Annotated in this window: 49 protein-coding genes, 4 tRNA genes, 1 other RNA gene and 2 pseudogenes (1 of these 56 only partly in view); 27 read left to right on the top strand and 29 right to left on the bottom strand. The window is 72.7% G+C overall.

Annotated features, from left to right (window positions below; translation table 11 throughout):
• A protein-coding gene (locus tag ACZ5NW_RS13475; RefSeq protein ID WP_468743961.1) for a PAS domain-containing protein crosses the window boundary here: on the top strand, window positions 1-2,818 show its 3' portion. The gene continues 1,496 nt to the left of window position 1, outside the view; 2,818 of the gene's 4,314 nt are visible here — the last part of the coding sequence; the start codon falls outside the window, past its left edge; its stop codon occupies window positions 2,816-2,818.
• 74 nt (window positions 2,819-2,892) lie between these two features.
• Window positions 2,893-3,633: a hypothetical protein gene (locus ACZ5NW_RS13470; protein WP_468743960.1), complete on the top strand. Its 741-nt coding sequence runs from the start codon at window positions 2,893-2,895 to the stop codon at window positions 3,631-3,633.
• A gap of 18 nt (window positions 3,634-3,651) precedes the next feature.
• Here the strand turns inward: ACZ5NW_RS13470 and fxsT are convergent, their stop codons facing one another.
• Window positions 3,652-7,314, bottom strand: a complete 3,663-nt coding sequence (gene fxsT, locus ACZ5NW_RS13465; protein ID WP_468743959.1) for an FxSxx-COOH system tetratricopeptide repeat protein — start codon at window positions 7,312-7,314, stop codon at window positions 3,652-3,654.
• Window positions 7,315-7,328: 14 nt separating this feature from the next.
• Between fxsT and ACZ5NW_RS13460 the strand changes: the two genes are divergently transcribed.
• From ACZ5NW_RS13460 to ACZ5NW_RS13420, 9 genes are all read left to right on the top strand, one after another.
• Window positions 7,329-7,565 (top strand): hypothetical protein, encoded by a 237-nt coding sequence (locus ACZ5NW_RS13460; RefSeq protein ID WP_468743958.1) that lies wholly within the window; start codon window positions 7,329-7,331, stop codon window positions 7,563-7,565.
• 804 nt (window positions 7,566-8,369) lie between these two features.
• Window positions 8,370-8,921: a YciI family protein gene (locus ACZ5NW_RS13455; protein WP_468744482.1), complete on the top strand. Its 552-nt coding sequence runs from the start codon at window positions 8,370-8,372 to the stop codon at window positions 8,919-8,921.
• A 37-nt stretch (window positions 8,922-8,958) separates the two neighbouring features.
• Window positions 8,959-9,834, top strand: a complete 876-nt coding sequence (locus ACZ5NW_RS13450; protein WP_468743957.1) for a DUF2797 domain-containing protein — start codon at window positions 8,959-8,961, stop codon at window positions 9,832-9,834.
• Between the two features lie 79 nt (window positions 9,835-9,913).
• Entirely contained in the window at window positions 9,914-10,303 is a 390-nt protein-coding gene (locus ACZ5NW_RS13445; RefSeq protein ID WP_468743956.1) for an antibiotic biosynthesis monooxygenase family protein, read from the top strand.
• Window positions 10,304-10,514: 211 nt separating this feature from the next.
• Window positions 10,515-11,255: a response regulator transcription factor gene (locus tag ACZ5NW_RS13440; protein ID WP_468743955.1), complete on the top strand. Its 741-nt coding sequence runs from the start codon at window positions 10,515-10,517 to the stop codon at window positions 11,253-11,255.
• A gap of 221 nt (window positions 11,256-11,476) precedes the next feature.
• Window positions 11,477-13,108 (top strand): ATP-binding protein, encoded by a 1,632-nt coding sequence (locus ACZ5NW_RS13435; protein ID WP_468744481.1) that lies wholly within the window; start codon window positions 11,477-11,479, stop codon window positions 13,106-13,108.
• A 14-nt stretch (window positions 13,109-13,122) separates the two neighbouring features.
• Window positions 13,123-14,541, top strand: a complete 1,419-nt coding sequence (locus ACZ5NW_RS13430; RefSeq protein WP_468743954.1) for a bifunctional glycosyltransferase family 2/GtrA family protein — start codon at window positions 13,123-13,125, stop codon at window positions 14,539-14,541.
• A complete protein-coding gene (locus ACZ5NW_RS13425) occupies window positions 14,538-16,685 on the top strand; it encodes an ArnT family glycosyltransferase (RefSeq protein ID WP_468743953.1) in 2,148 nt (715 codons plus the stop codon). Before ACZ5NW_RS13430 ends, ACZ5NW_RS13425 begins: the two co-directional genes overlap by 4 nt.
• 133 nt (window positions 16,686-16,818) lie before the next feature.
• A complete protein-coding gene (locus tag ACZ5NW_RS13420) occupies window positions 16,819-17,442 on the top strand; it encodes a TetR/AcrR family transcriptional regulator (RefSeq protein ID WP_468743952.1) in 624 nt (207 codons plus the stop codon).
• 15 nt (window positions 17,443-17,457) lie between these two features.
• Here the strand turns inward: ACZ5NW_RS13420 and ACZ5NW_RS13415 are convergent, their stop codons facing one another.
• The 3 genes and pseudogenes from ACZ5NW_RS13415 to ACZ5NW_RS13405 all read right to left on the bottom strand — a co-directional run bounded on the left by ACZ5NW_RS13415 (window position 17,458) and on the right by ACZ5NW_RS13405 (window position 20,298).
• Entirely contained in the window at window positions 17,458-17,928 is a 471-nt protein-coding gene (locus ACZ5NW_RS13415; RefSeq protein ID WP_468743951.1) for a PPOX class F420-dependent oxidoreductase, read from the bottom strand.
• 170 nt (window positions 17,929-18,098) lie between these two features.
• A pseudogene (locus ACZ5NW_RS13410) lies at window positions 18,099-19,721 on the bottom strand (MDR family MFS transporter); the annotation flags it as partial.
• 85 nt (window positions 19,722-19,806) lie between these two features.
• Window positions 19,807-20,298 carry a MarR family winged helix-turn-helix transcriptional regulator gene (locus tag ACZ5NW_RS13405; protein WP_468743950.1) on the bottom strand — a complete coding sequence of 164 codons (492 nt, stop codon included), beginning with the start codon at window positions 20,296-20,298 and terminating at the stop codon, window positions 19,807-19,809.
• A gap of 167 nt (window positions 20,299-20,465) precedes the next feature.
• On the opposite strand from ACZ5NW_RS13405, the gene ACZ5NW_RS13400 reads away from it, so the two are divergent.
• Window positions 20,466-20,666 carry a hypothetical protein gene (locus tag ACZ5NW_RS13400; protein ID WP_468743949.1) on the top strand — a complete coding sequence of 67 codons (201 nt, stop codon included), beginning with the start codon at window positions 20,466-20,468 and terminating at the stop codon, window positions 20,664-20,666.
• Between the two features lie 49 nt (window positions 20,667-20,715).
• Here ACZ5NW_RS13400 and ACZ5NW_RS13395 read toward each other — a convergent pair whose 3' ends face one another.
• The 9 genes from ACZ5NW_RS13395 to ACZ5NW_RS13355 form a co-directional block, all read right to left on the bottom strand.
• On the bottom strand, window positions 20,716-21,399 hold the full coding sequence (locus ACZ5NW_RS13395) for a hypothetical protein (protein WP_468743948.1): 684 nt from the start codon (window positions 21,397-21,399) through the stop codon (window positions 20,716-20,718).
• 604 nt (window positions 21,400-22,003) lie between these two features.
• A complete protein-coding gene (locus tag ACZ5NW_RS13390) occupies window positions 22,004-22,897 on the bottom strand; it encodes an RNA polymerase sigma factor SigF (RefSeq protein WP_468743947.1) in 894 nt (297 codons plus the stop codon).
• A 304-nt stretch (window positions 22,898-23,201) separates the two neighbouring features.
• Window positions 23,202-24,062 carry an RNA polymerase sigma factor SigF gene (locus ACZ5NW_RS13385; protein WP_468743946.1) on the bottom strand — a complete coding sequence of 287 codons (861 nt, stop codon included), beginning with the start codon at window positions 24,060-24,062 and terminating at the stop codon, window positions 23,202-23,204.
• 170 nt (window positions 24,063-24,232) lie between these two features.
• Window positions 24,233-24,526: a Dabb family protein gene (locus ACZ5NW_RS13380; protein WP_468743945.1), complete on the bottom strand. Its 294-nt coding sequence runs from the start codon at window positions 24,524-24,526 to the stop codon at window positions 24,233-24,235.
• A 9-nt stretch (window positions 24,527-24,535) separates the two neighbouring features.
• Window positions 24,536-24,712: a hypothetical protein gene (locus tag ACZ5NW_RS13375; RefSeq protein WP_468743944.1), complete on the bottom strand. Its 177-nt coding sequence runs from the start codon at window positions 24,710-24,712 to the stop codon at window positions 24,536-24,538.
• Between the two features lie 381 nt (window positions 24,713-25,093).
• A tRNA-Ser gene (locus ACZ5NW_RS13370) sits at window positions 25,094-25,178 on the bottom strand.
• A 45-nt stretch (window positions 25,179-25,223) separates the two neighbouring features.
• On the bottom strand, window positions 25,224-25,655 hold the full coding sequence (tadA, locus tag ACZ5NW_RS13365; RefSeq protein ID WP_468743943.1) for a tRNA adenosine(34) deaminase TadA: 432 nt from the start codon (window positions 25,653-25,655) through the stop codon (window positions 25,224-25,226).
• A 59-nt stretch (window positions 25,656-25,714) separates the two neighbouring features.
• Window positions 25,715-26,245 carry a tRNA adenosine deaminase-associated protein gene (locus ACZ5NW_RS13360; protein ID WP_468744480.1) on the bottom strand — a complete coding sequence of 177 codons (531 nt, stop codon included), beginning with the start codon at window positions 26,243-26,245 and terminating at the stop codon, window positions 25,715-25,717.
• A gap of 371 nt (window positions 26,246-26,616) precedes the next feature.
• Window positions 26,617-26,790, bottom strand: a complete 174-nt coding sequence (locus ACZ5NW_RS13355; RefSeq protein ID WP_468743942.1) for a hypothetical protein — start codon at window positions 26,788-26,790, stop codon at window positions 26,617-26,619.
• A gap of 172 nt (window positions 26,791-26,962) precedes the next feature.
• On the opposite strand from ACZ5NW_RS13355, the gene upp reads away from it, so the two are divergent.
• A complete protein-coding gene (upp, locus tag ACZ5NW_RS13350) occupies window positions 26,963-27,598 on the top strand; it encodes a uracil phosphoribosyltransferase (RefSeq protein WP_468743941.1) in 636 nt (211 codons plus the stop codon).
• 52 nt (window positions 27,599-27,650) lie between these two features.
• Here upp and ACZ5NW_RS13345 read toward each other — a convergent pair whose 3' ends face one another.
• The 7 genes from ACZ5NW_RS13345 to ACZ5NW_RS13315 form a co-directional block, all read right to left on the bottom strand.
• Complete coding sequence (locus ACZ5NW_RS13345; protein ID WP_468744479.1) at window positions 27,651-28,286, bottom strand: LytR C-terminal domain-containing protein; 636 nt, start codon at window positions 28,284-28,286, stop codon at window positions 27,651-27,653.
• A 148-nt stretch (window positions 28,287-28,434) separates the two neighbouring features.
• Window positions 28,435-28,731, bottom strand: coding sequence for a type II toxin-antitoxin system VapB family antitoxin (locus ACZ5NW_RS13340; protein ID WP_003999914.1), 297 nt, complete (start codon window positions 28,729-28,731; stop codon window positions 28,435-28,437).
• 272 nt (window positions 28,732-29,003) lie between these two features.
• On the bottom strand, window positions 29,004-29,138 hold the full coding sequence (locus ACZ5NW_RS13335; RefSeq protein WP_468743940.1) for a hypothetical protein: 135 nt from the start codon (window positions 29,136-29,138) through the stop codon (window positions 29,004-29,006).
• Window positions 29,139-29,194: 56 nt separating this feature from the next.
• Window positions 29,195-29,506, bottom strand: a complete 312-nt coding sequence (locus ACZ5NW_RS13330; protein WP_468743939.1) for a hypothetical protein — start codon at window positions 29,504-29,506, stop codon at window positions 29,195-29,197.
• Window positions 29,507-29,578: 72 nt separating this feature from the next.
• Window positions 29,579-30,250 (bottom strand): HdeD family acid-resistance protein, encoded by a 672-nt coding sequence (locus ACZ5NW_RS13325; RefSeq protein ID WP_468743938.1) that lies wholly within the window; start codon window positions 30,248-30,250, stop codon window positions 29,579-29,581.
• Between the two features lie 238 nt (window positions 30,251-30,488).
• Entirely contained in the window at window positions 30,489-31,082 is a 594-nt protein-coding gene (locus ACZ5NW_RS13320; RefSeq protein ID WP_468743937.1) for an HhH-GPD-type base excision DNA repair protein, read from the bottom strand.
• 42 nt (window positions 31,083-31,124) lie between these two features.
• The gene (locus ACZ5NW_RS13315) at window positions 31,125-31,835 is read right to left on the bottom strand and encodes a siderophore-interacting protein (RefSeq protein WP_468743936.1); all 711 of its coding nucleotides are present in this window, start codon (window positions 31,833-31,835) and stop codon (window positions 31,125-31,127) included.
• Window positions 31,836-31,915: 80 nt separating this feature from the next.
• Between ACZ5NW_RS13315 and ACZ5NW_RS13310 the strand changes: the two genes are divergently transcribed.
• The 4 genes from ACZ5NW_RS13310 to ACZ5NW_RS13295 all read left to right on the top strand — a co-directional run bounded on the left by ACZ5NW_RS13310 (window position 31,916) and on the right by ACZ5NW_RS13295 (window position 37,368).
• Window positions 31,916-34,018 carry a penicillin acylase family protein gene (locus tag ACZ5NW_RS13310; RefSeq protein WP_468743935.1) on the top strand — a complete coding sequence of 701 codons (2,103 nt, stop codon included), beginning with the start codon at window positions 31,916-31,918 and terminating at the stop codon, window positions 34,016-34,018.
• Window positions 34,005-34,637 (top strand): GNAT family N-acetyltransferase, encoded by a 633-nt coding sequence (locus tag ACZ5NW_RS13305; RefSeq protein WP_468743934.1) that lies wholly within the window; start codon window positions 34,005-34,007, stop codon window positions 34,635-34,637. The genes ACZ5NW_RS13310 and ACZ5NW_RS13305 overlap by 14 nt, the downstream gene beginning before the upstream one ends.
• 171 nt (window positions 34,638-34,808) lie before the next feature.
• Window positions 34,809-36,611 (top strand): copper resistance CopC/CopD family protein, encoded by a 1,803-nt coding sequence (locus tag ACZ5NW_RS13300; protein WP_468744478.1) that lies wholly within the window; start codon window positions 34,809-34,811, stop codon window positions 36,609-36,611.
• Between the two features lie 100 nt (window positions 36,612-36,711).
• Window positions 36,712-37,368, top strand: a complete 657-nt coding sequence (locus ACZ5NW_RS13295; protein ID WP_468743933.1) for a DUF1326 domain-containing protein — start codon at window positions 36,712-36,714, stop codon at window positions 37,366-37,368.
• A 50-nt stretch (window positions 37,369-37,418) separates the two neighbouring features.
• Here the strand turns inward: ACZ5NW_RS13295 and ACZ5NW_RS13290 are convergent, their stop codons facing one another.
• Window positions 37,419-38,144: a helix-turn-helix domain-containing protein gene (locus tag ACZ5NW_RS13290; RefSeq protein WP_468743932.1), complete on the bottom strand. Its 726-nt coding sequence runs from the start codon at window positions 38,142-38,144 to the stop codon at window positions 37,419-37,421.
• A gap of 245 nt (window positions 38,145-38,389) precedes the next feature.
• Between ACZ5NW_RS13290 and ACZ5NW_RS13285 the strand changes: the two genes are divergently transcribed.
• From ACZ5NW_RS13285 to ACZ5NW_RS13270, 4 genes and pseudogenes are all read left to right on the top strand, one after another.
• Window positions 38,390-39,055, top strand: a complete 666-nt coding sequence (locus ACZ5NW_RS13285) for a DUF4097 family beta strand repeat-containing protein (protein ID WP_468743931.1) — start codon at window positions 38,390-38,392, stop codon at window positions 39,053-39,055.
• Window positions 39,056-39,102: 47 nt separating this feature from the next.
• Entirely contained in the window at window positions 39,103-40,068 is a 966-nt protein-coding gene (locus tag ACZ5NW_RS13280; protein ID WP_468743930.1) for an ATP-binding cassette domain-containing protein, read from the top strand.
• Window positions 40,065-40,856, top strand: a complete 792-nt coding sequence (locus ACZ5NW_RS13275) for an ABC transporter permease (protein WP_468743929.1) — start codon at window positions 40,065-40,067, stop codon at window positions 40,854-40,856. Before ACZ5NW_RS13280 ends, ACZ5NW_RS13275 begins: the two co-directional genes overlap by 4 nt.
• 80 nt (window positions 40,857-40,936) lie before the next feature.
• Window positions 40,937-42,042: pseudogene (locus tag ACZ5NW_RS13270) on the top strand (barstar family protein).
• 352 nt (window positions 42,043-42,394) lie between these two features.
• Here ACZ5NW_RS13270 and ACZ5NW_RS13265 read toward each other — a convergent pair.
• Together ACZ5NW_RS13265 and ACZ5NW_RS13260 are read right to left on the bottom strand one after the other, a co-directional pair.
• Window positions 42,395-42,616, bottom strand: a complete 222-nt coding sequence (locus tag ACZ5NW_RS13265) for a hypothetical protein (protein WP_468743928.1) — start codon at window positions 42,614-42,616, stop codon at window positions 42,395-42,397.
• Between the two features lie 226 nt (window positions 42,617-42,842).
• Window positions 42,843-42,930 (bottom strand) — tRNA-Ser (locus ACZ5NW_RS13260).
• A gap of 72 nt (window positions 42,931-43,002) precedes the next feature.
• Between ACZ5NW_RS13260 and ffs the strand changes: the two genes are divergently transcribed.
• The 6 genes from ffs (at window position 43,003) to ACZ5NW_RS13230 (ending at window position 51,806) form a co-directional block, all read left to right on the top strand.
• Window positions 43,003-43,101, top strand: an RNA gene (gene ffs, locus ACZ5NW_RS13255) — signal recognition particle sRNA small type.
• A 60-nt stretch (window positions 43,102-43,161) separates the two neighbouring features.
• The gene (locus ACZ5NW_RS13250; RefSeq protein ID WP_468743927.1) at window positions 43,162-45,600 is read left to right on the top strand and encodes a DNA polymerase III subunit gamma and tau; all 2,439 of its coding nucleotides are present in this window, start codon (window positions 43,162-43,164) and stop codon (window positions 45,598-45,600) included.
• Window positions 45,601-45,677: 77 nt separating this feature from the next.
• Entirely contained in the window at window positions 45,678-46,931 is a 1,254-nt protein-coding gene (gene purD, locus ACZ5NW_RS13245) for a phosphoribosylamine--glycine ligase (RefSeq protein WP_468743926.1), read from the top strand.
• Window positions 46,932-47,279: 348 nt separating this feature from the next.
• Window positions 47,280-49,103 carry a M48 family metalloprotease gene (locus ACZ5NW_RS13240; RefSeq protein ID WP_468744477.1) on the top strand — a complete coding sequence of 608 codons (1,824 nt, stop codon included), beginning with the start codon at window positions 47,280-47,282 and terminating at the stop codon, window positions 49,101-49,103.
• A 211-nt stretch (window positions 49,104-49,314) separates the two neighbouring features.
• A complete protein-coding gene (locus ACZ5NW_RS13235; protein WP_468743925.1) occupies window positions 49,315-50,808 on the top strand; it encodes a N,N-dimethylformamidase beta subunit family domain-containing protein in 1,494 nt (497 codons plus the stop codon).
• Window positions 50,809-50,906: 98 nt separating this feature from the next.
• Window positions 50,907-51,806 carry a phosphoribosylaminoimidazolesuccinocarboxamide synthase gene (locus tag ACZ5NW_RS13230; protein WP_468743924.1) on the top strand — a complete coding sequence of 300 codons (900 nt, stop codon included), beginning with the start codon at window positions 50,907-50,909 and terminating at the stop codon, window positions 51,804-51,806.
• A 55-nt stretch (window positions 51,807-51,861) separates the two neighbouring features.
• On the opposite strand, the gene ACZ5NW_RS13225 is transcribed toward ACZ5NW_RS13230, so the two are convergent.
• The 6 genes from ACZ5NW_RS13225 to ACZ5NW_RS13200 all read right to left on the bottom strand — a co-directional run bounded on the left by ACZ5NW_RS13225 (window position 51,862) and on the right by ACZ5NW_RS13200 (window position 55,826).
• A tRNA-Gly gene (locus tag ACZ5NW_RS13225) sits at window positions 51,862-51,934 on the bottom strand.
• A gap of 22 nt (window positions 51,935-51,956) precedes the next feature.
• Window positions 51,957-52,559 carry a response regulator gene (locus tag ACZ5NW_RS13220; RefSeq protein WP_468744476.1) on the bottom strand — a complete coding sequence of 201 codons (603 nt, stop codon included), beginning with the start codon at window positions 52,557-52,559 and terminating at the stop codon, window positions 51,957-51,959.
• Window positions 52,560-52,561: 2 nt separating this feature from the next.
• A complete protein-coding gene (locus ACZ5NW_RS13215; RefSeq protein WP_468743923.1) occupies window positions 52,562-53,872 on the bottom strand; it encodes a sensor histidine kinase in 1,311 nt (436 codons plus the stop codon).
• Window positions 53,869-54,675, bottom strand: coding sequence for an ABC transporter permease (locus ACZ5NW_RS13210; protein ID WP_468743922.1), 807 nt, complete (start codon window positions 54,673-54,675; stop codon window positions 53,869-53,871). The genes ACZ5NW_RS13215 and ACZ5NW_RS13210 overlap by 4 nt, the downstream gene beginning before the upstream one ends.
• A complete protein-coding gene (locus ACZ5NW_RS13205; RefSeq protein WP_468743921.1) occupies window positions 54,672-55,616 on the bottom strand; it encodes an ABC transporter ATP-binding protein in 945 nt (314 codons plus the stop codon). The genes ACZ5NW_RS13210 and ACZ5NW_RS13205 overlap by 4 nt, the downstream gene beginning before the upstream one ends.
• Window positions 55,617-55,753: 137 nt before the next feature.
• Window positions 55,754-55,826 (bottom strand) — tRNA-Gly (locus ACZ5NW_RS13200).
• Window positions 55,827-55,874: the final 48 nt, after the last annotated feature.

The raw sequence follows: 55,874 nt of genomic DNA, 5'->3' as shown, positions 1-55,874 counted from the left end.
GGTCGTACGGATCGAGGTGCGCGGCCCGTACGCCGGGGGAGACCCGGTGCACGAGCCGATCGTGCGGGGGATCGTGCGCGCGCACGGCGGTGTGCTCCAGACGCATGAAGTGCCGGGGATGAGCGGCAGCGCGTACGTCCTCGAAGTGCCGCTCGGCGGCGGGGCGGGGGCTGTCGCGCCCCCGGCCCTTCCCGCGCTGGGCGCCGCCGCCCCGTCCGCCGACGGTACGGCCACGGGCGTGGCCGACGAGAACGGCTCCGGTGGGGGGCGGCGGAGGGCCCGGCGGTCCTCCGTGGACGCCTTCCTGGACAGCGACGAGGCGCCGGCGGAGGGCGGCGGCGGTGAGTCCGGCGTCCCGCCCACCGGGCGGCGCAGGCGCGCCCTTGCCGCCGAGGAGGCAGCGGCAGCAGCCGGTGAGCCCGACACTTCTTCGAATGCCAGTGCGGGCGTGGCACCGAGTCAGGGTCCGGGCCCGGTTCCGGTTCCCGGTGCCTCCGGTGGGACCGGGCGCCGGCGCGGGCGGCCCGCCGAGGACGCCCAGGGCGTGGCCGTCGCCGGTGGTGCGGAGGGCGCCGGTGTCGCCGAGGGTGCCGTCGTGACCGCCGCCGAGCATGCCGCCGGGGCGGCCGCATCGAACACGGGGCTCGGTGGCACCGTTCCACCGCAGGGCGTTCCCGCGCCCACCGGGCGCCGGGCCCGCCGGGACCCGGTGGGCCAGGAACAGCACGCCCTGCCGCCCGCCCTGCCCGCCGTCGCGAGCGGCGAGGGCGGCGAGCAGGCGGAGGGGGCCCAGCCGACCGGGCGGCGCCGGCGTGCGCTCGCCGCCGCCCAGGAGCGGGCCGCCGCGCAGGAGGCCGGGCCGCGCGCGGTCTTCGCCCTCCCGCCCGCCGACGCGGACCGGGCCGACGGCGTTGAGGCCGCCGCCGCGGTGGCCGTCCCCGCCCAGGGTTCCCCCGACGTTTCCCCCAGCCTCTCCCCCGAGCTGCCCGGTGCCGTTCCCGGTGCGGTTCCTGGTGCCGCTCCCGGTGCCCTCCCCGACGATCACGGCCGTCACGACGCAGTCCCGCACGACCAGTCCGCGGACCACACCCCGCCGCAGCCGCATCCGGCCGGCGCGCCCACGGGACGCCGGCGCCGAGCGGTCGCCGGCCCGGCCGAAGCGGCGGCCGGGGCTCCTGCCTCCGCGGCGACTGCGCTTCCGCCGAGCGGTCCTACGGCCCCGACGGCACCTACGGGACCTGGTTCCTCCACGCCCCCTCCAGCGGCCGTAGCCGCGCAGGCGCCCGGCGCTCCCGCCCAGGCCCTGCCGCCGGCGCATGCGCAGGCGCAGGTTCCGGCCCAGGTGGTGGCCGGGCAGCAGCCGGGGGCCGCCGTTCCCGCAGTCGTCCCCCCGCAGGGCCCCCTCCCCGGGCAGCCCGTACCCGCACCAGTCCCCCCGCAGGGTCAGCCCCTCCCCGGACAGTCCCTCCCCGCCCAGCCCGGGCCCGTATCCGTCCCCCCGCAGGCGCAGCCGCCGGTGGTCGACGGTCCCGCCGCCGTGCCCGCGCAGGCGACTCCCGCGCAGCCGTTGCCCGCCGAGGCGCCCACGCCCGCTCCCGGTACGCCGCTGCCCCCCGAGGCCGTGGCCGGCGGGCCCGCCCGGGCCGCGCAGCCGCTGCCCGCCGAGGCCGCCGCTCCGGTGGACCCCAACTCCACGCAGGGGCGGGCGATCAGCGTGCGCACGCTCGGGCAGGGGGTGCCCTTCACCCGGCAGGCCGCGCAGGTGCAGCAGGCGGGCACGCACACGCCCGCGCCGCAGCACCCCAACGGTTCCGGCCGGCGCCGCAAGCTGGGCACGCCCCCCGACCCGGCCGTGCGCCCGCATCCGCAGGCCGAACCGGCGCCGGTGCCGCAGGCGCCGGCGGCCCCCCAGCCCCCGCACCCCTCTCTGGCCGGTCAGTCGCGGCTCGCGGCGCCCGGTACCGAGGGCGCCGGACGCTCGTACGCCATAGGGGCCCCCGACGAGAACGCCGCCGAGGGACCCGAGCCGCTGGACGGGCCCGGCGGGGCCGTGGAGGTGGCGGACCCGCCGCGCCCGCAGCCGATGGACGACGAACTGCCGCCGGAGCCGCTGGACAACCCGCGCCGACTGCTGGTCTGGCCGGCGCCGGACGTGTCCACGCAGCAGGCGCTCAGCGACCGCGGCTACCGGCCGGTGATCGTGCACTCGCGCGAAGAGGTCGACGCGCAGATCGCCGCGTTCCCTGCCGCGCTGTTCGTCGACCCGCTGACCGGGCCGATCACCCGCACCGCGCTCCAGTCGCTGCGGCAGGCGGCGGGCGCCGCCGAGGTGCCGGTCATGGTGACGGCCGGGCTCGGGCAGGCGACGCGCGAGGCGGCCTACGGCGCCGACCCCGCCGTACTCCTGAAGGCCCTGGCGCCCCGCGACAGCGAGCAGCATCCGCCGCGCGTTCTGCTCATCGAGGAGCACGCGGAGATCGCACTCGCGCTGACCGCCACGCTGGAGCGGCGCGGGATGCAGGTGGCGCGGGCGGCGAGCGACGCGGACGCGGTGGCGCTTGCGGGACAGTTCCGGCCGAACCTGGTCGTGATGGACCTGATGCAGGTGCACCGCCACCAGGCCGGGATCATCGACTGGCTGCGCGCGCACGGCCAGCTCAACCGCACCCCGCTGGTGGTCTACACGGCCGCCGTCGACCCCGTCGACCTGCCGCGGCTGGCGTCCGGGGAGACCGTGCTCTTCCTCGCCGAACGGTCGACGAGCGGCGAGGTCCAGGCGCGGATCGTGGACCTGCTGGCCCGGATCGGCACGAACTAGGCGCGGCCGGAACCAGGGGCATCTGAGTAGGTGTACTCATGTGCCGGCCCGTCGCCCCACCGGAGGGTGAGGGCATGAAGACGACGCGGGTGGGTGGGCTGCTGCTGGTGCTCGCCCTGGTGGGGCTGACGGCGGCATGTTCGAACGAGCCCGCGGACGGGGACCTGCGGGCTCAGGCCACCTCGCCCGCGGCTCAGGCCCGCCGGGCGGCGGAGGAGCGGAAGATGCGCGCCCAGATCGCGCGGCTGGGCACGGTCGACGGCCTGGAGCTGGTTCTCACCCGTTTCAGCGACTCCTGCGGCCGGCCCGCCGACGACGCGCTCTTCGGCGGCAGCAGTCAGACCCTGAACACCCTCGAATGCGACATGCGGGCCGAGGCCTACTACGGAGTCCGGGGCGACATCGCGGACGTGCTGCCCCGCATTCGCGCGGCCCACGTCGCGCCGTGGGGGCCGCAGGAGAACGGGCGGGACCAGCCGTACGCGGGCGGCACCATCACGTACGCGCTCGACTACCAGCGGCGCCACGGCCTCTACCCCGACGGCAGCTCGATGCCGGGTCCGGAGCTCAGATCCGACGGTCTCAGCATCGAATGGGACCGGGGGCCGGACCTGCCGCTGCCGAACCGGGTCGCGGAGCCCGCCCCGTGCCTCACGGGCAGGATCTACGGGCGCTGCTCGATCACCCCGAAGAACCCCGGCGGCCCGACGACGGTGGCCGCCGCGCGGGCCCGCTACGGCACGGTCCTGATCTTCAGCATCGGCGGCTGGGCCTCCAGCGCGCAGAACTACTTCACGGTGCCCCGGCAACGGTAAGCCCAGGTCCCGTCAGGGTCAGCCCAGGTCCGGTTCGAAGTCCCAGTAGGGGCGTTCCCGTGAGCGGGCCGACATGGTGTGCGGGTGCTGGGTGCCCAGCGTGCGGGTGAGGGCGCGCAGCGCGTCGTGCTCCAGCTGGTCGGCCGTCGCCTGCTCCCGCGCGATGCGGAGATCGTCGGCGAGTGCCACCTGGGACGACAGCGTGAGCGGATGGTCGGCGCCGAGGACGGGCCGGGTTCGGCGCAGGGTGTCGCGGCTCAGCTCGACGGCGTCCTCGACATGGCCGGTGAAGTTCCGCGCGCTCGCCGTGTTCAGGGCGCAGCCCAGGGTCACGGGGTGGTCGGGTCCCAGGGTGGCGGTGAGACCGGCCAGCGCGGCCTCGAACATCGCCAGGGCCTCCGCGCGTTCACCGGCGGCCAGCATGACGAGACCCTTGCTGGAGAGCATGCCGGTGGCGACGGGGTGGGCGGGGCCGAGGAGAGCCCGGTAGCCGGACTCCGCCTCGTCGATCAGGTCCCGCGCCTTGGCCAGGTCGCCGTGTTCGCGCAGGTGGTTGCCGTAGTGGGTGAGGACGGCCAGGGTGCGGTGGTGCTCCCGGCCGTGCACGGCCGTCACCTGTGCCAGGAGTACGGCCATCAGGGTCCCGACGTCGTGCGGTTCGCTGCCCTCGTGCCGACGGGCCATGACCAACTGGGCGCGCGCCTCCAGGGCCTGCGGATGCTCGGGCCCGAGCGCCTGGGTGTGGAGCCGGACCACCGGCTCCTGACGGGCGACCGCCTCGCGGTAGCGGCCGAGGAGCCGCAGGTTGTGCGCGACGGCGTTGCCCGAGCCGAGCGTGTCGATGTGCCGGGCGCCCAAGAGGCCCGCGCGCTGCCTGAGGGTGTCCAGGGCGACCTCGTACGCCTGTGGGTATCTGCCCAGCAGGCGCCAGCCCGTGGCGAGATGGTGCTGGACGGTCAGCATCGAGGGCGTACCCGGGCCCCGCAACAGGCCCATCCCGCTGACGACTTGCTGCTGGAGCTCGTGCGCCTCCGCGTACCGTCCGAGGTGGCGAAGGCTGTCGGCCAGGGCGGCCATGGTGCTCACCTCGCCGAGATGGCCGCGGTGGGGTGTGTCCTGCACCTTCTTGAGGAGGGCGAGGCTCATTTCTTGCGCCTCACGGAATCTGCCGTCGGCCCGCAGCAGGGCGCTCTCCACATCGGCGAGTTCGACCAGGGGCTGGGCCAGCGGGCCCATGAGCGTGGACCAGCGGTCGCGGACCGGCCGGGCCAGGGCGATCCCGCCCCGGTGGTCCCCGCTGAACAGGCAGTACCGCAGGGCGTTCAGGACCGCCTTCTGCACCCGGCCGCGTGTGCTGCCCAGCGCCCGGGAGGGTTCGAGGTGCGGGAGCAGTTCCGCGTACCGGGGCCAGGTCCGGCTGTCCGCCGGGTCGCCGGGGTCGGCCTCGGCGAGCAGGGTGCGGACGATCCAGCGGTGCCGGTCGCGGGTCTCCTCGGCGGTCAGCCTGGTCACGATGTCGTGGACCAGACGGTGCATGTGGACGGCCCCGCCGTACGGGCCCGCGTCGGTGGTCTCGCGGGTGATCACCGAGTGGTTGACAAGGGTGTCCAGGGCCCGGTTCCAGGCCGGCTCGTCGTGGGCCATCCAGCGCAGGTCCTCGGGCAGTTCGACCGGGAAGGTGTGCAGCAGACCGAGGGGGATGCGGCCGGGCGCGAAGGCCGTGCACAGGCTGAGGACGTCGAGGGCCCCCGGATGCGCGGTGCGGAGCCGGTTGAGGAGGATCGACCAGGAGGTCAGGGAGGACCGCGAGAGGCCGTCGTCGATGGCCGGGTCGTCGGGGGAGAGACTGCGCTCCCGCACCCTCCGCAGGTATGCGGAGGCGTCGGCCCGGGATTCGCCGAGCCACGAGGCGGCCTGTACGAGCGGCAGGGGTACGTCACCGCATTCGGCGGCGATCAGCTCGGCGTCCTCCGCGGTGAGCTGGGGTGCGCGCCGCATCAGACAGCCGGTGGACTCCGCGCGGAGGAAGGCGGGGACGTCCAGGCGCTGCGTGTGCTCGTCCCAGGCCCGGTTGCGGGAGGTGATCAGGACGTGCCCCGGGCCCTGCGGGAGCAGCCCACCGGCCTGATCGGTGTCCTCCCAGCCGTCGAGGATCAGCAGCCAGTTCGCGTGGGGCTCGCCGCGACGCAGGGCCTCGCGCACGGCCCGGATGCGTTCGCCGGGTTCGTAGCCGACGCCCAGCCCCAGCTCGACGGCCAGTTCATCGAGGCGTTCGCGCAGGGTGACGCGGTCGGCGGCGTCGACCCACCACACCACGTCGTAGTCCGTGCTGAAGCGGTACGCGTACTCGGCCGCCAGCTGCGTCTTGCCGATGCCGGACATGCCGACGAGGGCGCAGGCGGCGGCTTCGGGCCCGGCGTCGGCGAGAGTCCGGTGGATCTCGTCGAGAAGGTCGTCGCGTCCGGTGAAGCGCGGGTTGCGGCGGGGAACCCCGCTCCAGATCGCGGGCCGGGTGTTCGGGTGGCGGACCGGGCCGGGCGTGAACGGCGAGCGGCGGGGGCCCAGCCGGAGCCGGTTCAGCAGGTGGTCCTCCGCCGCGTTCTCGGTCAGCCCCCACAGACTGGCCGGCTCCAGTACGGCGGTCGCGGGCGGCAGCGGGCGGTTGGTCAGGTTGACCGCGGCGAAACGGTCCGCGTGGGCGGCGACGAAGCCGCGCAGGACGGTGTCCCACTCGCCGGCGCGACGGGGGCCGAGCTCGAAGAACCGGTCGCTGAGGACGAGGAGGACGCGGCCTCGCGTGAGGAGCAGGTCGCGGAGCGAGTCCTCCAGGGGGACCTCACGTGCCGGATCCCAGCGCTGGAGGCTGACCCGGTGACCACGCCGTTCCAGGCACTGGCCGATCCAGGCGGCCCAGGACCGGTCGACCCCCGGAAAGACGATCACGAAGCTCGCCGGGACGCCGGTGGGGTCGGGGTCGGTGGGGGTGTCACGGGCGGCGGCGGCCTGAACCGCGAGGAATTCCCTCTGGCTACGTATGGGGACGACGCGGGTCCATGGAGGTGCGGGGTCAACGGCTTCCTCGGCCACCGCGGGGCCCCTCGCGGCGTCGGCCGTACGAAGCATGTCGCCGTCCGATGCAAGCAGCCCGTCGCCTTCCGTGGCCGTGCGCTGCTCCTCGGCGTCCGCCGTACGCAGTGCTTCGCCTTCCGGTGCCGTGTCGTGTTCGTAGGCGTCGGTTTCCGCGCGGCGCCTCTCCAGCTCTGTTTCCGCCGCGCGGAGCCAGTCGCCCTGCATCGCCGCGCGGAGCCGTTCGTTGTGCGTCGCCGGGGCGCTGATCTCGGCCTCTGTCGCCGCGCGGCGGTTCTCGATCTTCGCCTCTGCCTCTGCCGCCGCCTTGCGGAGCCAGTCGTCCTGCATCGCCGCGATGCGCTGTTCGACCTCGGCCTCCGCCGCGCGGAACCTCTCGGTCTCCAGTGCCGCGCGCTGCCTCTCGGCCTCCGCCTCCGCTCGCTGGGCCTCGGCCCGCTCCGCCGCCCGCTCGGCCTCCAGCCGTGCCGCCGTCGCCTCGTTCGCGGCCGCGCGGAGTACCTCCATCTCCTCGCGCAGGGCGTCCAGTTCGGTCTGCTGTCTGTCCCGCTGTTCCTCGGCCCGCTGCCGCTCGCGGCGCTCCTCCTCGGCCACCGCGAGTCCGCCGCGTGGAGTTCGTGCTCCAGGTCGACGACGCGTTGCTCGGCCTGTGCGACACGCTGTTCGGCCGCTTCCAGCGCCGCTTCCAGGACCGTCACCCGCTCCCGCAACGCGTCCCGCTCGGTGCGGACCCGCTGTTGCTCCCCGCGCAACACCTCCAGCTCGACCCCGGTGGCCCGGTGGTCCGCGACCGCCTGTTCGAGTGCGTTGCGTTCCGCCTCCACCTCCGCGATGCGCTGCCGTGACTCGTGCAGGGCGGTGGCGACCGCGTCGGCCTGGGTCCGGGCGATGTCCTTCTCCCGTACGGCGGCGGCCAGTTGGTCCTCCAGTATCTGCACCGCCCAGGCCCGCCCGTTGGTCGCCTTCAGGGCGGCGCGCTGAAGATCCGTCACGCGTCTGCGCGCCGCCTGGGCCATCGGGAGGCCGAGTTTCCTGCCGACGTCGTCCATCAGCGCGGTGAGGAAGTGGTCCGGCGCGACGGTCCTGCCGCTGAGGTAGCGGCTGACGCTGCTCGCGGTGTAGTGCCGGGTGACGGCGTAACTGCGGACGGAGATCTCCAGCACCAGGAAACAGCGGCGGAGTTCCCTGGCCAGGTCGTGGCACTCCTTCGCGATGTCCTCCGCGATGGGGTGCAGGCCCCTGGCCGTCGCGGACCCGGCTTCGTCGAGGGGGACCAGCTCGCCCTCGACCGCCTCGCCCGACACCTCCTCGGCCGGGTCCTCGCCGGCGTCACCAGCAGGGGCTCGCTCCTCCACGCCGGCCTCCTCCTGGATGCGCTCCGGCCCTGTCCCACAGCATCCGCAACGCGTAGCGCTTGGCGCAACACCCCCGACTTTCCGGAGAGTTGACGCATCGGCTCGCTCAGCTCCGAAAGGACACGGCCATGAACCGCAAGCACATCCTCAAGGCGGCGCTCACCCTGCTGGGCGCGGCGGTCTCCGGCGCGGCGCGGGCTGTCGTGTCGTGGCTTCTGGGGGAGGCGGACTGAAAAAGGAACGCGGGTGCGATCCGTAGTGGTGAAGACTCCCGCCATGGAGTTCAAGGAGTTCATGGAGTTCTTCGTCTATCACCGTGACCGGCCGGATTCCGTCGCCCTGCGCGACGAGTTGCTGGAGGAGCACTGGTCCTACATGGACCGGTACGCGAAGGAGCTCATCGCCCGGGGGCCGACGTTCGCCGCCGACGGCGAGACGCCCTCGGGGAGCGTGCACATCGTCGGGCTGCCCGACCCCGCCGCCGCCCGCGCGTTCGCCTTCGACGAGCCCAACTACCAGGCCGGCGTGTACCGGGACGTGCTGCTGCGGCGGTGGCGGAACCTGCTCGGGCGGACCATGTGGGACTTCCCCGGCGGGGTCGGCGACGGCAGCCGGTTCCTGGTGATCGGCCTCGGGACGGGCGAGGCCGCCGACCTCGACGTGCCCTCCGGCCGCGACGACGACCTGATCGCCTACGGGCCGCTGCTCTCCGACGACGGCTCCGCCTGGCTGGGCACGGCCGCGCTGGTCCGCGCGGCCGACGCGGAGACGGCCCGCGCCCTCCTCACGCCGGGGCGCTACGCCGACATCGAGGTCCACGACTGGGAGCCCGGCGGCCGCCGCTGAAGGCCACTGTCAGTGGTCGCGTCTACGCTCGGAGGCGATGGCACAGGCATGGAAGTGCACGGGGCTGCGGTGGTCGGCGGGGCGGCCCGTGCTGGCGTGGGACCGGGGGCGCCGCAGCCCGCTGGACTGGGGCAAGCGGGTCGCCTTCGGCGTGGAGGGGGAGGTCAGGAGCTGCGTGGGTGCGCGCGGGCACCCCTGCCCGCTCGGCGCGTCCGTCTCCGCCCGCAGTACCGGCGCCCGGTGCGAGGAGTGCGCGCGCCTCGACCGGGCGCATTCCGTCGCCGCCGACACGCTCGCCGGCGACCCACGGCCGTACCACGTGTATCTCGCCTGGTTCGGCCCCGGCCTGACCAAGGTCGGCATCACCGCCCTGGAGCGGGGCTCCGCCCGGCTGCTGGAGCAGGGCGCCGTCTGCTTCACCTGGCTCGGGAGCGGTCCGCTCATGGCCGCGCGCCGCACCGAGGAACTGCTGCGCGCCGCCCTCCGCGTCCCCGACCGCATCCCCTACGGCGAGAAGCGAGCCGTACGGGCCGCGCTGCCGCCCACCGAGGCCGAGCGGACGGCCGAGATCGCCGAACTGCACGCCCGGGCCGTCGCCCTCACCGGATGGCCCGAGTCGCTCACCCCCGAGCCCTTCCAACCCGTGGATCACATGGCGGCGTTCGGGCTCGACCGGGCCCCGGCCGCGACCGCCGAGGTGACCGAACTGGTCGCCGGGGGCGCGCTCGCCGGAGAGCTGGTGGCCGCCGCCGGGCCGGACCTGCACCTCGCGACCGCCGACGGGACGGTCGTCGTCCTCGACACCCGCCTGATGACGGGATGGGGGATCGCCCCGGCGGGGAGCGGTGAAATCGCCCTGCCCGTGCGGCAGTTCAGACAGCCTTCCGCTCATGCGCAGGACGAGCTGTTCTGAGTAAAGCCTTGGATCCCGTATGGATCCCTTTCCGTAAGGAGCCTGGACCGCCCGTCCGTCCCCGGCCATCGTGGACGACATGAGTGATCAGCCCGTTACCCCTGTCACCGTCCCCGTCGCCACCCCTGCCGTCGCCCCTGTCCCCGCCCACGAACCCCCGTACTACGCCGTCGTCTTCACCTCCACCCGCACCCCCGACCAGTCCGGGTACGCCGAAGCCGCCACCCGGCTCGGCGAGTTGGTGAAGGACGTCCCCGGGTTCCTCGGCGAGGACTCCGCCGGCACCCCCGGCGGCCTCGCCATCACGATCGCCTACTTCCGGGATCTCGCCGGCATCGACCAGTGGCGGCGCGACGCCGAACACCGGGCCGCGAAGGAGCAGGGCCGGGAGCAGTGGTACGAGCGGTACTCCCTGCACATCGCCCGGGTCGAGCGGAGCCACAGCTTCCAGCGATCGGAGGCCCCGTAACCCCGGTATCCCCTAGGGCCTGTCCGGCGGATCATGCCGCAGACGCGGGGCCTGGGCTGACGGGGCGCCGTCACTGTCCTGCGACCTGATCCGCCGGACAGGCCCTAGCCCCCGCTTCCCAGGAGCCGCCTGAGAGCGGCCTGTGAGTTTCTCAGGGAAATCACAGACAGGGGAAAGCGGGTTCTCAGAGGACCCCGACAAGGTGTCCGGCATGACCACGACCTCGCCCCAGGGGCGCACCGAACTGCTGAGGCCGGACGGGAGCCCCGTCCGCGTGCTTGTGGTGGACGACGAGCAGTCGATCACCGAGCTGCTGTCCATGGCCCTGCGCTACGAAGGATGGCAGATCCGCAGCGCGGCGGACGGCACCGGTGCCCTCCAGACCGCGCGCGAGTTCCGGCCCGACGCGGTCATCCTGGACATGATGCTGCCCGACATGGACGGGCTGACCGTCCTCGGCCGGCTCCGCCGCGAGCTGCCGGACGTGCCCGTCCTGTTCCTCACCGCCAAGGACGCCGTCGAGGACCGTATCGCCGGCCTCACCGCGGGCGGCGACGACTACGTCACCAAGCCGTTCAGCCTGGAGGAGGTCGTCGCCCGCCTGCGCGGTCTGATCCGCCGCTCCGGGGCCACCGACCGCCGCTCCGACTCCGTCCTGGTCGTCGGCGACCTCACCCTGGACGAGGACAGCCACGAGGTCTCCCGGGCCGGTGACCACATCCACCTCACCGCCACGGAGTTCGAGCTGTTGCGCTTCCTGATGCGCAACCCCCGGCGGGTGCTCAGCAAGGCCCAGATCCTGGACCGCGTGTGGTCGTACGACTTCGGCGGCCAGGCCAACGTCGTCGAGCTCTACATCTCGTACCTGCGCCGCAAGATCGACGCCGGACGGGAGCCGATGATCCACACCCGGCGCGGCGCCGGCTACCTGATCAAGCCCGCCGCCTCGTGAGCGGGCGGCGACGGCCGAGGGTCTTTCTTTCGGATCTGGCCGGCTCCGAGCGACGGCTCCTTCCTGTCGGCGCGAGCGGGGTCTGGTGCGTGCAGCTGCAAGGCGGAGGAGGGCGGCGACGCGATGGGGGTCCCCCCGCGCGAGCGAAGCCGAGCGTGGGGGAGTCGGCAACCGACGACAACGCCGCAGATGGGCGTGCCAGACCCCGCGACCCCGGCAAGATCCGAAAGAGAGGCCCTGGGACGCAGCGGAGGCCGAAGCGGCGAGCCGGTCAGCCGCGTACCCTGCGGACCCGGCTCGTCGTCGCGTCGGTGACGCTGATCGCGGTGGTGTGCGCGGTGATCGGCACGGTCACCACGCTCGCCCTGCGATCGCATCTGTACGACCAGCTGAACGAGTCGCTGAAGGAGGTCGCCATGCGCGCCGCCGGCGGGGTCGTCCCGCCCGGCAAGGACAGCGCCCGGCTCCTCCAGCAGGACAAGGCCTCTGAGCCGACCGACCTCACCGAGTTCGTCACCCGGGGCCCGCAGCCCAGCGGCAGCACCCTGATCGCCAGGGTCGAGAACGGCTCGATCAGCAGCGGCAAGGTCGGAGAGAAGTCGAAGAACGGCAACGGCTACCCCGACATGAGCGCCAGGAGCCTCACCGAGCCCCAGATCGAGGTGCTCGGCCAGGTCGCCCAGGACCAGAAGCCGCACACCGTCGACCTGCCCGGCCTCGGCACCTACCGGGTCCGGTACGTCGACGGCAACAGGGGGACGTACTACGTCGCCATCCCCACCGAGGAAGCCGACTCCACGATCACCACCCTGATCATCGTCGAGGTCAGCGTCACCGCCGCCGGCCTCATCGCCGCCTCCCTGGCCGGCACGGTGATCGTCGGTGTCGCGACCCGCCCGCTGCGCAAGGTCGCGGCCACCGCCACCCGGGTCTCCGAGCTGCCCCTGCACACCGGCGAGGTCAACCTCAGCGAGCGCGTCCCCGAGTCCGAGTGCGACCCGCACACCGAGGTCGGCCGGGTCGGCTCCGCGCTGAACCGCATGCTCGACCACGTCCACGGCGCCCTGCACGCCCGCCAGCAGAGCGAGACGCGGGTACGGCAGTTCGTCGCCGACGCCAGTCACGAGCTGCGCACGCCCCTCGCGTCGATCCGCGGGTACGCCGAGCTGACCCGGCGCGGCAGGGAACAGGTCGGCCCCGACACCCGGCACGCCCTCGGCCGTATCGAGTCCGAGGCGGGCCGGATGACGCTGCTCGTCGAGGACCTCCTGCTGCTGGCCAGGCTCGACGCCGGACGGCCGCTCCAGTTCGAGCAGACCGACCTCGTCCCGCTCGTCGTCGACACCATCAGCGACGCCCGCGCGGCCGGACGCGACCACGTCTGGCGCCTTGAGCTGCCCGACGAGCCCGCCCTGGTCTCCGCCGACGCGGCCCGCCTGCAACAGGTCCTCGTCAACCTTCTCGGCAACGCCCGCACCCACACACCGCCCGGGACGACCGTCACCGCGCGCGTGCGGCGCCAGGGGCCATGGCTGTGCGTGGACATCGAGGACAACGGCCAGGGCATCCCGCCGGACCTGCTCCCGCACGTCTTCGAACGGTTCGCCCGCGGCGACTCCGCGCGCTCCCGCGCCACCGGCTCGACCGGCCTCGGCCTCGCCATCGTGCAGGCCGTGACGACCGCGCACGGCGGCGCCGTCACCGTCGACAGCGCGCCCGGCCGGACCGTGTTCACGGTGCATCTGCCCGCGCTCGCCCAGGCCGCCTTCCCTCTGCCCGCGCCCGAAACGAACCGGCAACCGGACTCACAGGCACAGCACAGTGCCGCCACATGGGTGCGACAGGGCGCTTGACGAGAGTCGACGCCATGCGAACCGACTCTTCAGCCGGCCTCATGCCGGCCCCGTCGCCCGGCCTCGCGGCCGCCTCCTCTCCCGGCACCCTGCCGGCGCGGGAGCATCTCCCGGCCGCGGTCGCCGGGACGCCCGTCCTGGACGTGGTGGTCCCCGTCCACAACGAGGAGAAGGACCTCCGGCCGTGCGTCGAGCGACTGCACGAGCACCTCGCCCGCACCTTCCCGTACCCGTTCCGCATCTCGGTCGCCGACAACGCGTCGACCGACTCCACCCCGGACGTGGCGCGGCGGCTCGCGGAGCGGCTGCCGGAGGTCACGTCCTTCCGGCTGGAGCAGAAGGGCCGCGGACGTGCGCTGCGGACCGTCTGGTCGGCCTCGGACGCGCCGATCCTCGCCTATATGGACGTGGACCTGTCCACCGATCTGAACGCGCTGCTGCCGCTGGTGGCGCCGCTGATCTCCGGCCACTCCGACCTGGCGATCGGCTCCCGGCTGGCCCGCAGCTCCCGGGTGGTGCGCGGCGCCAAGCGCGAGTTCATCTCCCGCTCCTACAACCTGATCCTGCGCGGCTCCCTCCAGGCGCGCTTCTCGGACGCACAGTGCGGCTTCAAGGCGATCCGCCGGGACGTCGCCCAGGTTCTGCTCCCTCTGGTGGAAGACACGGGCTGGTTCTTCGACACTGAGATGCTGGTGCTCGCCGAGCGCGCCGGCCTCCGTATCCACGAGGTGCCGGTCGACTGGGTCGACGACCCGGACTCCACGGTGCACATCGTGAGGACGGCGACCGAGGACCTGAAAGGGGTGTGGCGCGTAGGGAAGGCGCTGGCCACCGGTTCGCTTCCGCTGGACCGGCTGACCAGGCCGTTCGGTGACGACCCCCGCGACCGCGAGATCATGGACGTACCCAAGGGACTGGCCCGGCAGCTCGTCGGCTTCTGTGTCGTCGGCGGTCTGTCGACGCTCTTCTACCTGCTGCTCTACAGCGGCTTCCGCCTGTTCAGCGGCTCGCAGGTGGCCAACGCGCTCGCCCTGCTGATCTCCGCGATCGCCAACACCGCCGCCAACCGCCGCCTCACCTTCGGGGTGCGCGGCTCCGGCGGGGCGGTCAAGCACCAGGCGCAGGGCCTCGTCGTCTTCGGCATCGGCCTCGCGCTGACCAGCGGCTCCCTGCTCGCCCTCGACTCGGCGACCGACGACCCCTCGCACGTCACCGAACTGGCGGTCCTGGTCGCCGCCAACCTCGCCGCGACGGTCCTGCGCTTCCTGCTCCTGCGCGTATGGGTCTTCGGCGACCGCAGGGAGGCCACCGCGGAAACGCCGTCCTCCCACGCCACCGACCCCGGCGCCGCACAGCCCTCGTACGGCCCCCTTCCGCAGCGCCCCGTGCAGCACCCGCACGACCACGGCACGGACCAGGGGGACGCCCGATGACCACGCACTACGACCGGCAGACCTGGGGCCCACCCCCCGCCGCCCCGCCTGGGCCCGCCACCGTGGAACCCCGCTCGGGTGAGCCGGAGCAGCCCTTCCTCCGGAGACTGTGGCGCGGGCGCCCCGAGGACCCCGGCTGGGCCCGCCCCGCCTTCCTCGGCCTCCTCCTCACCACCCTCCTCCTCTACCTCTACGACCTCAGCGCCTCCGGCTACGCCAACTCCTTCTACTCGGCCGCCGTGCAGGCCGGCAGCGAGTCCTGGAAGGCGTTCTTCTTCGGCTCGCTGGACGCGGGCAACGCGATCACCGTCGACAAGCCCCCGGCGTCCCTGTGGCCGATGGCGCTGTCGGTGCGGATCTTCGGCCTGAACTCCTGGGCGATCCTCGTCCCCGAGGTGCTGATGGGCGTCGGCACGGTCGCCGTCGTGTACGCCGCCGTCCGCCGCCGCTTCAGCCCGGCCGCCGGTCTGATCGCGGGCGCGGTGCTCGCGCTCACCCCGGTCGCGGCGCTGATGTTCCGGTTCAACAACCCGGACGCGATGCTGGCCCTGCTGATGGCCGTGGCCTGCTACCTCGTCGTCCGGGGCCTGGAGGACGGCCGGACGAAGTGGCTGCTGTGGGCCGGAGCCGCGATCGGCTTCGCGTTCCTCGCCAAGACGCTCCAGGCGTTCCTGATCCTCCCCCCGCTCGCCCTCGTCTACGGCGTCTGCGCGCCCGTGACCCTGAAGAAGCGGCTCGTCCAGCTGGCCGCGGCGACGGGCTCGCTGATCGTCTCCGCCGGCTGGTGGGTCGCGATCGTCGAACTGTGGCCGGCGTCCTCCCGCCCGTACATCGGCGGCTCGCAGAACAACTCCTTCCTGGAGCTGACCTTCGGCTACAACGGCCTCGGCCGGCTCAACGGCGAGGAGACCGGCAGCGTCGGCGGTGGCGGTGGCAACACCGGGCAGTGGGGCGAGACCGGCTGGGATCGGATGTTCAACTCCGAGATCGGCGGCCAGATCTCCTGGCTGCTCCCGGCCGCGCTGATCCTGCTGGTGGCCGGACTGGTCGCCACCCGCAAGGCGCGCAGGACCTCGGTCACCCGCGGCTCGTTCCTGGTCTGGGGCGGCTCGCTGCTGATGACCACGATCGTCTTCAGCTTCATGGCGGGCATCTTCCACCAGTACTACACCGTGGCCCTCGCCCCCTACCTCGCGGCCGTGATCGGCATGGGCGCCGGGCTGCTGTGGGAGAAGCGCGCGGAGACCTGGGCGTCGCTCGCCCTCGCCGCCTCCGTCGTCGCCGCGGCCACATGGTCGTACGTCCTGCTCGACCGCACCCCCGACTACCTGCCCTGGCTGAAGTGGCTGGTCCTCGTCGGCGGCCTGACCGGCGCGCTCGGTCTGATCTTCGCGGGCCGCGTCACGCGCCGGCTCGCCCTCGCCGCGGCGTCCGTGAGCGTGGTGGCGGCGCTGGCGGGACCGACGGCGTACACCATCAGCACCCTCCAGGAGGGCCACACCGGCTCCATCGTCACGGCGGGCCCGGCGGGCGCGTCCAGGATGGGCGGCCGGGGCGGCGGTCCCGGCGGCGGTGGCATGGGCCGCGGCGGCTTCGGCGGCTTCGGCGGCGGGATGCCGGGCCAACAGGGGCAACAGGGCCAACAGGGTCAGCCGGGCCAACAGGGTCAGCCGAGCCAGCCGAATCAGCCGAACGGCAACGGGAACACCCAGGGCCGCCAGGGCCAAGGCTTCCCCGGCGACGGCATGGGCGGAGGCGGCGGTGGCGTCGGCGGCCTGCTGAACGGTGCCGGCGTCTCCGCCGAGGCCAAGAAGCTGCTGGAGACGAACGCCGGCGACCACACCTGGGCGGCGGCCGCGATCGGCGCCCAGAACGCGGCGAGCTACCAGCTGGCCACCGGTGAGCCGGTGATGGCGATCGGCGGCTTCAACGGCACCGACCCGTCCCCGACGCTCGCGCAGTTCCAGCAGTACGTGGCGGACGGCAGGATCCACTACTTCATCGGCGGCGGCACCGGCGGTGGCGGCATGGGCGGCAACTCCGGTACGTCGTCGCAGATCACCGCGTGGGTCGAGGCCAACTTCCAGAAGGTCACGGTCGGTTCGGCGACGTTCTACGACCTGACGCGGAAGGCGAGCGGCTGACGACAGGAGCGACGGTTCGCTGAGCAGAAAGAGGGGGCGGTGGCCACGGCCACCGCCCTCTTTGCGTACTCGTCGACGAGGCCGCCTCGCCCTAGCATCTTTGACCGGTGAGGCCTTCGAAGGAGGTGGGTCCATGGTGGCCGGAGCTCAGCACCCGGCCTCGCGCGGCAGCGTGTGGTTGTCCGGCAAGGCGCGCCGCAGGCGGGCGCAGCCCTCCGGGCTCGACCGGGACCGCATCACCGAGGTCACCGTGCGGCTGCTGGACGCCGAGGGGCTGGACAGGTTCTCCATGCGGCGGCTCGCCGGGGAGCTGAACGTCACCGCGATGTCCGTGTACTGGTACGTGGACACCAAGGACGAACTCCTCGAACTCGCCCTGGACAAGATCTTCGGCGAACTGACCCTGACCGGCCCCGACGACGACACCGCCGACTGGCGCGAGCAGCTGCGCGGGCTCGCCGCCGAGTACCGCGCCCTGCTGGTGCGCCACCCCTGGCTGTCCTCGCTCGTCGGCCGCCACCTCACGATCGGCCCGAACGCCCTCGCCTTCGCGCGCGCGGTGGAGCGGATCGTCCGCCGCACCGGCCTGCCCGAGCACGGCATCAGCGGCGCGATCTCGGCGGTGTACCAGTTCGTGTACGGCTACGGGACGGTCGAGGTCGGTCAGGAGAGCGACGTCGACTTCGCCCTGGATCTCCTGGTGGCAGGGATCGAGGCGATCACGGAACGAAGTGGGACGGCACAGCCCCCCGAGTGATCGGGCGGGCGCCCCTCACTCCTCCGACACGAGCCGAGCCGGAAAACCTCCGGTCGCCACGGGCCCCCACCGCTCGGGCGTGACCCGGATGATCGACTTGCCCTGCTTGACCATGGCGGCGCGGTACTCGTCCCAGTCGGGATGCTCGCCCGCGATGTTCCGGTAGTACTCGACCAACGGCTCCACGGACTCCGGCGCGTCGATGACCTCCGCCGTGCCGTCGATCTGCACCCAGGGCCCGTTCCAGTCGTCGCTGAGCACGATCACGCTGACCCGGTCGTCCCGCTTGGCGTTCCGCGTCTTGGCCCGGTCCGGATAGGTGGAGGCCACGATCCGCCCTGAGTCGTCGACGCCGCAGGTCAGCGGCGAACCCTGGGGTCCGCCGTCGCCGCGCCGGGTCAGCAGGATCGCCCGGTGCCGGGGCCGTACGAAGTCCAGCAACTCGTCCAGGGAGACACGGGTGTTCGTCGCGATGTTCGGTGCCATGGCCTCAGCCTAGGGGCAGTACGTCCTCCCGCACCGCCTGCACCGGTGACCGTCAGCGCACCGCGACGGTCACCGCGCCCGGCACCCGCCCCGACAGGGAGAACTCGCCCTGCTCACCGGTGGTCGGCAGCCGTCACGCCGCCGCCCGTGCCACCGGTGCCGCTCTCGTCGTCGGCCGCGATCGGCTCCTGCGCGTTCTCCTCGCCGTCGGCGGCCACGGGCGCCGCGGGCACCTCGGCCGCCGGCGACGGGGCGGGTGCCCCGGCCTTCTGCTCCGCCGCCTGCGCCAGCGCGCCGGTCGTCCGCAGGGGGACCTCCTTGATGAACAGGGTCACCAGGAAGGCGAGGAAGGCGATCGGGGCCACGTAGAGGAAGATGTCGGCGATGCCGTGGCCGTAGGCGCCCTCCAGCCAGGTGCGGACCGGGGCAGGCAGCAGGTCCATGTCGGGCAGCGCTCCGCTGCCGCTCGCCTTCGCCGCGGCCGCCTGCGTCTGCGGGTCCAGGGAGGTGATGGTCTCCTTGGCGTAGTGCGTGATCCGGGTCGACATCACCGAGCCGAGCGCGGAGACGCCCACCGCACCGCCGAGGGAGCGGAAGAAGGTGACGACCGAGCTGGCGGCGCCGAGCTCGTGCGGGGCGACCTGGTTCTGGGTGGACAGCACCAGGTTCTGCATCATCATGCCGATGCCGAGGCCCATGACCGCCATGAACAGGGCGATCTTCCAGTAGTCGGTGTCGTAGCGCATGGTGCCCAGCAGGCCCAGGCCCGCCGTCAGCAGCACACCGCCCGTGACCAGCCACGCCTTCCACTTGCCGGTCTTGGTGATGATCTGCCCGGAGACGGTGGAGGAGACGAACAGGCCCGCGATCATCGGGATCGTCATGACGCCGGACATCGTCGGGGACTTGTCGCGGGCCAGCTGGAAGTACTGGCTGAAGAAGACCGTGCCGGCGAACATCGCGATGCCGACGAACAGCGACGCCAGCGAGGCGAGCGCGATGGTGCGGTTGCGGAACAGGTACAGCGGGATGATCGGCTCGCTCGCCCTGGTCTCGGTGAAGAGGAAGACGAGGGCCAGCAGCAGGGCCCCGCCGACCATCGTGTACGTCTGCCAGGACAGCCAGTCGTACTTGTCGTCGGCGAACGTCACCCAGATGAGGAGCAGGCTGACGGCGGCGGTGATGAAGAAGGCGCCGGCCCAGTCGACCTTGACCTCGCGCTTGGTCTCGGGCAGGTGCAGGGTCTTCTGGAGCACGAACAGCGCGATGATCGCGAAGGGCACACCGACGTAGAGGCACCAGCGCCAGCCGAGCCAGTCGGTGTCGGTGATGACACCGCCGACCAGCGGACCGCCGACGGTGGCGACGGCGAAGGTGGCGCCCAGGTAGCCGGAGTAACGGCCGCGCTCCCGCGGCGAGATCATCGCGGCCATGATGATCTGGGCGAGCGCGGTGAGACCGCCGGCGCCGAGACCCTGGATGACGCGGGCGCCGATGAGCATGCCGGAGTTCTGCGCGAGACCGGCGACGACCGAGCCGACGATGTAGATGACGAGCGCTATCTGGACGAGCGCCTTCTTGCTGACCAGGTCGGCGAGCTTGCCCCACAGAGGGGTCGAGGCCGTCATGGACAGCAGCGCGGCGGTGACGACCCAGGTGTAGGCGCTCTGGCCACCGCCGAGGTCCTTGATGATCTCGGGGAGGGCGTTGGAGACGATGGTCGAGGACAGGATGGCGGCGAACATGCCGAGCAGCAGCCCGGAGAGCGCCTCCATGATCTGCCGGTGCGACATCGGGGCGTGCCCGGCGGCACCTCCCCCGTGCTTGGCGTGAGCCCGCACACCGGCTGGTGTGGTCGTTGCCATGGGTTTCCTTCTCTTATGTCGTCGCGGGTGTACGGGTGGTGGTCTGTGCGGGGGGCGGTGGCCGGAGGGCCGCTGCCCGGCAGTCGCCGAAGCTGTCCCGCAGCCGGGCCATGAGCCGGGTGAGCTGGGCGACCTCCTCGTCGGTCCAGTCGCTCAGCCGCTCGGCGAGCATCCGGGTCGTACGGCGGGACAGCTCGTCCACCTGGTCCCGGCCGGCCGGGGTGAGGTGCAGGATGCGGCTGCGCTTGTCCGCCGGGTCGGGGGAGCGGTCGATCCAGCCGCGTTCGGCGAGGTGGGTGACATGGCGGCTGGTGACCGACATGTCGACGGCGAGCAGCTCGCTGAGCCTGCTCATGCGCATGGCGCCGTCGCGGTGCAGCAGCGTCAGTACGGCGGCGGAACCGGCGGGACAGTCGGGCGGCAGGGTCCGCCCCACCTCCCGCTTCACGGCACCGAACGCGCTGAACTGCTGGATCAACTCCTCGTACTGCGCCTGCTCGGCCATCTCACTCACCTCCCACATTTCGTTGCTTAGGGCAACCATAAGACCGTTTGGTTGCTGCAGGCAAATAAAAGCGTCTGCGGGGTCGCAAAAAGTTGGCAAAGGCAAGTAGCGGTCTGCCCTGACCCCCGCTTGGGTGGTGCCGGGCGTCTTCGCTAGGGTCTCGGGGCATGGCTAACACCCAGGGCCCCCAGGGCAACTACGACCCCGCCGGCAGCACCCAGATGTTCCGCGCGTTCGTCGACGAGGGCACCCCGCAGGGGTCCCGTCAGCAGGCCGCTCCGGCGTCCGGTCCGCGTATCGGCCTGATCATCGGCATCGTCGCGGCCGTGGCGATCGTCGCGGCGGTCGCTTGGCTGGCGCTGAAGTAACCGGTGGCGGCCGGTGGTTGATGGGGCCGGTCGTTGATGGGGCCGGTCGTCACTTCCAGTCGACGCTCACGTCCCGTGTCTCGATATGCATGCCGAGGGGGACGCGCCAGGACTCCACGCACACGGTCCAGCTCTCCCGTGTTGCCGTACCCGGTGCGATCGGGACGGGCAGGGGCTGTGTCGACCTGATCGTCGCCCAGTCGATGCCGAGCGAGTCGATGATGTGCGTGCCGAAGGCGACCGTGCCCGAAGTCACCGCCGTACCGCCCGAGTTGCGCAGAGGCAGGGTCACGTTCTCGCACCAGCGCCGGTCGGCGGCGGTGCGGACCGGGGTGCCGGCGGTCAGCAGCGGGGGAGCGGGCGTCGGGGTGGCTGAGGGACTCGGCGTGGCCTTGGGCGCCGGGGGCTGCCGGATGCCGTGGGCGGGCGGGGCGATCGTCGCTACCGCCGGTGAGGTGCCGGTCGGCGGTGACACTGACTCCGCCGGGGGATTCGGCTGCCCGGTACGGGAGTCGGCCGTGCCCTTCGGGCCGTCCAGCGGCACCAGCCGCACGTCACCCGTCGGGTGCGTCGCTCCCGGTGTTCTTCCTCCCGCCGCGCCGATCGCGACGTAACCCTCCCTGCCTGTACCGCCGTTCATCGCGTACGCCACCGTCAGCGCCCCCGCGCAGACGGCCGCCGAAGCGGCCAGTGCGGCGCCCCGGCGGCCATGCGTCCAAGTCGGCCGTCGCATCCGGCCAGTGTCACTGACGACCCGTCAGAAAGGAAGCCTCAGGCCCCCGGGCCCACCCGGGCCGCTAGGGCTCCGATTGCGCTCCAAGGCCCCCGCGTCCCAGGCCCCAGGGCTCCGAGAGCGCCCCAAGATCCCGTCCCACCTGGGCCTCCAGGCCACCAGGCCCCCAGGCATTCAGGCCCTCCCGGGCCCCCAGGGCTCCGATTGCGCTCCAAGGCCCCCGGGCCCCACCCAGGCTCTCCCACCCAAGGCCCCAGGGCTCCGACAGCGCCCCACGACCCCCAGGCCCTCCGGGACCCAGGGCTCCGAGAGCGCCCCGCGACCCCAAGGCCCCCGGGCCCCATTGCTCCGAGAGCGCCCCGCGACCCCAAGGCCCCCGGGCCCCATTGCTCCGAGAGCGCCTCAAGACCCCCAGGCCCCCAGGCCCCGCGGCCCAAGGCCCCCAGGCCCCGCGGCCCAAGGCCCCAGGGCCCAAGGTCCCAGGGCTCCGGGAGAACCCCAAGACCCCCGGGCCCCAGGGCTCCGACAGCGCCCCAAGACCTCCAGGCTCCAAGACCTCCAGGCCCCAGGCCCCAGGCAACTCAGGGGGCCCCGGACCGCCGGCTCAGTCGCTGATCAAGCCCTCGCGGAGTTGCGCCAGGGTTCGCGTCAGGAGGCGGGACACGTGCATCTGGGAGATGCCGACCTCCTCGCCGATCTGCGACTGGGTCATGTTGGCGAAGAAGCGCAGCATGATGATGCGGCGCTCGCGCGGCGGCAGCTTGGCCAGGAGCGGCTTCAGGGACTCGCGGTACTCCACGCCCTCCAGCGCGCTGTCCTCGTAGCCGAGGCGGTCGGCCAGGGAGCCCTCGCCGCCGTCGTCCTCGGGGGCCGGGGAGTCGAGCGAGGAGGCGGTGTAGGCGTTGCCCACCGCCAGGCCGTCGACGACGTCCTCCTCGGAGACGCCGAGCACCGCCGCCAGTTCGGTCACCGTCGGGGAGCGGTCCAGCTTCTGCGACAGTTCGTCGCTCGCCTTGGTCAGCGCCAGGCGCAGCTCCTGGAGCCGGCGCGGGACGCGCACCGACCAGGACGTGTCGCGGAAGAAGCGCTTGATCTCACCGACGACGGTAGGCATGGCGAACGTCGGGAATTCCACGCCGCGTTCGCAGTCGAAACGGTCGATCGCCTTGATCAGGCCGATCGTGCCGACCTGGACGATGTCCTCCATCGGCTCGTTGCGGGAGCGGAAGCGGGCCGCGGCGTAGCGCACGAGCGGGAGGTTCAGCTCGATGAGCGTGTCGCGGACGTACGCGCGCTCGGGGCTGTCCTCGTCGAGGGCGGCGAGCCGCAGGAACAGGGAGCGGGACAGGGTGCGGGTGTCGATGGACCCCGAGGTGGTGATCGCCGGGGCCGGCGCGGCCTCGAGGGCCGTGACGTCGTCGAGCACGTCGGGCTCGACGGGCGCGGACTCGCTCTTCGTGAGCGTGAGCACCTTCGAGCTGCCCTGGTCTGCGGACATGCCACCCCCTTTGGGTCGCGGGACGGTCGCGGCGAACGCTCCCTGGAGAGGAACGCCAGCCTTCACCTGAATACCGGAGCCTGAGCCCCGGCAAACGCGCTTCCCGCAGAATGTCACATGTCGGCAACACGCTGTAGTGACATGTCGACATGTGAGTCACGAAACAGCCCTGGAAACAGGGGGTGTGACGGTTTTTCAGCCCAGATTCGCCGGGAAGGGAGCCGCTGAGCGATTCGTTCTCTACGGTGACCCGTCGAGCGTCCGTACGATCCGCTTCCCGCCTACGGCTCGAACCACCGTACGATCACGCGTCGATCCGATTGGCGGAGCGCAACCGCTGGAAGCTGCGCGCCAGAAGCCGCGACACATGCATCTGGGAGACGCCGAGTTCCGCGCTGATCTGGGACTGGGTGAGGTTGCTGTAGTAGCGCAGCAGCAGGATTCGCTGTTCGCGTTCCGGAAGCTGGACCAGCAGATGGCGGACCAGGTCGCGGTGTTCCACCCCGTCCAGCGCCGGGTCCTCGTAGCCGAGGCGGTCCAGGAGGCCGGGCAGTCCGTCGCCCTCCTGGGCGGCCTCCAGGGAGGTCGCGTGGTACGAGCGGCCCGCCTCGATGCAGGACAGGACCTCGTCCTCGCCGATCCGCAGCCGCTCGGCGATCTCCGCGGTCGTCGGGGTGCGTCCGAAGGCGGTGGTGAGGTCCTCCGTCGCGCTGTTGACCTGCACCCACAGCTCGTGCAGCCGACGCGGCACGTGCACCGTACGGACGTTGTCGCGGAAGTAGCGCTTGATCTCGCCGACGACGGTCGGCATCGCGAACGTCGGGAACTGCACGCCCCGGTCCGGGTCGAAGCGGTCGATGGCGTTGATGAGGCCGATCGTGCCGACCTGGACGACGTCCTCCATCGGCTCGTTGCGGGAGCGGAAGCGGGCGGCGGCGTAGCGCACGAGCGGGAGGTTGGCCTCGATGAGCGCCCCCCGCACCCTGTTGTGCTCCGGCGTGCCCGGCTGGAGCTCCTTGAGCTCGGCGAAGAGGACCTGGGTCAGCGCCCGGGTGTCGGCCCCGCGGCTGCGTGGCGCCGGGGCCGGCTCCTGGGGTGGTGCTTGAGGCGCAGTACTGGCCGGCACGGTCAACTCCACCTCGTCGTCGGTCAACTCATCCGTCAAAAGCGGTCATAGCATCACAAGACATGTGCACTGTGTGCAAGCACCGCATAACACCATGTCGGGGGAGAGTTTTGGGTATAGGCGCACGAAAGCCCCCCGCCATTCGGGCGAGGGGCTTCTGCGGCGAGCGGTCGCGGCTCGGTGTGCGCTTGGGTACGCCGGGTGTGCGCTCAGTACGCGTAGTCGGCGATCACCCAGGTGGAGAACTCCTTCCACAGCGCCACGCCCGCCTGGTGCTCGGGGTGCTCGACGTACGTCCGCAGGGCGTCCGCGTCGTCGAACCCGGAGTTGATCGCGAAGTCGTAGGCGATGGGGCGGTCGCTGAGGTTCCAGCCCAGCTCCCAGAACCGGATCTCGGGGATCTTGCCGTCCAGTGCGCGGAAGGCCTCCACGCCCGCCACGACCCGGGGGTCGTCACGCTCGACGCCCTCGTGGAGCTTGAAGAGGACCAGGTGGCGGATCATGGGCACTCCCTACTTGGCCCCGTTGGCCAACCAGGTGAAGAACTCGCCGATGGCCTTCGCGGCGTCCGATATGCCCTCGAACCCTATCTGGACGTAGTCCGCCGCCTTGGCCGGGTCCGTGATGATCACGTACAGCACGAAGACCACGAGTACGTAGACGGCGATCTTCTTGGCATTCACCGCCACCGCGGCCTCCCCTGCGAGTGATGTGCCTCTAGGGCCCCCTGTTGCGGCCGTGAGTGTAGCTCTCACGTCCTACCCGTCATCGTATTTAAGGACCATCGGCTTGAGGGATGGGCCCTTCGGCGCGCCGCAGCACGCGCCGGGGCGCGCAGGATGGAGACGTGGCCGAACGGATCCGGCAGGAGTCCGAGGGTCGCAGGGAACGGACCCTCACTGCGGGGTGCGCGTCACGCTTTCCCCCGTAACGGACGCGCACTTGAGGATCCGCCTCCACGAGAAGGGCCCCGCCGGACCGGCGGGGCCCTTCTGAGTCAGACGGCGGACCGACGCAGGACACGGCAGAAGGGGCGCCCGGTTCATCGAACCGGGCGCCCCTTCTCTCTGCGGTAGCGGAGGGATTTGAACCCTCGGTGACTTGCGCCACACTCGCTTTCGAGGCGAGCTCCTTCGGCCGCTCGGACACGCTACCGAGGGAGACCTTACAGCACGCCCGGACCAGGTTGGAAATCGGTTCTCAGCGGTCGCGGAAGAAGTCCGTGAGGAGGGTCGCGCACTCGGTGGCGAGGACTCCCTCGATCACCTCGGGGCGGTGGTTGAGCCGCCGGTCGCGTATGACGTCCCAGAGCGAGCCGGCCGCGCCGGCCTTGTCGTCGCGCGCGCCGTAGACCACCCGGTCCACCCGGGACTGCACGATCGCGCCCGCGCACATGGTGCACGGCTCCAGGGTGACCACCAGCGTGCAGCCGGTCAGCCGCCACTCCCCGAGGCGCTCGGCCGCCCGCCGCACGGCGAGCACCTCCGCGTGGGCGGTGGGGTCGCCGGTGGCCTCGCGCTCGTTGTGACCCGCGGCCAGCACGGTCTCGCCGTCGGCGGCCAGCACGACGGCGCCGACGGGAACGTCCCCGCCCCGGACGGCCAGCCGGGCCTCGTCCAGGGCGAGCCGCATCGCGGCCCGCCAGCGGTCGCGTACGGGGTCGGGTGCCCGGCCCCCGTCGATGGGTGCGGTCAGCGGACGGTCTCCAGGACCTCCGAGGCGCCCAGCACCTCGGCGATCTCGGCGAGCGCGTCCTCCGACAGCGACTTCAGCTCCTTCTCGCCGATGCCGAGGTCGTCGAGGATGCCCGCGTCGCCGACCGGGCCGTGCGGCACGGCCTCGGCGGAGCCGCCGTCAACGGCGTCCTCGTCGTCCTCGTCCTCGCCGTCCTCGGTGCCGTCGAGGTCGAGGGCGTCCAGGTCGTTGTCGTCGGCCGGGTCCCGGCCGAGCAGTTCGTCGGTGAGCAGGAGCTCGCCGTACGAGCTGCGGGCGGCGGCAGCGGCATCGGAGACGTAGACGCGTGGGTCTTCCTCACCGTCCACACGGACGATGCCGAACCACGAGTCCTCCTGCTCGATGAAGACGAGAACCGTGTCGTCGTCGTCGCCGGAGGACTCCCGGGCCAGGTCGGCGAGATCCGACAGGGTTTCCACATCGTCGAGCTCTGTGTCGCTCGCTTCCCACCCGTCTTCGGTGCGCGCGAGCAGTGCGGCGAAGTACACCGTGACTCTCCCACTGGTCATAGGCGTGCCGGTTGGGGGTCCCCCCGGCGGAGGTCGCGGGCGGAGAGAGCTCAGGCTCCGAGCCCCACCCACTCGGAATCGTGGCAGAAACAAGGCGTTCAGGGGACGTCTTCGGCTCCCTGTGTCTGGCACTTTTGATCGCTTGTCCGCGCGCATCCGGGTGGCACCCGGGTGACACGTGCGCAAGCGACCTCACCAGCGCACTCGTTGCCGCCAACAGCGGATCGTACGCGGCTTTCCAACGCGTCCACGCACGGCCCACCCCCGGGCGGCCGCCACGTATGTGATCTTCCCGGTACGTTCCCGGCGCGTTCGCGGCGGCTTCGGGTACGGGGCCAACTCCCGTTCCGCTACCAGCGGAAGGTGCGCATGCGCATCGCGTGCCGCAGCCGGGCGGCCTTCGCGCGGCGCGGCTGGACGCGGTCGCGCAGAGCCCGGGCCTCGGCGAGGTCCCGCAGGAACTGCGCTCGCCGGCGGCGCCGCTCGGCGTCGCTCTCGGTGGTCCGTTCTGGCAGATCGGGCATAGGCACACCTCCCCGCTCCGGGACGCGGTTCACCGCCCCTTCCCGTCCTTCCCACTTTCCCCCGGTCGGTGGGTTTGACGCCAGCAATCGGACCAATACGGGGCCTGAGGTTCGCGCAGCGTGAGGGTGTGCGGCCCGACGGTGCCCACCCCGCCCGGTTAATGTTGTGGACATGCGTCTCCACGTCGTCGACCACCCCCTGGTCGCCCACAAGCTCACCACGCTGCGCGACCAGCGCACGGACTCCGCGACCTTCCGCCGGCTCGCCGACGAACTGGTCACCCTGCTCGCCTACGAGGCCACGCGCGACGTGCGCACCGAAGCGGTCGACATCACGACCCCGGTCACCGCCACCACCGGCGTCAAGCTCTCCCACCCCCGCCCGCTGGTCGTGCCGATCCTGCGGGCCGGCCTCGGCATGCTGGACGGCATGGTCCGCCTGCTGCCGACCGCCGAGGTGGGCTTCCTGGGCATGATCCGCAACGAGGAGACGCTCGAGGCGTCCACGTACGCCTCCCGCATGCCGGAGGACCTCTCCGGCCGCCAGGTGTACGTCCTGGACCCGATGCTGGCCACCGGCGGCACGCTCGTCGCGGCGATCCGCGAGCTGATCAAGCGCGGCGCGGACGACGTCACCGCGGTGGTCCTCCTCGCCGCCCCCGAGGGCGTCGAGGTGATGGAGCGCGAGCTGGCGGGCACGCCGGTGACCGTGGTGACGGCGGCCGTCGACGACCACCTCAACGAGCACGGCTACATCGTGCCGGGGCTGGGAGACGCGGGCGACCGCCTGTACGGCGCGGCGGAGTAGCGAGGCCGAAGGCCACCGCGCCCGAGCACGACCGCGCCCCCGGCGGAGCCCCTCAGCAGCCCTTCTTGACGGCCGGCGCCGGCTTGGGCGCGGTCAGTGCGGCCAGTGCCTTGTCGGCCTCCGCCTTCGAACTCAGCGTCTTGAAGCCGTTGCCGATGATCAGGTCGAGGGCGGCGTCCTCGCGGGCCGCGTCGGTGCGTCGCTGCGCGCCGGCGAGCTGGGTGCCGAGCACCGGGAGCGAGGTGTTCAGGGCGGACGCGGGGCCGAGGAGTATCCCGGTCCCGGTGACCTTCTTGTCGTACTCCTTGGGCGCGTTCCCGACCTCGCCGATGGCGAAGCCCCGCTTCTTCAGCTCGTCGGCGGTGGTCTTCGCGAGCCCGGACCGGGTGGTGGCGTTGAAGACGTTCACGGTGATCTGCCCGGGCTTGGGCAGCTTGACGGCGGCGGTCGGCGCTGCGGCCGTACGTGTCCCGGCCGTCGTCCTCGCCGTCCCGCAGTCCGCCGTGGAACCGGCCGCAGAAGCGGTCCCGTTGTTCCCGGTGAAGACGTCGATGAGCTGCAGAGTTCCCCAGCCGGCCACGCCGAGTACGGTACCGCCGGCGACCACGAGAGCCACCATCCGCCCGCGCCGCCGGGGCGGGCGCATCCGCGGGTACTTGTCCCCCGTGATCCGGTACTGGCCGCCCATGCCGGGGGGAGTCAGCATGCTCATGGGCGCAGCGTAGTGCGCCGGGGCGGCCGTGCCTACTAGATGATCATTCGACACCGCTCAGGTGAACCCGAAAGGGCCAAGCGCCCTGACTGCGGGTGGCGGGGCGGCGGTCGGACGCGGCGGGTCAGTCCAGTTCGAGCACGCGCGCGTGGAGCACCTGGCGCTGCTGGAGCGCGGCACGGACCGCGCGGTGCAGTCCGTCCTCCAGGTACAGGTCGCCCTGCCACTTCACGACGTGGGCGAAGAGGTCGCCGTAGAAGGTCGAGTCCTCGGCCAGGAGCGTCTCCAGGTCGAGTTGCCCCTTCGTCGTCACCAGCTGATCGAGGCGGACCGGGCGCGGTGCGACGTCCGCCCACTGCCGGGTGCTTTCCCGGCCGTGGTCGGGGTACGGCCGGCCGTTTCCGATGCGCTTGAAGATCACACGGAAAGCCTACCGGCCCAGACGTTCCGGGCGCAGCCATGGCGACGGAGTGCGACGCCGGAAATACCGCCCTGAACTGGTGTGAACAGGAAACAAACGGGGTCCCGAGGCGCTCCCGGAGCCCACCGTCGGGACCGCCCGGCTGTTCCCCCGGAAGAAGCCCGACGTGTTCTTCGTCACCCGGCTGTCACCCGCTGTCACCCGGCTCCCCGGTGGGGACGGCGCGGTCCGGCGGAGGTGGTGGGGGCCGCCTCCGCCGGGGCGCCTAACGCTCAGCGCGTCTGTGGCTTTCGCGGCGTCTCCGGCCGTTGCGGCGGGGGTGGTGTCTTCCCCTCCGCCTTCGGCGCGCTGCGCGCGGCCTCGGCGCGCACCAGGGCGCGCAGGACCGCGTACGGGTCTGAGGGCATGGCTGTCCGTGCTCCTTGCGTCGATCCGACAGTCCTTCCGGGGGGGGGGCGGGCTGTCAGCAGCGCAGGATCACGCTCCGCAGGGCGCGCGGAGGGTCGTACGACGGGGTCGGCGCGGGTGGGACGGGGCGGCTCGCGGGGTCGGCCTGCTGCCGCAGCGGGGCGGGCCGCAAGGGCGGTAGGGGCCGGTGCTCCGCTGGGCGCAGGGCCGCCGGTTCCCCGGCGTCGTGCTCGATCTCGACGACGCTCCCGGCGCCCACCACCGCCTCCGGTGCCGCGTACGCCTCGCCGGGTACGAGGAGCGCGAGCAGCAGGACGAGCACCCGCAGCCAGGTGGGGCCGCGCGGACGGCGTCGTACGGTGCTCACGTAGAGCGTCTGCCCCCGGCCCGTCCGCGCCCCATCGCACGGCTCGCCGGAACCACCCGTCCGGCCCAGTTCTCACACCGTGCGCGGCACCTGGCGCGCCCGGCTCCGGATGCCGATCGCGGTGATGATCTCCACGACGCCGACCACGACCAGCCAGATGCCGCCGACGAGGGTCAGTACCGCGACCGACTCGAAGGGGGAGTCGATCAGTACGACGCCCGCGGCGAAGGTGAGGACGCCGAGGAAGATCTGCCAGCCGCGCGCCGGCATCGACGGGTCGGAGGCGGCGGCCAGGGTCTGGGTGATCCCGCGGATCAGCCAGCCGATGCCGATCCACAGGGCGAGCAGCAGGATCGACTGCATGGGGCCGCGGAAGCAGAACAGGCCCAGCACGATCGACAGGGCGCCGCTGATGAAGGCCAGCACGCGCAGGCTGGTCGTCCGGTGGGTGCCGAACGCGGCGATCAGCTGGAAGACGCCGCTGATCACCAGGTAGACGCCGAAGAGCACGCCGGCCGCGAAGAGCGAGGCGCCCGGCCAGACGAGGACCAGGACGCCGAGGATCAGTGAGGCGATGCCGGTGAGCAGCACGACCTGCCAGGCGGCACGGGACAGGGCGTGCAGCGGCCCCTCGAAGGCCGGCTCGGGCTCATGGGGCACGCCCGGCGGATGATGCCCGGCGTGGTGGACCTTGCGGTCGTCGTACTCCGGACCCCAGGCGGACCCGGTGGGTGCGTCGGTCATGTTCCATGCTGAGACCGGCGCCCGGGGAGCCGCCACTCGGGGCGCGGGCCGTCTCACTTTGCGGCTCCGCCGCGTGGGCGACTCCGGCTCCGCTGCGAATCCGCGTGCGACTCCGCCGCTTGGGCGCGTCCGGGCACCGCGAATCCGCGTGCGGCTCCGCCGCTTGGGCGCGTCCGGGCACCGCGAATCCGCGTGCGGCTCCGCCGCGTGGGCGCGTCCGGCCGCCGCGAAGCCCCGGCTAACGAGCGGCCTTGCCCGCGGAGCGCTTCGCCGCCTTCATCTCCTGCTTGTGCGCCCGCACCTTCGCCAGGGACTCCGGCCCGGTGATGTCCGCGACCGAGCGATGGCAGTCGGACTCCCCGTACGCCCCCGCCGCCTCCCGCCACCCCTTCGGCGCGACGCCGAGCTGCTTGCCCAGCAGGGCGAGGAAGATCTGGGCCTTCTGCTTGCCGAAGCCGGGCAGGTCCTCCAGCCGTGCCAGCAGCTCGCGGCCGTCGCCGACGTCCTTCCAGACGGCCTCGGCGTCACCGTCGTAGTGCTCGACGAGGTACTGGCACAGCTGCTGGATGCGCTTGGCCATCGATCCGGGGTAGCGGTGCACGGCCGGTTTCTCCGACAGCAGCGCGGCGAAGGCGTCCGGGTCGCGCGCGGCGATGTCGTGCGCGTCGAGGTCGTCGGCGCCGAGCCGGTCGGCGATGGTCCGGGGGCCCTTGAACGCCCACTCCATCGGGACCTGCTGGTCGAGCAGCATCCCGACCAGCGCGGCGAGCGGCGAGCGCCCCAGCAGTGCGTCGGCCTCCGGGTCCTGGGCGAGGTGCAGGGTGACGTCCATGCCCCGATCATCGCCGTAAACGCCGGTGATCGCCGTGCGGCGTCACTCCGCGCGCCAGTACCCCAGCGCGTGCAGGCGGTCCTTGGGCAGGCCCAGTTCCTTGCGGACGTACGACGACAGGGTCCGGGTCGTGCGCGCCTCGCAGGCGATCCAGACGTACGGGTCCGCGGTGGCCGTCAGCAGGTCCGGCAGCTCGGCCCGCACCCGTTCGACCAGCTGGTCGCCGGTGACGCGGCGCAGTTCGTGCCGGTCGGTGCCGGCGGGGAGCGGCAGGCCGTCGTCGCCGCCCTCGAACCAGATCGTCGCCGGCGCGGAACCGAGCGCGTCGAGCAGGGAGTTGATCGCTGGCAGCGAGGCCGGGTCGCCGATCGCGAGGACGTGGGTCGGCTCCGGCGCGGGCCGTTCGAAGCCGGTGCCCTGGACGGTCGCCTCGATGGTGTCGCCGGGCCGCGCGGCCCGCGCCCAGTCGCTGGCGACGCCCTCGTGCAGGGCGAACTCCAGGGAGAAGGTGCCGGCTTCGGGGTCCGGGCCGACGAGCGTGTAGGCCCGCTGGTGCGGCCGGGCGGCGCCGGGGAACCACAGCCGCACCCACATCGTGGGGTGGACGCCGGTCGCGGCGAGCAGCCCGCCGTCGGTGAGGTGCAGCCGCCGGTAGTCCGGGGTGACGTCCTCCGCGCCCGTGACGGTGAGGGTGAAGTCCTTCGCCCGCATCAACTTGAGGACCGCGCCCTCCCAGCCCCGCCCCTGCGCCATGGTCTCTCCATCCCTCGCGTACGATTCCTCACCGATGACTTAGGTGAGGCTAACCTAAAGTGCGAGGAGGCGCAGGGGCGATGACGGAGATATACCGGGACGCGTGGGGCGTGCCGCACCTGCGTGCCACGGATCCACTCGCCCTGGCCCGCGCCCAGGGCCTGGTCACCGCGCGCGACCGGTCCTGGCAGCTGGAGGTCGAACGCCACCGAGCCCAGGGCACCTCGGCGTCCTTCCTGGGCCCCGAGGCCGTCGCCTGGGACGTCTTCGCCCGCCGCGCCCGCCTCGCCGACACGGCCCGCCGCTGCTACGACACGCTGGCGGAACGCGATCCGGAGAGCGCCGCGTTCGTACGGGCCTACGTCGACGGCGTGAACGAAGGGCTCGGCACCACCCCCGAGTTCGCCCGCGTCGGACTCGCCCCCGGCCGCTGGGAGCCCTGGACCCCGCTCGCCGTCTGGCTCTCCACGCACATCCTCTTCGCGGGCTTCCCCGCCAAGCTGTGGCGCGAGGAGGCGGTACGGCACCTCGGCCCCGAGGCGGTCGGCCTGTTCGCCGTCGACGGCCCCGCCACCTCCGGCAGCAACGGCTGGCTGGCCGGCGGCGAACGCACGGTCACCGGGCAGGCGGTCATCGCCGGCGACCCGCACCGTTTCATCGAGGAACCCGGCGTCTACCAGCAGATCCGGCTGGCCTGCGACGAGTTCGACGTCGTCGGCCTCGCCGTCCCGGGCGTCCCCGGCATCGCCCACTTCGGCCACACGGGCACGGTCGCCTGGGCCATCACCAACGCCATGGCCGACTACCAGGACCTCTACCGCGAACACCTCCGCCGCACCGACACCGGCATCGAGGCCCTCGGCCCCGACGGCACCTGGCACCCCACGACCCACCACACCGAACACGTCCAGGTGGCGGGCGCGGACCCAGTGCGGCTGGAGGTGATCGAAACCAGCCGGGGGCCGGTGATCGCCGGGGGGCCGGAGGGGCTTCGGGAGGGCGGTGTCGAGGAGGTCGGTGTCGAGAAGGTCGGTGAGGGGGAGGTGCCGTTGGCCGTCAGTCTCCGGTATCCGCCCCGCGTCACCGGTGACCTCGGCTTCGGCGTCCTCCTGCCGCTGCTGCGGGCCCGTAGCGTCGCCGATGTCGACCGGGCCCTCGACGGCTGGGTCGAGCCGGTCAACGTCGTCCAGGCCGCCGACACCGAGGGCGGCCTCCTGCACCGGGTCGCGGGCCGGGTCCCCGTGCGCTCCGAGGCCAACCGCGTCCGCCTGGTGCCCGCCTGGGAGGCCGGCCACGACTGGACGGGCTGGCACGAGATGCCCCGCGCGGGCCTCACCGACGGCCTCGCGGTGATGGCCAACCAGCGCGGCCCGGCCCGCGACCTGGGCGTCGAGTTCGCCCCGCCGCACCGCGCCGACCGCATCCGCGAGCTGCTCGAAGCGCGCGAGAAGTGGTCCGCGGCGGACATGCCGGCGATCCACACGGACACGTATCTCGCGTCCGCCGCACCGCTGCTGGACCACGTGCGCTCCCTCGACGCCCTCACGGACGCCGCCGCGTCCCTCCGCGACCGCCTCCTGGCCTGGGACCGCCACATGGACGCCGACAGCCGGGAGGCCGCCGCCTACGCCGCGTTGCGCACCGCCGTCGTCCGACGCCTCGCCGCCCACCCGGCGTTCGCCGCGCTGACCACCCCGCCCGCCTACCCCGAGGTCCTCCTCCCCTGGCTGGCGCTGATCCCCCGCATCGGCTTCGCCCTCGAACACCTGCTGTGCGCCGAGGAGTTGTACGGCGTGGACCGTTCGGCGCTCGTCCGTGACGCCCTGGAGGAGGTCGCCGTGCGCCCGCCCGCCCGCTGGGGCGACACCCACCGCCTGGCCTCCTGGCGGGCGCTGCCCGACCCGTCCGCCGAGTCCCCCGCCCTGTCCGGCGACCACGACTGCGTGCTGTGCACCTCCGCCGTCCCCGGCTGGACCGACCTCGCCGCCCGGGGCCCGGCCGCCCGCTACGTCTGGGACCTGGCCGACCGCGAGAACAGCCGCTGGATCGTCCCGCACGGCGCCCACGGAACCCCCGGCCACCCCCACCACCACGACCAGCTCCCCCTGTGGCTGAGGGGCGAGCTGGCCCCGGTCGTCACCGACTGGGAGCGACTGGAGAAGGAGAGCGATGTCCGTCCCTGAACAGCCGGCAGCGGCTGAAGAGCAGCGGCACCCGGCCCACGTCCACGAGCAGCCGGTCCCCGGCTTCGGTACGGTCCGGCTGCGGCCCCTCGACGCCGAGCGCGACGCCGACGTGGTCCACGCCTGGGTCAGCGAGGAACGCGCCGCGTTCTGGGGCATGACCGGCCTGACCCAGGCCCAAGTCGCCGAGATCTACGCCCATATGGCGACCCTCGACACCCACCACGCCTTCCTCGCCGAGCTGGACGGCACCCCGGCCGCCCTGCTCCAGCTCTACGAGCCGGCCGAGGACCGGGTCTCCGAGTGCTACGAGGTCGAGCCCGGCGACATCGGCGTCCACGTGCTGCTCGCCCCGACCGGGCCGAAGGGCAGGCGTCCCGGCTGGTCGGCCGCGCTCTTCGGCACGTTCGCGACGTACGTCCTGCTGGGCCTCGACCGCAGGCGGGTGGTGGTCGACCCGGACGTGCGCAACGAGAAGGCGATCGCCCGCTTCCTGCGGCAGGGCTTCGAGGCGGGCCCGGTGGTGACCCTCCCCGAGGTCGACCTGCCGGATGTGTACCTGCCGGAGAAGAGGGCCCAACTGGCCTTTCTGCGCAGGGAGGTAGCCTTCCCGAGGTGACCCCGCCCCCCATGCCGAACGCGCCGTGAACGCGACGTGCTGAGCGCACCGCCCGCCGCGTCCGTACCTATCCGCGAGCAGCAAGCCCGAAGACGGAGACACGACGTGGGCGAAGGGCGCGAGTGTGGACGCGGTGGCGGACCCGGCGGACGAGGGCGACTTCAGCGGCTGGTGCTGCTGGGCACCCTGCTGGTCCTGCTCCTCCTCGGAGGAGTGGGCCAGGCATCGGCTCACGCGGCCCTCAGAAGCACCGACCCCGCCGACGGAAGCGTCCTCAAGACCGCCCCGCGCGGCGTCACCCTCGCCTTCACCGAGTCCGTAGGGCTCCTGGACGACTCCTTCCGCGTCCTCGACCCGAGCGGTCACCGGGTCAGGACCGGCGAGGCCGAGCACGCCGGCGGCCGCTCCGACACCGCCCGCGTCACCCTGCCCGCCGGCCTCGCCGACGGCACCTTCACGGTCGCCTGGCGCGTGGTGTCGGCGGACAGCCACCCCGTGTCGGGGGCGTTCACCTTCTCGGTGGGCGCCCCGTCCGCGACGACGGCGACGGTCGACACCGGCCCCGTGGAGGACCCGCTCACCGGCGGCCTGTACGGCGCCGCCCGCTTCGCCGCCTACCTGGCCGCCGCCCTCCTCATCGGCACCGCCCTCTTCGCCGCCGCGTGCCGCCCGGCGGACGTACGTCCCCTGGGGGCGCCGCTGCGGATCGGCTGGTGGGCGCTGACCGGCTCGACCCTGCTGCTGTTGCTGCTCCGGGCGCCGTACGAGACGGGCGAGGGCCCCCTGGGGGCGTTCGCGCCGGACGCCCTGGGCCGCACCCTCGGCGGCCGCCCCGGCCTGGCGCTGCTGGCCCGCCTGGCGCTGCTGGCGGGGGGTGCGCTGCTGCTCGTACGGGCGCGGAATCTCGTACGGGCGGGTCGGCCGGTGCCGCGCGGGCCGCGGGCGGCCGGTGCGGCGGTTGCCGTCGGGCTGGCGCTGACCTGGGCGGCGGCCGAGCACGCGTCCGCCGGGATCCAGGTGCCGGTGGCGATGGCGTCGTCGGTGCTGCATCTGCTGGCGATGGCGGCCTGGCTCGGCGGGCTGGCGGCGCTGCTGGTGCTGCTGCGGCGGGCGCCGGAATCCCTGTCGGTGGACACGGTCGCCCGTTTCTCCCGGCTGGCCACGGTGTCGGTGACCGTGCTCGCCGTCACCGGCGTCTACCAGTCCTGGCGGGGCCTGGGCTCGCTGACCGCGCTGACCGAGACGTCGTACGGCCGGCTGCTGCTGGCCAAGCTGGCGGCGGTGGCGCTGCTGCTGGTGCTGGGGACCTGGTCGCGGGGGCTGGTGGGGCGGTGGGCCATGGCCCGCGCCGAGGTGACGGCCGTGGCGGCGGAGGAGGTCAAGGTGCCGGAACGGGTGGGAGGACGGGCGGGCATCGCGGCCCCGGCGGCCGCGGACGGGGACGGTAGCCGACCGGCGGCCGCGGACGGCGACGCCGGCGGGCCCGAGGACGCGCACCGCAGGGCACTGCGCCGCTCGGTGCTGATCGAGGTGCTGGTCTCCGCCGTCGTCCTGATGCTGACGACCGCGCTGACCGGCACCGTGCCCGGCCGGGCGGAGGCCGAGGCGGAGACCGTCCGCCAGGCCGCCGCGCCCCCCGCGACCTCGGTGACCATGGTGCCGTTCCGGGTGGGCCGCGCGGGCGGCACGGTGCAGGTGACGCTGGATCCGGGCCGTATCGGCGACAACGCGGTCGAGGCCGTGGTCTACGGCCCCGACGGCGGCCTGGCCACCGTGCCCGAACTGCGTATCTCCTTCACCCTGCCCGCCCGTGACATCGGCCCGCTCCAGTCCGGCGTGACCGACCGCGGCGGCTACTGGGCGACGAACGCCGTGAACCTCCCGATCGCCGGAACCTGGACGATGAAGGTGACGATCCGGGTCTCGGAAACCGACCAGGTGACCGTGGATCGCCCCGTACGCATAGCCCCCTGACCCACCTCTCCCAGGGCCTGCCGGGGTGAGCGTTGTGCTTCCCCGTCGGCGCGGCGCATGCTGGAAGGGCGGCCGCCGGGGGTGAGGAGGTCGGTGACCGATGACCGAGACCACAACGGCTGCCACGGCCTGGCACCTGTCCGGGGACTGGTTCGACGCCTGCAGCTGCGCCGTTCCCTGCCCCTGCGCGTTCGCGCAGCCCCCGACCGACGGCGAGTGCGAAGGCGTGCTCGTCTGGCACATCCGCGAGGGCAACTACGGCGATGTCCGCCTCGACGGCCTGAACTTCCTGATGCTCGGCTCCTTCACCGGCAACATCTGGGCCGGTGAGGCGACGGACGCGTACGCGGCCTTCTTCGTCGACGCCCGCGCCGACGACGGGCAGCGCGAGGCGCTCGGCACGATCTTCAGCGGGCAGGCCGGGGGCTGGCCGAAGCAGTTCGGCTCGCTCGCCACGATGGAGGTGCGCGGCATGGACGTGGCTCCCATCACGGTGGAGATCGACCCCGAGCTGGGATTCTGGAGCGTGGAGGTCCCGGACCGGGTGTCGGCCCGCGTGGAGGCCCTCTCCGGCCCCACCACACCGGACAACGCCCGGGTGCAGGTGCACAACCCCGGCGGCGCGGAGGTGGGCCCGGGCCAGGTGGCGACGCTCGGACGCGCGACGATCGACCGGGCGGACGCCTTTGGTTTCACGTGGAACCGCTCCGGCAAGTCCAGCAAGCACTACCCGTTCAACTGGAGCGGCCCGGACTGACCGTCCCGTCCCCCGTACGGGAGGGGCCCGCCTCCCGGGCCGTTCTGTTCTCAGTTCTCGGGGCTCGGCTCGGGCTGGGGGGAGAGGACTTCGCGGGCCTGTTCCGCCGCGCGGACCATGCTCTCGCCGACGAAGTCCACGAAGCGGGCGATGTTCTGGAGGCGGACGGCGGCCGGGGAGCCGGGGCCGAGGAGGGCGACGCCCTGGCGTGCGGTCTCGGCGAGCTGCGCGTGGGACCGGGCGGCGGTGATCATGCCCTGGTACCAGACGTCGTTGTCGGCGAAGTAGCGCTCGCGGCGGCGTTCGTCGCGTTCGCGACGCAGCAGGCCCATGGTCTCCAGGAGCCCGACTGTCTTGGAGATGGTCGCCGGGCTGACCTGGAGGTGCTGGACGAGTTCGGACGCGGTGAGGCTGCCCGCGTCGCTGATGTAGAGGCAGACCAGCACCCGGGACGCCATCTTGGGCAGGCCCTGCTGCATGAGGACGGTGGTGAACGCCTCCTCGTACTCGCGCACGGCCTCGGTGTCGCGTCCGTCGCCCTGGACGGGCGCTTTCGCGCCTGCGGGCGCCTGCCTGCGGCGGTGCGCACGCCTTTCCGTGGCGCGGTGGGCCAGGTCCGCGCGGTAGCCGGCGGGGCCGCCGTTGCGCATGACCTCGCGCGTGACCGTCGACGTCGGGCGTTCGAGGCGGCGGGCGATCTCCGCGTAGGCGAGGCCGTCGGCCAGTCCCAGCGCGATCTGCTGGCGTTCCTGCTGGGTGAGCCTGCCTCCGGGCATTGCGGTCCTCCATGGTTCCGGGTGCCCCGAGCATAGCGTTCACTTCTCTTTCATTGCAACAGAGGGATGGATTCTGTTGCGTTAGATCCAGTCCGGTTGCAACGATTTATGGGCTCTCATCTGCACGTTTGCTGTTCAAGTGCAACAAGCATGTTGCCTGATCCTTGAATGCAACGTAGCTTTTCCATCGTCAGAAACGACATCCGGACACGACATCCGGAACCGACGAATCGAAGGAAACAGCGATGCAGAAGTTCGCCACCCCCGCCCTGATCTCCGCCGTCCTGGACATCCCCGCCGGCCGTATCCAGCTCATCGCCGCCGACCGCACCGACACCACCGTCGACGTCCGCCCGGCCGACGCCGCCAAGGGCCGGGACGTGAAGGCGGCGCAGGAGATCGAGGTCGCCTACGCCGACGGCGTCCTGCGGATCGAGGCCCCCGAGGCCAAGAACCGGATCCTCGGGCACTCCGGGTCCGTCGAGATCACCGTCCAACTGCCCGTCGGCTCCCGGGTCGAGGCGAAGGCGGCCGCCGCCGAACTCCGTGGCGTAGGACGCCTCGGCGACGTCGACTTCGAGGGCGCCTACCGCCAGATCAAGATCGACGAGGCCGCGAGCGTCCGCCTCACCGCGATCGACGGCGACGTCGAGATCGGCCGACTGAGCGGCCCCGCCGAGATCAGCACCGCACGGGGCGACATCCGGATCGGCGAGGCCGTGCGCGGCGCGGTCGTCCTCAACACCCAGTCCGGCGACATCTCCGTCGCCGCCGCCCCCGGCGTCTCGGCCGTCCTCGACGCCGGCACCTCCCACGGCCGCGTGAGCAACGCCCTGAAGAACGACGGCACCGCCGAACTCGACATCCGCGCCACCACCTCCCACGGCGACATCACCGCCCGCAGCCTCTGAAGCGCCCACAGCCTCTGAAGCGCCCACAGCCTCCGAAGGAGCCCCACATGACCGACCTGGCCATCGCGGCGAACGGGTTGCGCAAGTCCTACGGCGACAAGACCGTCCTCGACGGCGTCGACCTCCACGTTCCGGCCGGCACGATCTTCTCCCTGCTCGGCCCGAACGGCGCCGGCAAGACCACCGCCGTCAACATCCTGTCCACCCTGACCTCCGCCGACGCCGGCCAGGTGCGGATCGCCGGGCACGATCTCGCCGTCGATCCGCAGGCCGTGCGCGCCGCGATCGGCGTGACGGGGCAGTTCTCCGCCGTGGACGGGCTGATCACCGGCGAGGAGAACATGCTCCTCATGGCCGACCTGCACCACCTCCCCCAGCGCGAGGGACGGCAGGTCACCGCCGAACTGCTGGAGCGCTTCGACCTGGTGGAGGCCGCGCGCAAACCCGCCTCCACCTACTCCGGCGGCATGAAGCGCCGCCTCGACATCGCCATGACCCTCGTCGGCAGCCCGCGGATCATCTTCCTCGACGAGCCGACCACCGGCCTCGACCCCCGCAGCCGCCACACCATGTGGCAGATCATCCGCGAACTGGTCACCGGCGGCGCCACCGTCTTCCTCACCACCCAGTACCTGGAGGAGGCCGACGAACTCGCCGACCGCATCGCCGTCCTCCACCAGGGCAGGATCGCCGCCGAGGGCACCGCCGACCAGCTCAAGCGGCTCGTCCCCGGCGGCCACGTCCGGCTCCGCTTCACCGACCCGGCCGCCTACCGGGCCGCCGCCTCCGCCCTGCGCGAGACCGTCCGCGACGACGAGTCCCTCGCCCTCCAGATCCCCAGCGACGGCAGCCAGCGCGAACTGCGCTCCATCCTCGACTGGCTCGACGCGGCCGGCGTGGAGGCCGACGAACTGACCGTGCACACCCCCGACCTCGACGACGTCTTCTTCGCCCTCACCGGCGGCGCGGACATCCCCCACCAGCCGAACGAGCCCCAGGAGACCGCCCGATGAGCACCCTCTCCCTCGCCGTGCGCGACTCGGCCACGATGCTGCGCCGCAACCTGCTGCACGCCCGCCGCTACCCGTCGCTCACCCTGAACCTGCTGCTCACGCCGATCATGCTGCTGCTGCTCTTCGTCTACGTCTTCGGCGACACCATGAGCGCGGGCATCAGCGGCGGCGCCCCGGACCGCTCGGTGTACATCGCGTACCTCGTCCCCGGCCTGCTGCTGATGACCATCGGCTCCACCACGATCGGCACCGCGGTCTCCGTCGCCAACGACATGAGCGAGGGCATCATCGCCCGCTTCCGCACCATGGCCATCCACCGTCCCTCCGTGCTCATCGGCCACGTCATCGGCAGCGTTCTGCAGTCGGTGGTCAGCGTGGTCCTGGTCGGCGCGGTCGGCGTGGCCATCGGCTTCCGCTCGACCGACGCCACCGTCCTGGAATGGCTCGCCGCCTTCGGGCTGCTCGTGCTCTTCGCCACCGCCCTCACCTGGATCGCGGTCGGCATGGGCCTGGTCAGCCCCAACGCCGAGGCCGCCAGCAACAACGCCATGCCGCTGATCCTGCTGCCGCTTCTGTCCAGCGCCTTCGTCCCGCTCGACGCGATGCCGGGCTGGTTCCGGCCGATCGCCGAGTACCAGCCCTTCACCCCCGCCATCGAGACCCTGCGCGGCCTCCTCCTCGGCACCGAGATCGGCCACAACGGCTGGCTGGCGGTGGCCTGGTGCCTGGGACTGGCCGCGCTCGGCTACATCTGGTCGACGTCGACCTTCAACAAGGACCAGAAGTGACCCAGCCCTCCGGGGTGTGTGCGGCCGCCGAAGCCCAGGCGCACCCGGAAAAGGACGCGCCCCGACAGCCGGCTCCGAGCATGATGACGGCCGTGCGGGAGAACAGAGACGACGACAGCTGCGGCGGGCAACGGCGCTACACGCTGACGGACACGGAGGACGGCCACGTCTGGGGAGAGTGCGCCGCGGTCGACGGACTCTTCGGAGAGCCCGCGCGCGGGACGTACGAACTGTTCGGCTGGGTACCGGACGGCGCCGAGGCACGCGGCTGGATCGGCAGCCGGGTATGGCTGGTGCCGGACGACGACACCCTCGGCCCCTGGCTGCTGCAGGACGCGGCGAGCCCAGGACCTCGCCCGGGCACGGACAGCCTCGTCCTCACCGGCGAGGACGACTACGAAGGACCGCCCGAGGGCCACATCGGTTCCGTCCGCGTGCACGACGGACACCGTCGGCTGGGCTCCTGCCGGGAATTCACGCGCGTTCTGCCGGCCGAACAGCCGGAACCCCCGCTCGTACTGCGCGGCCTCGCCCCGAGCGATCGCCTGCGGGCCGCACTGGAGAAGGGCACCCGCCGGGCGCTGGACCTGGAGCAGGCGGCTCTGGAGATACGGGACGACCAGGGCGAGCCGCTCACCGAACGACTGCTGTGGACCCGCGTCAGCGCCTGGCGCCCGTCCCCGCGCGGCACGGATCTGATCGACCTGGAGCTCGACGGAAGGCTCTTCACCCCGGTCCCGACATACGCCCGTCCGCTCTGGGAGCGGTGGCTCGCCGGGCCGCCGGACACCCCGGGGGCCTGGGCGGACCTCGACACCCGGCAGCGCGGCGCCTGGCTCGACCTCGTCCGCGAGCGCTCCTGCCGCCGCGCCGTCCCCTCCCGGCCGGCCGGTCAGACGTACGAACTCGACGGCCGGCACATCACCGACGAACCGGGCCTCTACCTGGCGCTGGGCGAGGCGGTGAACGGCCCGGGCGGCTACTTCGGCGGCTGCCTGGCCGCCCTGGACGACTGCCTGAGCGGCACCTTCGGCTACACGGCCCCCGCGACCCTCCTCTGGCACCACTCCGCGACCGCCACCACCACCTCACCCACACCCTGACCCCCACCGGCCACACGTACAACCTCCTCACCGAAGCCCTCACCTCCCTGAGGAAGGGCGGAATACGAGTCACGTTGGGGTGAGCGACGGCGTGCGGCGAAGACAGAGAGGGAGCCGGAGAAACGCCAGAGGGCCGGACCACTTGCGTGGTCCGGCCCTCTGAATGAGGAGCCGGCGAAACCCCCACTAGGCGGCCTTGGGCCGCGCCGCATGCGTGTCCGGGGCGGGCTCCTGCGCATCCTCGGCCCAGAAGATCGCGTCTTGGCCGAAGTCCGGGGCCTGGAAGGGGTGTGTCGTCGGAGGCGGCGATACCGCGGTGGAACGGCGGGGTTGCCCTTCCAGGGCCGAGAACAGTGACGTTGGGTCGATGAGAGGTCTGCCTTTCGTTACAGGTCCCTGATGGGGCCTGGCGCGCCGTGACCGGGCACAGCGGTGCTAGAGCTTGGTCATCTTGGCGTACGGGCTCAGGATCCGCATCTGCGCCGAGCCGAAGTCCACGAGCGCCGCGATTCCGTCCTCGATGCCGACTACCCGGCCGAGGCCGTACACGTCATGGGTGACCTGGTCGCCCGTGACGAAGTGCTTGGGAGCCGGTGCGACCGGGGCCTTGAAGGGGCTGGTGGGCAGATGACGCTTCGGTGCCGCAGGCTTTGTCATGCCTCAGTATGGGGCCACGGGCATTCCGCTCGCTGTGGCCATGGGCACAGACCCGGACGGCGGCAACCGTGTCATGTCATTGACCTGGGGTTTCGAGACAAGATGAGCTGAAACTCGACCGTAGGTCACCCACGGCCACCCCCACCGGCCCGCTGACCTGACGGACAACGCCGAAGGGCCCCACCGCGAACGGTGGGGCCCTTCGACATCGTGCCCGGTGAGGCACTGGCGGAGGATACGAGATTCGAACTCGTGAGGGGTTGCCCCCAACACGCTTTCCAAGCGTGCGCCCTAGGCCTCTAGGCGAATCCTCCGCCGCAAACAATACAAGACGTTGAGGAGTGCTCGCGAACTCGTTCCCTCGCCCCGGCATCGGGTACTGTTTGGGCAGCCCCTCACGCGGCGCTATCTGACTGAACTCCCCCAGGGCCGGAAGGCAGCAAGGGTAGGTCGGCTCTGGCGGGTGCGTGGGGGGCGCTTGCGTTGCCGGGCGGAGCCCCGTTCGCGGGTCCGCTTTGTCAGTGGGCGCCTATAACCTCGTATGCGTGTCGTCTCTCGCGCTGTACCGCCGCTATCGCCCGGAGTCGTTCGCAGAGGTCATCGGGCAGGAGCATGTCACCGCCCCGCTGCAGCAGGCCCTGCGCAACAACCGGGTCAATCACGCGTACCTGTTCAGCGGCCCGCGCGGGTGCGGCAAGACGACCAGCGCGCGCATCCTCGCCCGCTGCCTGAACTGCGAGCAGGGGCCCACGCCGACCCCGTGCGGCACCTGCCAGTCCTGCCGCGACCTCGCCCGCAACGGCCCCGGTTCCATCGACGTCATCGAGATCGACGCCGCGTCCCACGGTGGCGTGGACGACGCCCGTGAGCTGCGCGAGAAGGCGTTCTTCGGGCCCGCGAGCAGTCGTTACAAGATCTACATCATCGACGAGGCCCACATGGTCACGTCGGCCGGTTTCAACGCGCTGCTCAAGGTCGTCGAGGAGCCCCCGGAGCACCTCAAGTTCATCTTCGCCACCACCGAGCCCGAGAAGGTCATCGGGACCATCCGCTCGCGCACCCACCACTACCCCTTCCGGCTCGTCCCGCCCGGCACCCTGCGGGACTACCTCGGCGAGGTCTGCCAGAAGGAGGACATCCCCGTCGAGGACGGCGTGCTCCCGCTCGTCGTGCGGGCCGGCGCCGGTTCCGTGCGTGACTCCATGTCCGTCATGGACCAGCTCCTCGCCGGCGCGACCACCGACGGTGTGACATACGCCATGGCGACCTCCCTCCTCGGCTACACCGACGGCTCCCTCCTCGACTCCGTCGTCGAGGCGTTCGCCACCGGCGACGGCTCCGCCGCCTTCGAGGTCGTCGACCGCGTCATCGAGGGCGGCAACGACCCGCGCCGCTTCGTCGCCGACCTGCTGGAGCGGCTGCGCGACCTCGTGATCCTCGCCGCCGTCCCCGACGCCGCCGAGAAGGGGCTCATCGACGCCCCGGCCGACGTCATCGAACGCATGCAGGCCCAGGCCGGCGTCTTCGGCGCCGCCGAGCTCAGCCGCGCCGCCGACCTCGTCAACGAGGGCCTCACCGAGATGCGCGGCGCCACCTCGCCCCGCCTCCAGCTCGAACTGATCTGCGCCCGCGTCCTGCTCCCCGCCGCCTACGGCGACGAGCGCTCCGTCATGGCCCGCCTCGACCGCATCGAGCGCGGCGTCAACTTCTCGGCACCCGCCGGCGCGCCCGCCATGGCGTACGTCCCCGGTCCCGACGCCCACGGCGGCGCCGGCCCCACCTCCCCGCTCCCGGCAGGCGGCGGCGCGGCTGCCGCCCGGGCTGCGGTGCGGGGCGGAAGTGGCGGCGGAAACGGGGGCGGGGACGGCGTGGGTGCCGGTGCGGGTGCCGGTGCGGGCGCCAGCGGGGCTGGTGGGCAGCCTGGTGGCTTCGGTGCGGCTGGTGGGCCGCCTAGTGGCCCCAGCGCGCCCGGGGGCGGCTTTGGTGCGCCCAGTGCCCCTGGGCAGGCCCCCGCTGCCGCCGCCCCGGCTCCGGCAGCGCCCCCAGCTCCCGAGCCCGCCCAGGCCTCCGCCCCCGCCGCGCAGGCCCCCGCCCCCGGCGCCTGGCCCGGCGGCGCCACGCCCGCCCAGGCCCCCGCCGCCCACGCCCCCACCCAGCAGCCCGGTCAGCCCGCTCCCGGCGCCTGGCCCACCCCCACCGCCGCGGGCAGTGGGCGGCGTCCCGGTGGCTGGCCCACGCCCGCTCAGGCGGGCGGCGGATCCCGGCCGGCGGCGACCCCGTCCGCACCGTCGGCCGTCACCCCGCCCTCGACGCCCCCTGCGGCCCCCGCATCCCCCACCCCCACCGCCTACGCCCCCTCGGCCGGCGGCCTGGACCCCCGCACGCTCTGGCCGAACATCCTGGAAGCCATCAAGAACATCCGCCGCGTCACCTGGATCCTGCTCAGCCAGAACGCGCAGGTGGTCGGCTTCGACGGCACCACCCTCCAGCTCGGCTTCGTCAACGCCGGCGCCCGCGACAACTTCGTCGGCCGGGTCCACGAGGACGTGCTGCGCCAGGCGCTGGCCGAGCAGTTCAACGTGCACTGGAAGATCGACGCGATCGTCGACCCGTCCGGCGGCGCGGGCGGCGGCACCCCGGGCAGCACCCCCGGCGGCTACGGCGGCCCCTCCGCCGGAAACCTCGGCGGCACCCCCACCGGCGGCTACGGCGGCAGCGGCGGTGGCTACGGCGGCAGCGCCCCCGCCCACCCCTCTCCGGGCGGCCCTCCCGCCCCTACGGCCGCCCCGCCCGCCGCGCCCTCACCGCAGGCGTCGGCCCCGTCCGCCCCCGCCCATCAGCCCCCTGCCCCGGAGCCGGTGGCCCCCGAGGACGACATCCCCGAGGACGACGACCCCGACCTCAACGAGTCGGCGCTCTCCGGCCACGACCTGATCGTGCGTGAGCTGGGAGCGACGGTGGTCGAGGAGTACACCAACGAGTGACCGCTGACTGACCTAAGGCTCTTGGAGGAACCCACAGGCCTGCGGCCTCCGCCCGTTCAGACGTTACGCTGGGCCCCGTGAACGTCCTCGTCATCGGCAGCGGCGCCCGCGAACACGCCCTGTGCCGCTCCCTGTCCCTCGACCCCGCCGTCACCGCGCTGCACTGCGCCCCCGGCAACGCCGGCATCGCCGAGGTCGCCGAGCTGCACCAGGTCGACGCCCTCGACGGCGCCGCCGTGACCGCCCTCGCGCGCGAGCTCGGCGCCGAGCTGGTGGTCGTCGGACCGGAGGCCCCGCTGGTCGCCGGTGTCGCCGACGCCGTACGGGAGGCGGGCATCCCGGTGTTCGGCCCCTCAAAGGAGGCCGCGCAGCTGGAGGGCTCAAAGGCGTTCGCGAAGGACGTGATGGCGGCCGCCGGCGTGCCCACGGCCCGTTCCTACGTCTGCACCACCGCCGAGGAGGCCGCCGAGGCCCTCGACGCCTTCGGCGCCCCCTATGTCGTCAAGGACGACGGCCTGGCCGCCGGCAAGGGTGTCGTCGTCACCTCCGACCTCGACGCCGCCAAGGCGCACGCGGCGGCCTGCGAGCGCGTGGTCATCGAGGAGTTCCTCGACGGCCCCGAGGTCTCCCTCTTCGCGATCACCGACGGCGAGACCGTGGTCCCGCTGCAGCCCGCCCAGGACTTCAAGCGCGCCCTGGACGGCGACGAGGGCCCGAACACGGGCGGCATGGGCGCGTACTCCCCGCTGCCCTGGGCCGACCCGAAGCTGGTCGAGGAGGTCCTGGAGACCGTCCTCCAGCCCACGGTCGACGAACTGCGCCGCCGCGGCACCCCCTTCTCCGGCCTGCTCTACGCGGGCCTCGCGATCACCTCGCGCGGTGTCCGGGTGATCGAGTTCAACGCCCGCTTCGGCGACCCGGAGACGCAGGTCGTGCTGGCCCGGCTGAAGACCCCGCTCGCGGGTGTCCTGAAGGCCGCGGCGACGGGCGACCTCGATGTCCTGGAGCCGCTGCGCTGGAGCGACGACGCGGCGGTCACCGTGGTCATCGCCTCGCACAACTACCCCGGCACCCCGCGCACCGGCGACCCGATCACCGGCCTCGACGAGGTCGCGCGCGAGGACGCCCCGCACGCGTACGTCCTGCACGCCGGCTCCCGCCAGGACGGCGACGCCGTCGTCAGCGCGGGCGGCCGCGTGCTGTCCGTGACGGCGACCGGCAAGGACCTCACCCAGGCCCGCGAACGGGCGTACCAGGCGGTCGCCCGTATCGGCCTCGACGGCTCCCAGCACCGCACGGACATCGCCGCGAAGGCGGCCGCCGACGCGTGACGCTCGGGGGAGCGCACCCCCGCAGCCGGGGGGAGCGCACCCCCGCATCCGATGAACCCCGCAGGCCCCGGAACCGTCTAAGGATCCGGGGCCTGACCGTTGCTCACCGTCGATCACCTCTCCCCAGAGCCATTCCATCGAGTGAGCGCTGCGCCATCCGGCTGACGGGGACCGGGGCGCCAACTAGGGTGCGGCGCAAGTGTTCCGGCACTTGGCCCACCGGCATTGCGATGTCAGTGGCGGGTGCCACAGTGGGGGAGTGAGCAAGACCAGGAGAGCCGCCGCCGGCACGGCCGGTGCAGCCAGGACTGCGGGGAGGGGGTGGGCCCGGTCGTGACCGGTACGGGCATGGGCATGGAGGCGGGCGCGCAGGCCGCGCGCGCACGGGCCCTCGCCGTGCTGCGCATCCGCGGGCGGGCGCTCGGCGTCGCGCTGCTGCCCGCCGCGGCGGCCGTGATCCTGTTCAGCGGCGGCTCCACCGGGCATCTCGTGGGCGGCGGCTGGGACACCGCCCGCTGGGTGACGTCCGTGGTGGCCGTCGTGGTCCTCCTGGCCGCCGGGATCATCGGCCTGGTGGTGGCCCGGGCCCGTCCGGCCGTCAGCCCGACCGTCCCGATCGCCGAGCAGGCGGCCCCGGATCTGTACCGGCTGGTGCGCGACCTGGCCGACCGGCTCGACGTCCCGGCGCCCTCCGCGATAGCGCTCACCCCGGACTGCGACAGCTGGCTGGAGGACCGCACCCATCCGGCCCACGGCCCGCCCGCCCCGGTGGGACGCGACGAGATAGCGGACCCGCGCGCCGGCCGCCGCCTGCACCGTCGTACGGCGGCGGCGCCCGTCCTCGTCATCGGCTCCCCCTTCCTGTGGTGGATGCGCGTCGGCGAGCTGCGCGCGGTCCTCGCTCCGGTCGTCGCCGGTACGGGGCCGTCGGCGCACCCCGACATAGCGGCGGCCCGGCGCTTCGTGCGCGGTCTGGACGCCGCGGTGGCCGCCTCCTCCGACCGTGGCCGGTGTCCGGCCTTCCGGCTGGCCTGCGCGGGGATCGGCTGGGTGGCGCGGCTGCTGCTGCGCGGCTGCCGGGTGCACGCGGCCGAGATGGAGCGCGGGGTCGCCTCGGCGGCCGCCGAGCGCGCGCAGACCGTGGACTACGGCCTGCGGATCGTCGCCCAGGAACAGGTGGGCCTCGCCTACGCGGGCTGGGACCGGCTGCTCACGCGGGTCGCGCTGCCGGCCTGGCGGATGGGCCGCTGGCCGTCCCGGCTGGACGCGGGCGTGGTGGCCGCGCTGACGGAGCTGTCCCGCCGGGACCGTCTGGCCGAGGGTTTCGCCTCCCGTCTGGGCGAGCGCCCCGCCTGCGATCTGCTGGAGGAGCCGGGCGCGATCGACGAGGCGGCGTCGCTGCTCGCGGCCCGCCTCTTCCACGGCGGCCCCGCCGAGCCCGGGCCGGACTGGTCCCCGGTGGACTGGTCGGAGTATCCGGAGGAGGTGGTGGACCGCAAGTGGCGTACGGACGCGTCCCGCCTGCACCGGGTCCTGGACACCCTGGGCACGGCCCCGACCTCCACGGCCCCCCTCCCGAGCGCCCCGACCCTGACCAGAGTCCTGGACCACCTGACAACCCACCCGACGGACCACCCCCCGGTCCCCGCACCCACAGACGAGCGCGCACTCGCCGAAGGCGAGGAGCCCCGGCAAACGCCCCCCGCACCCGCCGACGGCGAGCACCCCCCACCGGGGCCACCCGCACCCGACGACGAAAGCCGCCCGGGTGATGCGGGTGGGAACACGAGTCTCCTCGCCGCCCGCCTCAGCGCGGAACTCGCCCGCGAGGAGACCGAGGCCGCCCCCCGCACCCAGACCGGCGGCCCCGACAGCGCCGCCCTCTGGGACGACGCCGCCCTCCCCCTCTTCCCGCTCCAGCCCCCGCGCACGGACCGCGAACTCCTCGCCGACCACGTCACGGCGATGATCTGCTGCGCGGCGATGGACACGGCCGGCGCGATTCCCGGCCTGGACTGGCTCGACGGCCCCGCCCTGCTCGTCAACGGCGAGCGCGCGGCCGATCTGACTCCCCGCGTCCTCAGCCTCGTGGAGGACGGCGACCCGGCCCCCCTGCGCGGCTGGCTCGCCGAGCTGGGCATACGCCCGGAGAAGCCGGTCCGCCTCGGCTGAGCGTCACCCCACCGAGCGGAGCCCCGAACTCCACTTCTGGTCAATTCGCAACGAATAGTGACAGCGCGCGTGCGTTATGTGATGTGCTGGGACCGATCGCGCCCATGGCAAAGGCACGCGACATAAGACAGCGATCGCCGGACAAGACAGCGACCGCCGGCGACCGCACAGAGACGTTCACGACCACGGGGGCACGAGGGAGGGGTACCGCATGGAGTCGGAGCAGATCCGCCGCTGGGAGTCGGGAGCACTGGCACACGCCGTGACGGACCCCTTCGGCCAGGGCCCCGTGCCCTGGCTGCGCGGCAATGTCACGTACTTCGACGACACCGGCCAGGTCGTCCCCTGGTACGTCGACGGGCAGGCCCATCTGCCCGCCCCCGGCATCCCCCGGATCCCGGCCCCGCGCACGGTGGGCGGCCCCCGCTCCGCCGACGACGTCCACCGCCAGATCAAGGGCTTCACCTCCACCGGCGCGGTCGCCCCGGGCGAGGCCGTCGACTTCCACATCACCGTCGACCCGCCCCAGGAGTTCGGCGTCGACGTCTACCGCATCGGCCACTACGGCGGCGACGGCGCCGCCAAGATCACCACCAGCCCCCGCCTCTCCGGCATCGTCCAGCCCCCGCCCCTGACCGCCGACCGCACGGTCTCCTGCCACCACTGGTGGCTGTCCTGGCGCCTCCAGATCCCCTCGTACTGGAGCGTCGGCGCCTACGTCGCCGTGCTGACCACCGCCGACGGCTACCGCTCCCACATCCCCTTCACCGTCCGCGACAACCGCCCCGCCGACCTGCTCCTGCTGCTGCCCGACGTGACCTGGCAGGCGTACAACCTCTACCCGGAGGACGGCCGCACCGGCGCCAGCCTCTACCACGCCTGGGACGAGCGGGGCCGGCTCCTCGGTGAGGCCGACGCCGCCACCACGGTCTCCTTCGACCGCCCCTACGCGGGCGCCGGCCTCCCCCTGCACGTCGGCCACGCCTACGACGTCATCCGCTGGGCCGAGCGCTACGGCTACGACCTCGCCTACGCCGAGGCCCGCGATCTGCACGCCGGCCGCATCGACCCCACCCGCTACCAGGGCCTCGTCTTCCCCGGTCACGACGAGTACTGGTCGCCCGCCATGCGCCGCACGGTCGAACTGGCCCGCGACAGCGGCACCTCCCTGGTCTTCCTCTCCGCCAACACCCTGTACTGGCAGGTCGAGTTGGGGCCGTCCCCGTCCGGTGTCCCCGGCCGCCTGCTGACCTGCCGCAAGCGCAAGGGCCCCGGCCGGCCGGTGCTGTGGCGGGAAATCGACCGTCCCGAGCAGCAGTTGATCGGCATTCAGTACGCGGGCCGGGTGCCCGAGCCGCACCCGCTGATCGTGCGCAACGCCGACCACTGGCTGTGGGAGGCGACCGGCGCGCACGAGGGCGACGAGATCCCGGGCCTGGTCGCGGGGGAGGCCGACCGCTACTTCCCGCGCACGCCGCTCCCGGAGCACGAGGAGCGCATCCTCCTGGCCCACTCCCCCTACACCGACGTGGAGGGCGTGCTCCGGCACCAGGAGACCTCCCTGTACCGCGCCCCCTCCGGCGCCCTGGTCTTCGCGTCCGGGACGTTCGCCTGGTCCCCGTCCCTGGACCGTCCCGGCCACGTGGACGCCCGGATCCAGCGCGCCACGGCCAATCTCCTGGATCGCATCTGCAAACGCGACTGAAGGGTCGTACCGGACGAACCGCGCGCAACCCCGCTGTCCGAGCCCGCCGAGAGATAAGAGAGAATCGAGCCACTTGGACAGACCCACGGGGAGGAACCGTGTCCGGATTCGTAGAAAAGCCCGAGCCGATCGAGGTTCCGGGCCTGGTGCATCTGCACACCGGCAAGGTGCGCGAGCTGTACCAGAACGAGGCGGGCGACCTCGTGATGGTCGCCAGCGACCGTATCTCCGCCTATGACTGGGTGCTGCCCACGGAGATCCCCGACAAGGGCCGGGTCCTCACCCAGCTCTCCCTGTGGTGGTTCGACCAGCTGCGCGACCTGGCCCCGAACCATGTGATCAGCACCGAGGTCCCCGAGGGCGCCCCCGCCGACTGGGCCGGCCGCACCCTCGTCTGCAAGTCCCTGAAGATGGTCCCGGTGGAATGCGTGGCCCGTGGCTATCTCACCGGCTCGGGCCTGCTCGAATACAACGAGTCCCGGACCGTCTGCGGTCTGGCCCTGCCCGAGGGCCTGGTCGACGGCTCCGAACTGCCCGCCCCGATCTTCACCCCCGCCACCAAGGCCGAGGTCGGCGAGCACGACGAGAACGTCTCCTACGAGGAGGTCGCCCGCCAGGTCGGCGCCGACACGGCGGCCCAGCTGCGCCAGGCCACCCTTGCCGTGTACGCGCGGGCCCGGGACATCGCCCGGGACCGGGGCATCATCCTGGCCGACACCAAGTTCGAGTTCGGCTTCGACGGCGGGACGCTCGTCATCGCCGACGAGGTCCTCACCCCGGACTCCTCCCGCTTCTGGCCGGTCGACCAGTGGCAGCCGGGCCGCGCGCAGCCGTCGTACGACAAGCAGTTCGTGCGCGACTGGCTGACCTCGGCGGAGTCGGGCTGGGACCGCAAGAGCGAGCAGCCCCCGCCGCCGCTGCCGCAGCGGGTCGTGGAGGCCACCCGGGCGAAGTACATCGAGGCGTACGAGCGCCTGACGGGCACGAGCTGGTCGTAGAACGCGAAGCAGGACACGAAGAAGCCCCCCGGCAGAAGCCGGGGGGCTTGATCAGAGCGGACGACGAGGCTCGAACTCGCGACCTCAACCTTGGCAAGGTTGCGCTCTACCAACTGAGCTACGTCCGCATGCGCCGTGGCGCGAGAGCAACTATACCCAACCTCGCTCGCGTGCGAGACGCACCGCCGCATGACGGTTCTCGGCCCCGAGCTTCGAGACGGCCGACGAGAGATAGTTCCGCACGGTCCCCGGCGACAGCGCGGCCCGCTCGGCGATCTCCGCGACGGGCGCCCCGTCGGCGGCGAGTTCGAGCACCTCGGCCTCGCGCGAGGTCAGCGGGGAGTCACCGGCGGCGATCGCGTCGGCGGCCAACTCCGGGTCGACGTAACGGCTTCCGGCGTGCACGGTCCGGATGATCTCCGCGAGCCGCTGCGCGCTGACCGTCTTCGGGACGAACCCCCGCACACCCGCCGCGAGCGCCCGCTTCAGATGCCCCGGCCGCCCGTGACTGGTCACGATCAGGACCTGGCACCCGGGCAGTTCGCCGCGCAGCGATGTGGCGACCTTCACACCGTCCGCGCCCGGCATCTGAAGATCCAGCACCGCCACGTCCGGCTCATGGGCCCGCGCCATCGCCAGTGCCTCCGGCCCGGTCGCCGCCTCGGCGACGACCACCAGGTCCTCCTCCAGGGAGAGCAGCGCGGCCAGCGCGCCCCGGATGAGGTGCTCGTCGTCGGCGAGCAGCACCCGCAGGGTCACGACGCCAGCTCCTGAACCCCGACCGGGACCTCGGCCACCACCCGGAACACCCCGGCCCCCACCGGCCCGGCCTCCAGGGTCCCGCCGACCTCCCGCAACCGCTCCCGCAGCCCGACGAGCCCGGACCCACCGACCCCTGTCGCAGCCACCGCCCCACCGGCCCCTACGGCCGACCCGGTCCCGTCGACCTCCCCCGCCGACGGCACCGCTCCGTCGTTCTCCACGGTCAGCACCACGCGCCCGTCCGAGACGTCCAGCCCCACCGAGCACCGCGCCGCGTCACCGTGCCGCAGCACATTGGTCGCCGCCTCCCGTACGACCCAGCCGAGCGCCGACTGCACCCGCGCGGGCAGCCCGGTCGCCTCACCGGTCACCGCGCACTCGATCCCCGCTGCCGTCAACACGCCCTGCGCGCCCAGCAGTTCGACCCCGAGATCGACCTCGCGATAGCCGCGCACCACGTCCCGCACCTCCCGCTGCGACTCCCGCGCGATGCGCTGTACCTCGATCATCTGCTCCACGGCCTCGGGCCGTCCCCGCCGGGCGAGTTGCACGGCCAGCTCGCTCTTGAGCGCGATCACCGCGAGGTTCCGCCCCATCACATCGTGCAGGTCCCGCCCGAACCGCAGCCGCTCCTCCGCGACGGCGAGCCGCGCCTCCACCTCCCGGGCCCGCTCCGCCTCCCACAGCACGGACAGGGTCCAGGCGCCGCAGCGGCACGCGAGCAGGGAGAAGGCCGTGGCGAAGAGGGACACGATCCCGACGGCCAGGGTTCCCATGGCATCGGGGTCGGCGATCCCGAACGCGGCCACGACGGCCGCCGTCAGGACGAGGGACTGCCGTACGAAGAGCCGTATCGGGACGGCGAGGCCGTAGAGCAGACCGAAGGGCAGCAGCGCGGCGCCGACGGCGAGCCGGACGGTCGGGGGGTCGGCGGCGTCCAGAGCGGCGAGCAGCACCGGCAGGGCGAGGGCGAGGGTCAGCAGGACGGCGGAGCGGCGCAGGGCGCCCGGCGGCAGCTCGGCGCGCTGCAGGTAGTGGTCGAGGACGGGCCGCGTGAGCCGGTTGCCCTCCGCGCACTGCGCGCAGGCCACGACGATCAGCAGGCCGCCGGCGATCATAGGCAGCGGCCGTCGCTCCAGCCCGCCCACCAGCGGCAGCACGAGCCAGGACAGCGTGAAGATCCACGTCGTGGCGTACCAGGTGAGCACGCTCTGGAGCTCGACCCGTTCGGCCTTGCTGCGGTCCTTCCAGTGGCGCCGCTGCCAGTCCCGTATGCGCCCGAACACCTCGCCCCCCTGCGTCATCGCCGTGGCTCCCAGCGGAACCACCGGCGTACAGCAAACACCGCGAGTACCGTCCAGGCCAACGCGGTCGCCAGGGCGCCCAGTTCCTCGTACCCCGACAGCCGGCCGGTCCAGCCGCCGCGCACCAGGGTGATGACGGGTGACAGCGGCAGCAGTTCGCACACCGACGCCAGCCGGTCGGGCAGCAGTTCCAGTGGGACGGTGACACCCGAGCCCATCATCGAGACCAGGACGAACGGCAGGGTGGTGACCTGCGCGCTCTCCACGGTCCGGGTCACGGCGGCGGTGGCGGCGGCGAGCGCCGCGCACAGGAGGAGCCCCAACAGCAGCCCCGCCACGGCGAGATGGGGCGCGCGCGGAGCGGGCATGTCGAGCAGGACCGCGCTGCCCGCCACCAGCACCAGCGACTGGGTGAGCCCGGTGACGACGACCGGCAGCGCGGTACCGCCGACGATCTCGACGTCCCGCAGCTCACCGGTGCGCAGCCGCTTCAGCACGAGTTCCTCGCGCCGGGCGGTGAAGATGCCGGTGAGGGCGGCGTACACACCGAAGAGCAGGGAGAAGCCGACGCCGGCCGGCAGCAGGACCGTCCCGACGTTCAGCCCGACGTCCTCGACGCCCATGTCGTCCACGACGGACCGCAGCGTGAAGGGCAGCGCGAGCGGTACCAGCACGGCCGCGACCAGGGTGCTTTTGCTGCGCCCGAGCAGGGTGAACTCGGCCCGGGCGAGGGCGGCGAGCCGGCTCCCGGGCGTGGTCGCGGCGCCTGCGTGCCGCTCTTTCCGGCTGACGACGACGCTCATACGGCAGCCCCCCGAGCCCGCTCCGCGGCGATCCCCAGGAACGCCTCCTCCAGCGACGCCGAGCGTGCGTCGAGGCCGCGCAGTTCCACCCCGGCCGCCTCGGCCCACACCAGGACCGCGGTCGCCGTCCGCTGGAGTTCGTGGGTCCGCAGCCGTACGACCCGTCCGTCGGTCTCGTGGCCGCACACGCCGAGCCGGTCCAGCGGCGGCAGGTCGCCCACGAAGTAGCCCTCGGGCAGCTCGAAGGAGATCCGCGACGGCTGGGCGGCGGTCACCTCGGCCGGTGTCCCGGCGGCCGCGATCCGCCCCTCGTGCAGGATGGCCAGCCGGTCGGCGAGTCCTTCGGCCTCCTCCAGGTAGTGGGTGGTCAGCAGCACGGTGGTGCCGGAGTCCCGCAGGGCCCGCACCAGTTCCCAGGTGGCCCGGCGCCCCTCGGCGTCCAGTCCGGTCGTCGGCTCGTCGAGGAACAGCACCTCGGGTTCGCCGAGCAGCGCCAGCGCGAGGTCGAGCCGCCGCCGCTCACCGCCGGACAGCTGCTTCACCCGTACGTCCGTCTTGCCGGCGAGTCCGACGAGCCCCAGTACCTCACCCTCGGGCCGGGCTCCGCTCACGCATCCGGCCCACATCCGCGCGGTCTCGGCGACGGTCAGCTCGGACGGGAAGCCGCCCTCCTGGAGCATCACGCCGGTGCGCGGCCGTACGGCGGCCCGTTCGGCGTAGGGGTCGTGCCCGAGCACCCGGACCTGGCCGGAGGCCGGCGGGGCGAGCCCCTCCAGGAGTTCGACCGTGGAGGTCTTGCCCGCCCCGTTGGTGCCGAGCAGGGCGAAGATCTCGCCCCGGTCGACGTGGAAGTCGATGCCGCGCACCGCCTCGAAACCGCCCCCGTACACACGCCTGAGGCCGGTGACCTCGATCACGTGCTCGTGTTCCCTGGTCTTCATGCCTTCAGCGTTCCGGCGATCGGCAGCGGGAAGCAGTGCGGGCTGTCATGAGTCGGCGTGACAAATGTCAGAAGGAGAAGGGGGAGGGTCGGGGACACGAAAAGACCCCGGTCCAGTGGACCGGGGTCTCATTCCCGAGCGGACGACGAGGCTCGAACTCGCGACCTCAACCTTGGCAAGGTTGCGCTCTACCAACTGAGCTACGTCCGCATTGCCTCCGACCGGCTCTCACCGATCGGTGCGTGCACCAGCCTACCT

It is taken from the genome of Streptomyces sp. NPDC032126 (genome assembly GCF_055580085.1).
Note: the sequence above shows the minus strand (reverse complement) of the source record. Positions and strands in the feature narration are given on the sequence as shown.

Excerpts from the sequence above, each read along its gene's own strand:
- ACZ5NW_RS13470 (WP_468743960.1), top strand. The coding sequence starts at position 2,893 with ATGAAGACGACGCGGGTGGGTGGGCTGCTGCTGGTGCTCGCCCTGGTG.
- ACZ5NW_RS13455 (WP_468744482.1), top strand. The coding sequence starts at position 8,370 with ATGGAGTTCTTCGTCTATCACCGTGACCGGCCGGATTCCGTCGCCCTG.
- ACZ5NW_RS13450 (WP_468743957.1), top strand. The coding sequence starts at position 8,959 with ATGGCACAGGCATGGAAGTGCACGGGGCTGCGGTGGTCGGCGGGGCGG.
- ACZ5NW_RS13445 (WP_468743956.1), top strand. The coding sequence starts at position 9,914 with ATGAGTGATCAGCCCGTTACCCCTGTCACCGTCCCCGTCGCCACCCCT.
- ACZ5NW_RS13440 (WP_468743955.1), top strand. The coding sequence starts at position 10,515 with ATGACCACGACCTCGCCCCAGGGGCGCACCGAACTGCTGAGGCCGGAC.
- ACZ5NW_RS13430 (WP_468743954.1), top strand. The coding sequence starts at position 13,123 with ATGCGAACCGACTCTTCAGCCGGCCTCATGCCGGCCCCGTCGCCCGGC.
- ACZ5NW_RS13425 (WP_468743953.1), top strand. The coding sequence starts at position 14,538 with ATGACCACGCACTACGACCGGCAGACCTGGGGCCCACCCCCCGCCGCC.
- ACZ5NW_RS13420 (WP_468743952.1), top strand. The coding sequence starts at position 16,819 with ATGGTGGCCGGAGCTCAGCACCCGGCCTCGCGCGGCAGCGTGTGGTTG.
- ACZ5NW_RS13415 (WP_468743951.1), bottom strand. The coding sequence starts at position 17,928 with ATGGCACCGAACATCGCGACGAACACCCGTGTCTCCCTGGACGAGTTG.
- ACZ5NW_RS13405 (WP_468743950.1), bottom strand. The coding sequence starts at position 20,298 with ATGGCCGAGCAGGCGCAGTACGAGGAGTTGATCCAGCAGTTCAGCGCG.
- ACZ5NW_RS13400 (WP_468743949.1), top strand. The coding sequence starts at position 20,466 with ATGGCTAACACCCAGGGCCCCCAGGGCAACTACGACCCCGCCGGCAGC.
- ACZ5NW_RS13395 (WP_468743948.1), bottom strand. The coding sequence starts at position 21,399 with ATGCGACGGCCGACTTGGACGCATGGCCGCCGGGGCGCCGCACTGGCC.
- ACZ5NW_RS13390 (WP_468743947.1), bottom strand. The coding sequence starts at position 22,897 with ATGTCCGCAGACCAGGGCAGCTCGAAGGTGCTCACGCTCACGAAGAGC.
- ACZ5NW_RS13380 (WP_468743945.1), bottom strand. The coding sequence starts at position 24,526 with ATGATCCGCCACCTGGTCCTCTTCAAGCTCCACGAGGGCGTCGAGCGT.
- tadA (WP_468743943.1), bottom strand. The coding sequence starts at position 25,655 with ATGCGGCTCGCCCTGGACGAGGCCCGGCTGGCCGTCCGGGGCGGGGAC.
- ACZ5NW_RS13355 (WP_468743942.1), bottom strand. The coding sequence starts at position 26,790 with ATGCCCGATCTGCCAGAACGGACCACCGAGAGCGACGCCGAGCGGCGC.
- upp (WP_468743941.1), top strand. The coding sequence starts at position 26,963 with ATGCGTCTCCACGTCGTCGACCACCCCCTGGTCGCCCACAAGCTCACC.
- ACZ5NW_RS13345 (WP_468744479.1), bottom strand. The coding sequence starts at position 28,286 with ATGGGCGGCCAGTACCGGATCACGGGGGACAAGTACCCGCGGATGCGC.
- ACZ5NW_RS13335 (WP_468743940.1), bottom strand. The coding sequence starts at position 29,138 with ATGCCCTCAGACCCGTACGCGGTCCTGCGCGCCCTGGTGCGCGCCGAG.
- ACZ5NW_RS13325 (WP_468743938.1), bottom strand. The coding sequence starts at position 30,250 with ATGACCGACGCACCCACCGGGTCCGCCTGGGGTCCGGAGTACGACGAC.
- ACZ5NW_RS13320 (WP_468743937.1), bottom strand. The coding sequence starts at position 31,082 with ATGGACGTCACCCTGCACCTCGCCCAGGACCCGGAGGCCGACGCACTG.
- ACZ5NW_RS13315 (WP_468743936.1), bottom strand. The coding sequence starts at position 31,835 with ATGGCGCAGGGGCGGGGCTGGGAGGGCGCGGTCCTCAAGTTGATGCGG.
- ACZ5NW_RS13310 (WP_468743935.1), top strand. The coding sequence starts at position 31,916 with ATGACGGAGATATACCGGGACGCGTGGGGCGTGCCGCACCTGCGTGCC.
- ACZ5NW_RS13305 (WP_468743934.1), top strand. The coding sequence starts at position 34,005 with ATGTCCGTCCCTGAACAGCCGGCAGCGGCTGAAGAGCAGCGGCACCCG.
- ACZ5NW_RS13295 (WP_468743933.1), top strand. The coding sequence starts at position 36,712 with ATGACCGAGACCACAACGGCTGCCACGGCCTGGCACCTGTCCGGGGAC.
- ACZ5NW_RS13290 (WP_468743932.1), bottom strand. The coding sequence starts at position 38,144 with ATGCCCGGAGGCAGGCTCACCCAGCAGGAACGCCAGCAGATCGCGCTG.
- ACZ5NW_RS13285 (WP_468743931.1), top strand. The coding sequence starts at position 38,390 with ATGCAGAAGTTCGCCACCCCCGCCCTGATCTCCGCCGTCCTGGACATC.
- ACZ5NW_RS13280 (WP_468743930.1), top strand. The coding sequence starts at position 39,103 with ATGACCGACCTGGCCATCGCGGCGAACGGGTTGCGCAAGTCCTACGGC.
- ACZ5NW_RS13275 (WP_468743929.1), top strand. The coding sequence starts at position 40,065 with ATGAGCACCCTCTCCCTCGCCGTGCGCGACTCGGCCACGATGCTGCGC.
- ACZ5NW_RS13265 (WP_468743928.1), bottom strand. The coding sequence starts at position 42,616 with ATGACAAAGCCTGCGGCACCGAAGCGTCATCTGCCCACCAGCCCCTTC.
- ACZ5NW_RS13240 (WP_468744477.1), top strand. The coding sequence starts at position 47,280 with ATGGGCATGGAGGCGGGCGCGCAGGCCGCGCGCGCACGGGCCCTCGCC.
- ACZ5NW_RS13235 (WP_468743925.1), top strand. The coding sequence starts at position 49,315 with ATGGAGTCGGAGCAGATCCGCCGCTGGGAGTCGGGAGCACTGGCACAC.
- ACZ5NW_RS13215 (WP_468743923.1), bottom strand. The coding sequence starts at position 53,872 with ATGACGCAGGGGGGCGAGGTGTTCGGGCGCATACGGGACTGGCAGCGG.
- ACZ5NW_RS13210 (WP_468743922.1), bottom strand. The coding sequence starts at position 54,675 with ATGAGCGTCGTCGTCAGCCGGAAAGAGCGGCACGCAGGCGCCGCGACC.
- ACZ5NW_RS13205 (WP_468743921.1), bottom strand. The coding sequence starts at position 55,616 with ATGAAGACCAGGGAACACGAGCACGTGATCGAGGTCACCGGCCTCAGG.